A 57671-nucleotide genomic window follows, 5' to 3' on the forward strand; every position below is an offset into this window, starting at 1 on the left:
AGAATTCTGACTTTTAGATCGTTATTTTTTTGTGAAATGATTATTTCAAATAATCAAATAGCTGCTCATTCATCCGATGAATGCCTTCCAGACGCAGACTATATCCGGTGACATTCTCCCCTTCAATATAGGCATGAAGCAAACCTGCACAACGAAGATTAAAAAGATGATCGTGAACGATCCCCTTCGAGATTCCCGCATGCTTAACAATTTCGGTGAATGTTTTGCGACCACCGCTAAGAGCTTGGAGAATTTTCAGACGGCTTTTTTCACCCAAACTACGAATGGCTCTATACATAAAAGGTGAAATTTCTTCGTTCTCCATCGAAATCCAGGCCGCATAATGACAGATTGTTAGTTCACCGTAGCAATAGATGATATTAGCAGGCTGAAAATGATACTGTGGAATTAATACAAGCTTCTTAAGCCCATCAGTAGGCATGAAATAAAATCCGTTGGTCGTTTTGTTCACAAAATCAGCAGTTTCTAGTTCATTAAGCTCCATGTTCTTCAAATCCGTATGCTGCTGTAATTTACTTAGAATCGCAGGATTGCATTGACTAAAGTACTGGCGGTTCCATTCGGAGAGTAAAAATACTACGCGATTACGGTAATCCTCCATATGGCTTGGAAATACCTTTACATATTTTGATAAGGTCTCATATAACTCGCCAACTGTTAACCCTTCAATCCAGTTCAGCACACTGTCTACATCATCCTTGAATGGACAACAGTAAATGAGCAGATTCAACATTTTCCATTCATTGTTTAGTTCGGTTTCCTTCAGACGGGATAATAGTTCCTCGCTTAGGCTGCTTTCAATTTCAGTAACCCACGCTACCCCTAGGTCAATCTTCTTATAGGATTTTTTGCAGAGATAAGTATGTAAGCTATTCAATAACTCATAAATCGATCCAAATTCAACCTCAACCTTGTATTCCACAATGATTCCTCCTGCTAGCGGTTCTTTTCAGTAGTGAGATATTCTCTTAATCTTATTGTATTATCCTGAGAATACGCAAGCTACTTTATAAACGGGAGTGTATAAAAATTCATTGACTGCTGTTTGACTACTGTTTGAATGCAGAATTTATTTGCATCTCACTTTGATTTTGAGATTGCGAGAGTCTAAGCAAGGGAATTTCTACTCATATGCAGCAGAACATTACAGTGCGGCTCCATCGGTGAACACATACCCACACGAAGTTGCTATCGGGCACAGTAGACCTTATAAGCAGTATTCCCCCAATTTGGGGTTCTATCGGACTCCATAGGCGTTATTGGCATAGAAATCGCCTAATTTGTGCTTTTTCCTAAGGAATCGTTGCGATGGAGTCCGAAATTTTACTCAAACGGCTAAAAATTTGCAAATAACGTCATCTGAGCCCGAAAGCTCCAGTGGATGATTATGATAACAGGAGTTTTGGACACGCTGAGATCTCAAGGATTCCCATGAGTCCGGCTGTCCTGGATGTTCCTGCGTCAGAGTGCCGGGAATGTCTGGACCGGCTTGCGTATCCAGCACACTAGGTTGTCCAGAAATTCAAACCCTTCCACCTTCTCGGCTCACCAAAAGTCACTCGATCACGTCTGTCTCCTATCCCCATTCCGCAAAGCCAGACTACTTGCAGAACAAGCATTACAAAGCAACTGCCTTTAGTAACATGAGCGCATCATTCACACCAGTAATCCTAACTTCCTCGATAAATCCATCTATGGAACGCCATCAAATGTCCAGGGTGAGCAATCAATCTGCTTCGTTCCTCGCTTTTTGCAAATCGTGGTAGTAAAATATAGGCAATAACAATTTAGGAGTGAAGCCATAAGATGCAAATTCAAAATGGAACAGGACGTTTTTTTGTCGCGAATGACGGTAAGGACCTTGCCGAGATCACATACAGTTTGGACAAAGATGCCGGTGAATTGGTCATTGACCACACTTGTGTCTCCGAGGAACTGCGCGGTCAAGGTACCGGTGAAGAACTTGTACGGGCTGTTGTAGATAAGGCTCGAAATGAAAATTTGAAAATTGTTCCTGTGTGCTCCTATGCAGCTCATCAATTTGAGAAGCATCCGGAGTATAAGGATGTGCTGAGCGGGAACACAGGCGAGCGAGACTGATCTCCGTTCCCGTTTCCGTGAAGCTTTATTAACCTATTCGAACTAATACACTTAGTTCAAATACACTTTAGGAGGAAACGGGTTTGACTACTACTGATACTTTGAGAAATATAGAGGAATTACAAGAACGCTGTGAGCAATATGATGGAATTTCACTGAAATTGAATTGGGATATGCTTCGCCAGCCATCAAGCGTAGGAGATACGGAATGGCTCGTGACTTATGAAGATGATTTACTCGTCGGCTTCTTAGGACTTTATGGATTTGGAAGCGATATGGAGGTCTGTGGCATGGTTCGACCAGGCTACCGCCGACGGGGCATTTTCACCTCACTGTGGAACCGAGCGCAAACTATTATCAAACGAGGCAATGTTGATACCCTACTTCTAAACGCTCCCGCTGCCTCGTCATCTGGTGCAGCATTCCTTCAAACACTACCACTACAGTTTAATCACGCGGAATACCAAATGAAATGGGGCGGAAATTCGGTTGCTTCTTCTGAAGCAAGCTCAGCCACAGGGACTGTGATCTTACGCCCTGCTCGTGAAGACGAAGCCCCAATTCTCGTTGAGCTGGATTGTGGAGGCTTTGACATAAAGACAGAAGATGCTGCCGAACTCTATGACCTGCAGAAACAGGAAGGCCTGCAAGAACATATTATGATCGAAATGGACGGACAACCTGTTGGTAAAATGCGGCTGTGGACCGAAGATAATGAAACCTGGATTTATGGATTTACTGTCAGCAAGAAGCTACGGGGGCTAGGCATTGGACGAAGTGCACTTCTTCAAACGATCGAACGAGAACGTAAAAACTATAATGGAATTAATCTCGAGGTCGCTCTAGATAATCCCAATGCGCTCAAGCTATATGAAAGCTGTGGCTTTATCATTCAGAATAAACAGGATTATTACCGTTATATCGGCTAATCCATAGAATTAAAGCCTCCTGTCTAATGGGCGTTCTCGCCTGTAGAGCGGGAGGCTTTATTTTATTATTAGGAGTAATCACATGAGCCCAAAGCCTCCAACATTAGCTTCGCCTCTATCATTTCTACGGTCACTACAGTTTAATGAGCCATCAGCGTGCACGTCCTGCTCCAGAAATACAGATAACAATCGAACATAATCCAAAGACTCCTTATACGGGACTGCATTTCCCTTGTAAGAGTATTTACGCCCCTCTAGCAAGGAGTAGATTTCCACGGTCTCAGCAGGTTCACCGTAAGCCGCATAACAAAAGACGTTAGTCATATGCAAAAAGCCCGTAATAGTATCCTCATTGCCATTCACCATAAATTTCTGAATGTTCAGGCTTCGACCATTCTGAGTAGAATTCCAAGCTAATTGAGTAATCATCGAAAGCTCCAAGCTCAGCTCCGGGACTGGCACATACCACTGCTCGTATAGCATTACCGGAATTTCCAGTAAATGATTGGCCGAAACGATACGCATTAATTCATCCGCTATACTCGTCTTGATATCCCAATATTGCAGTAATGAAGGAAAAGCATCCCCCCTAGGTGGCCAACGACGCTCTAACAGAAATTGTATCGGTGTCTCCCTTCGAACCTGAGGCAGCAAACTATAAAAGTCGTTAAGTGTATGCCCTACAGCATATTGAACTTGCTGGCGCCAGCGTGGGAGCCCGGTCGCTGGAGCTCCGCTTGATAAATTCTCGGCCCCTCCAAGCATAATGTGCTCCACTCGATAATCATGCAGTCGTTTATATGGAGGCGTATGTAAATCCACTTGTTTCTTCATCCAACTTCCCGCTGGCCCGCCCATCCTATGATGCCACCATACAAGCTTCGATAAATTGACGACCGAATTGACGGCAAGCTTCTTTTTCAGCAGCGTTCGGGCCATATTCAATCTTAAGACTATCCTGTAATATCAAAGCTCCACGTTCCTTTAACTTCTCCACGAATAAGTCCACGGCTCCACAATAAATCGCGTAACCTGTGTCTCCACTGCCAAAAACTGCTGATTTCATAGCGGTCAAATCAAGCTCATCCATCTCCTCATAGAAATCAAGAGCTTCATCAGGCAGCTCACCATCTCCCCAAGTGTATGCTCCTAACAGAACGCCTTCATATGAATTTATCTCAACCGCGTTACATTCAGTGACCGATTTCAAAACGGCTTCACCGCCTGCTTGGCGTATTCCCTCTACAATTAATTCTGCCATTTCCTCAGTGTTTCCAGTTAGACTGGCGTATGCCACTAGCACTTTAGTCATCTTTCTGTTCCTCCCGTTACTAAACATAAAATTTAAATGATGTGTGCTTCACCTTCATTTTATTTGATAATGATTATCATTGTCAAATAGATAAAATAAAAAAAACGCAAACTCCCGTTTATTCACACGGTTGATGTTTGCGTTCAATCCCTTTTTTGTTCGAAATTATTTAGTATGCTCCTTCGAGCAAGGTAATGTGATTACCATCTGGATCGCGGAAATTCATTTCTTTCCCGCCATACGCCATCGTAACCGGTGGCTGACAATCCAGTCCCTTAGCCTTTAACTGCTCGTACGTCTCATCGAGATTATCGCAGCCGAATACTAAATTAACAAAGCCAGTCGTGAGCTTTTCCCATTTCGTCTCATCCCAAATGATGATTCCAGGCTGCTTCTTGTCGAATCCAATCTTTGCGCCATCAAAATTGCCGTAGCCTTCGAACGGAATTGAAACCCCTAGCACCTCCGAATAAAATGCAGCCAATGCAGCAGTATCCTTAGTGTAGATGTTAGTACCTTCAAAAGACGAAATCATAATTTGTCCCCTTTCATTCTCATCATCATAGTGCCCGTTTCTTACTTGAGTTTAACAAGGCTAGCACCCTTTGTATTGCAAAATTGCGACATTTATCTGCCCGCATAGACTAAAGCCTCAAGTGGTGTTCTTCCTGCATATTTCTTGAAACTGTTTATAAAATGAGGCTGGTGGCTGAATCCATACGTAAAAATAAGATCCTGCATATTCTTCGTCTGTACAGGCAGTTGATACATTTCAAGCCATACATTCTGAAATCGCACAAGGTCAGCTGTTTTTTTAGGTGATACACCTATGTATTCTTGAAAAAGTCTTTCGAGTTGGCGTCGGCTTAGATTAGAGCTGGATTCCAAATCCTCAGCTGTTACCACACCCTTTTGATTAATAAGGGTATAAATTGCATTCATCATCCGATCATTAGTCCGTCCACCACGCTCAAGACGCTGAAAAAGATAAGCCTCAGCTGCCGCTATCCTTTCATTCATAGAATTTGCTTGTTCCAGCAGAAGTCCTAGCTCTTTTTTAAAAGTACAAAAGTATTGGTCCACATCTACAAATGCATTCAGGACATCCCGGAGATGGTCATCAACAAAAAAATGAACGGCCCAGAAATGAAATCGGATACCAAAGGTTGAGATCATACCTTCCCCTCTGTCTGAAGGGACTTCAAAAGGAGCATCATTGATGCCGGAAAAAACGGTAGTTGTTAAGCCTGTCGATTCATTCAGATTCCAAATAATGTCCATGCATGTATCTGGAATAATTGTTTCCATTCGAGTTTTGTAATCAGATGCCTTGTCCACTACGTGAACGGATGCCTCTGTAGGAATACGCGGTGTAACAGAACCCCAGAAACAGCGAATATATGGCTGCAAAGCTTGACTGGGTAGAAATTCACTAGTTTGTGCTGGATTTGCAGTTATCGGGAAATAAAGAGGCGCAAGATTGAACATAAGCTGCTATTCTCCGATCATAAATATTGTAAAGACTCTGATATCTGATCATACACAATCATTGCTTGATCTGCCAGAATAATAGCTGTGATCATGGAAATATTATACACATAATCTTCATTGGATAAAATAAGTAGAGTGTTGGGCTTGTGCGTATTTTGTTTGTAGCTATATGGTGAAATGATGTACAATAAAGGCTAAATGAATTTTTGAAGGATGGATTAAAAAATGTATATAGCTAGCGACTGGAAAGACTATGAAGTAATTGACACTGGCGGTGGAGAGAAGCTTGAACGTTGGGGTGATATTATCCTGCGCCGTCCTGATCCACAAATTATTTGGCCACTCTCCAATGAGACAGCGAAATGGCATGATGTACACGGTCATTATCACCGGTCCTCAGCTGGTGGTGGACAATGGGAAATGAAGAAAACAATTCCGGATGATTGGAAAATTAGTTACGGAAAATTAAAATTCCATTTGCGTCCTACAAATTTTAAGCATACAGGGTTATTCCCTGAACAAGCAGCCAATTGGAGCTGGATGATGGACAAGATTGCGGCTGCTAACCGTCCGATCTCTGTACTGAATCTATTTGCTTACACTGGTGGAGCTACTGTAGCCGCAGCAAGTGCCGGCGCTTCTGTTGTTCACGTGGATGCAGCCAAAGGAATGGTGCAATGGGCCAAAGAAAATGTCCAGCTGTCCGGTCTGGGCGAGCGTCCAGTTCGCTACATCACGGATGACGTATTCAAATTCGTACAACGTGAACAACGTCGTGGTAGTAAGTATGATGCGATTATTATGGACCCGCCTTCCTATGGAAGAGGACCTGGCGGAGAAATGTGGAAGCTGGAATCCAGCTTATATCCATTCCTTGAGAGCTGTATGCAAATTATGAGCGACAAACCTTTGTTTATGCTAATCAATTCATACACCACTGGGATTTCTCCAACTGTCCTACGTAATATGTTGTCGATGACCATGGGTAAACGTTATGGCGGGAAGCTCACCTCTGGTGAAATCGGTCTTCCGATCACTTCCTCCGGCATGAACCTGCCATGCGGTATTCTGGGACGCTGGGAGGCGTAAGCCATGACACAGCATTTATCTGGAAGCAACGAGCCGCTGGACGGAATGTCGAAGCGCTTTGAAGTGTTATACGAAGATAATCATCTTCTAGGCATAGTGAAGCCCGTGAATATTCCTGTTCAGGAGGATGCTACTGGAGATCCTGATCTGCTCAACCTGCTCAAAGAAGATGTGAAGGAACGCTTTAACAAGCCTGGCAACGTCTATATGGGGCTAGTCCACCGCTTGGATCGTCCGGTTGGGGGTGCAATGATCTTTGCCAAGTCATCAAAAGCAGCCTCAAGACTATCCGAGTGTGTCAGAACTCACAGCTTTCATAAGGTGTACTTAACGGTCGTGCACGGTAAACCACCAGCATCTCATGGCCGTCTTACCGATACGCTGCTTAAAGACGCCAAGAGCAATACCGTCACTGTCGTCCGGAAAGGAACACCCGGCGGTAAGGAAGCCATTCTGGATTACACAGTACTTGGCAGCGCTGAGGGTTACAGCCTGCTCAAGATCGATTTACTTACCGGTCGTTCACATCAAATTCGAGTGCAGCTTAGCTCCATCGGCTGCCCCTTATACGGTGATCAGAAGTATGGGGCTTCGGTGAACAGACCTGGACAGCAAATTGCACTGTGGTCTGCACTTGTAGGCTTTCCCCACCCTGTTACTAAAGAAGAAGTAGAACTTATTTCCCTGCCCCCGCAAACCCATCCTTGGGATTTGTGGTCTAAGGAATTACAAAAGAAGGCTATCCGTTAATGGATGGCCTTCTTTTTTTTGAAATAAGTGTTGTTGTATATATTCATGGTGTAGAACCTTCCGGTGTAGTTGTAACAACCATTTTGCCCATTAAATAGAGTAGTAGCTGTTGGTTATGAGAGGATATCGGATCAAGCGCTTCTGCAAAAAAATCACTACGGATCTTCAAACCACGTACAGTCTCCTGCGTTCCAATTTCCGTTATACTCACCCATACAATACGGCGATCCGCAGCATCTCTCTCCCGAATGATAAGCCCATTTTTCTCCATCCGATCAAGTAACATAGTAACCGCTGCAGGACTGGTCGCCAGATGTGGAGCCAGATCAGAAGGCTTCATGGCATCACGTTCCTGAAGCAGTTCAAGTACAGTGAGTTGGGCATCCGTTAGCGATGGGGCAAGATTACTGTCCATATGTAGTTTGTAATCTTTTAAAATTTTATGCCAAATTTTACTGAATTCAGAAGCGTGCACACTGATTCCTTCCTTTCCTTGCGGTTCTATCCGGTATAACTACATTTTCGCGAAACAAATTCCATTTCCTGCAAAAGAAGAAAAATAAATCTTCTAAACTGATAAGCGAGAAAATTAAAAAAAGGCACTTAGTCAGTTCTCAAGAAGAATTGACTAAGCACCTTGATAAGTTATTTTACCAAATCTGTTTATTACTAGTTTGTTTTACTTAACTGCTGGGAAAAGATGAACAATCTCATCCTTTTTCTCCACAGGAACAATCTGTTTGCCTGTAGAACGACGCTCTCCAAGTGGTGCAGATTCAGAAGAGAATGTGTGATGTGCATTCTCCCGTGTAATTGCATTAAGTTCCAGCGGTTCTCTGCAATAGAAAGCCCCTGCTAATTTACTGCCATTTGGTCGTACTCGCTTGCCTTCCTTAAATTCAAAGGTTGGCATCCCTTTGCCACCGCGGCTTTGAGATGGATAATCCACTAGTAATGAACGTTTCGCATATCCGATATCGGAGATAGAAAGGATCTCACCTTCATCTTCACTGACCCAGAAGCAAGAAATCACATCATCGCCCTCACGAAGCTGAATGCCTCTTACACCGGATGCAACACGGCCCATAGGATTAACTTCATTCTCATGGAATCTAATACTCATTCCTTCACGAGTCACGAGTACAATGTCCTTGTCATTCGTACTAGTAGCCACTGTGATGATCTCATCACCGTCTGCTACCTTACAGGCTGCTACGGCTCCAGAGCGGCTTGTAGAGTATTCCTTGAGCTCTGTACGCTTAACCTGACCTCTGCGGGTGATAAACACGAGGCTTTGCTGCGGATCATCAAGATTATTGACCGGAATCACGCTAATGATTCCATCCCCTTTAGACAATCCGATAACGTTAACAATCGCAGTACCTGGTTCTTTCCATTTAAACTCTGGAATCTGGTGAACCGGAAGTAAGAAGTACTGCCCCTTGCGCGTAAATACCAGCAGACTGTCACGGGTATTCACATCGAGCAGCTTAACGATATGATCGCCTTCTTTTACGCCTGATGTATGACGTTCCCCACCAGAGCGGGTAAAGGAAAGCATACTTGTACGCTTAATATAACCGTCTGCGGAAAGTGCTACTAACACATCCTCTGCGTTGACCAGCGCTTCAAGGCTAACCTTAAGCTCCTCAACTTCGCCTTGGATCAGCGAACGGCGATCGATCCCGTATTTATCACGGATCTCCAGCAATTCCTTACGGATTACAGCTACGAGCTTCTTGTCACTTTCCAAAATGCCACGCAGATGTGTAATCTTTGCCATCATTTCATCCAATTCTTTTTGGAGTGAAGTAATCTCCAAATTCGTCAGACGATACAATTGTAAGGTAAGAATAGAATCCGCTTGACGTTCACTGAACCCGAACATCCACACGAGATTGTTCTGAGCATCCTGACGGTTCTTCGATGCTTTGATGGCCGCGATGACCTCATCCAGAATATTCAGCGCCTTTACCAAGCCTTCTAAGACATGAGCACGGTCTTCTGCGCGTTCCAGATCAAATTGGGTGCGATGAGTCACTACTTCACGCTGATGCGCGATATAAGCCTCCAGGATGGCTTTAAGACCAAGCTGTTGCGGAGCCTTGTTGACGATCGCCACCATATTGAAGTTATAGGTGATTTGAAGATCGGTTTTTTTGAGCAGATACGCCAAAACGCCTTGGGCATCCGCTTCTTTCTTGAGTTCCACTACAATCCGAAGTCCTTCTCGTCCACTCTCATCACGAACTTCAGCAATGCCATCGATCTTCTTCTCTAATCGAATATTCTCCATGGAGGTAACTAGTCGTGATTTTACAATCTGGAATGGAACTTCCGTAATCACGATTTGTTGCTTGCCGCCACGCATATTTTCAATTTCAGTCTTGGAGCGTAAATAAATACGGCCTTTACCAGTCCGGTAAGCATCCATGATGCCATCTCCGCCCATAATAGTGCCGCCTGTTGGGAAATCCGGACCTTTCATAAAGGTCATGATATCTTCAAGTTCAATATCCGGCTTCTGCATCACTGCGATACAAGCATCAATAACCTCACGTAGGTTATGTGGCGGAATCTCAGTGGCAAAACCTGCGGAAATCCCACTTGTGCCATTTACGAGTAGATTCGGATACCGGGAAGGAACAACCACAGGTTCTTTGGCTGTATTGTCAAAGTTGTCCTTAAACAGCACCGTCCGCTTCTCGATATCACGCATCATCTCCATTGCAATCGGAGATAAGCGCGCTTCTGTATAACGCATTGCCGCAGCTGGGTCATCGTCCATCGAGCCCCAGTTGCCATGACCGTCAACAAGAACATGCCCCATCTTCCATGGCTGTGCCATACGAACCATACCGTCGTAAATCGAGGAGTCACCATGTGGATGGTAATTACCCATTACATCCCCGACGGTTTTGGCTGACTTGCGGTACGGCTTGTCAGGCGTGTTGCCAGAATCGTACATCGCATAAAGAATACGGCGTTGTACAGGCTTAAGTCCATCGCGGACATCGGGAATCGCCCGGTCCTGAATAATATATTTGGAATACCGACCAAAGCGGTCACCGACGACCTCTTCCAGAAAAGCCGGCAAAAATTGTTCTGATAAACTACTCACTTGGCTCACCTTCTGTTCCTCAAACTGCCCGTTTTAAAATAGTGTGGTAATTCTCATGAACACTCCAGGGATTTTTGGACTTCCGGCCGCTGTTGTCTCCAGATTTCTTTGATTATACCGCTAATGCGGATAAAATCCGGAGACAAAGGCGGGCGCTATCGCTCCTACAGTTCCAAAAGTCCCCAACGTTCCAAGAATCACCAAGCTTTTTGAAAATCGGGATTATCGTCACTTGCAGCACTACTAACTGCAACTACTCTACAATTTCAGTGAAATCGACATTCTCAACAATCCAACGTTTACGCGGATCGACTTTATCACCCATCAGTGTAGAAACGCGACGCTCAGCCTTAGCAGCATCCTCAATCTGCACCTGAAGCAGTGTACGCGATTCTGGATTCATCGTTGTTTCCCACAGCTGATCAGGGTTCATCTCACCCAATCCTTTATAACGCTGAAGCTCGAAGTTTTTGCCGAATTCCTTTAAGTAATTTTGCAGTTCTTCATCACTCCATGCATACCTTACGGTCTCCAGCTTGCCCGTTTTGCGGGTCAGCTTATAAAGCGGAGGCTGAGCAATAAAAACCTTTCCGGCATCTATTAACGGCTTCATATAACGATAGAAAAATGTCAGCAGCAGCACCTGAATATGCGCTCCATCTGTATCCGCATCGGTCATAATGATAATTTTGGAATAATTGCTGTCTTCGACGGTAAAATCCGGACCAATTCCTGCACCAATCGTGGAAATGATCGCTTTATATTCATCGTTCTTCAGGATATCCAGCAGCTTGGCTTTTTCCGGATTCATCGGTTTCCCTTTTAGCGGCAAGATCGCCTGAATCTTTGAATCACGGCCTTGCTTCGCTGAGCCACCAGCTGAATCACCTTCTACGATAAACAGCTCAGTTCGTGTAACGTCCTTAGACTGCGCAGGTGATAATTTTCCGCCAAGATTCGAGCTCTCGCTACGTTTCTTACCTGTACGGATTTCATCGCGGGCTTTGCGAGCCGCTTCCCGAGCCTTCGAGGCCTGAATTGATTTTTTCAGAAGGCTCTGTGCTACCTGTGGGTTTTCTTCCAGGAAACGAGCCATATTCTCAGATACGATATAGTCTACTGCACTACGAGCAGAAGCACTACCTAGCTGATCCTTCGTCTGTCCAACAAATTCAACCTCGGACATTTTGACACTAATGACAGCCATCATACCTTCGCGCAAATCATTTCCTTCTAAATTCTTATCCTTTTCTTTAAGCAACTGTGTACGTCGGGCATAATCATTCAACACACGAGTATACGCGGTCTTAAAGCCTGTCTCATGAGTACCGCCGCTACGAGTAGGAATGGAGTTAACGAAGGAAGCCAAGGTTTCTGTATAGCCTCCATTGTACTGAAGGGCTACTTCCACTTCGATATCGTCCTTTTCAGCGCTGAAGTGAATAACATCATGTAGAACATCCTTGCCCTCATTCAGGAACTGTACGAATTGGCTTGCTCCACCCTCGTAAAAGAACTCGTCCTGACGATTGCTCCGCTCATCATGCAGCGTAATACGCAGACCGGAATTCAGAAAGGCAATCTCCTGTACTCGCTCTGCCAGCGTATCATAATTCAGGGCAATTCCATTTGGAAAGACGCGAATATCCGGTTTAAAAGTAATTTTCGAACCGGTTTTGTTGGTGTTGCCCAGAACTTCAAGGCCCGTTACTGGTTCGCCAACATGCTCTTTCCCCTTCTTGTCCACCCAATATTCAAAACGTTGACGATGAATTTTGCCTTCACGATAAATCTCTACTTCAAGCCATTCAGACAAAGCATTCGTTACTGAAGCCCCTACGCCATGCAAACCGCCTGATTTCTTGTAACCAGATCCACCGAATTTACCGCCTGCATGCAAAATTGTAAATACAACTTGGGGCGTTGGCACTCCTGTCTTATGCATTCCAGTTGGAATCCCACGACCATTGTCCGTCACCGTTACTGAGCCATCTTTGCGAAGTAGTAAGTCAATCTTCGTACAATACTTGGCTAAATGCTCATCCACAGCATTATCTACAATTTCCCATACTAGATGATGTAGTCCCGAAGAACTTGTACTGCCGATATACATGCCAGGTCGTTTGCGTACTGCAACCAGACCTTCGAGCACTTGAATGTCGTCAGCATCGTATCCAGTACGGCTATTCTCGCCGTTATTAGAAACTTCAGCAAACATATCGATCTGTTCGAGCATTCATGCTCCTCCTTCTTTTCTCTATACTCAAGCATTAACGCCTTCGGCGTCCTTATAAAGACGGTAAGCCTTTAAGCGAGAAATATAAGACATACAGTATAAGTGCAAAACTTATACTTTCTTATATCTCTAGAAATGCAAACAAACGTTTTCGTCACTTTGTACATTCTAATTCAAAATATCCCTTTTCGTAAAGACGGCGAATGAAATGATCACCGAAGCAGCCCCCCATACAGCCAGTACAGCCATGGAAAATGACAAGGACATCCCCTCTATGGGTGCGGGAGTTCCTGACAAATAACCGGTCAGTCCAAGATTTACCATAAATAAATATTTCGCTGTTGTCCAGGCTGAAGCCATATTAGTCAGAATATTTCCAGCGATCAGCGCTGCCATCATGACCACTATACTAGCAGCAGTGCTCCTTACAAGTACAGAGATCATAAAAGCAAGCAGGGCAACTACGACACTTACGAACCAGACCAATCCACCTTGCATAAGCATATATTTCCACTGTGGTACTGCATGCACAGTAGACATATCCACCGAGTCTCCACTGATCTTAAAGCCTGTAAAGACAGGGATATTAAAGCCCTTATATCCAAAAGCAAGACCAGAGATAAGGTAGCTGATCAAAAATGTGGAGAGTACAATAAGCGAGACAAACATAAGCAGTGCCGCCAATTTGCTAAACAAAACTTTCCAACGCTTAACTGGCCTTGTCAGCAGCATTTTGATTGTCCCTGTAGTTCGCTCCGCAGAAACTAAATCCGAGGCTACCGCCATAATGAGCAGCGGAATAAATAAAGTAACGGAATTATCCATAAACTCACGGGTAAAGGTAACGCCACTTGGCTCGTTCGGATTCACATCATGGTGAAGGTAGTACTGAAGCTGCTGTACAAATATTCGCCGATAAGTCTTCCATTCCTCTGGAATTCGGTCGCTACCCAAAGAATTTTGATTATCAATGATCTGCTGCTGGATCTCCAGGCGCCAATCGGAGTTGAATTTCTCTCGGCTACGCTCAGCTGAGCGCATTTGAGCGTAGGTGAACATAGGCACCAGTACAATCAGAATCAGCAGTATAACATAAAACCGTTTCTTTTTTATGATTTTTAAACATTCATTACGGATTAGCGGAAGCATATTATTCAACGTTCTCACCCTCCGTTAGTTTCAAGAATAGCTGTTCCAGTGTCGGATTGATTTTATGCACAGCCCTAACTTCGATTTCAGCAGTCACCATAACAGCCACGATCTCGGGGATCAAATCCTGCTCCATAATTGTGATTAAAGAATTCGGGCCCATACCTGCAATTATTGAATCATCCAAGGTAACGTCTTCCAGATTCTGAATCTGAATATCTGGGCGATCAGCCAGTAATCCCTTAGCTTCAGCAAAAGGCTCCAGCTCCCAAAGTACATACGGAGAATTTCGAGCGATCAGCTCATCTACCGCACCCACTGCAAGTACTCGCCCTTTACTAATAATCGCAACACGGTCGCAGAGAAGCTGGATTTCACTAAGTAAATGACTCGATACAAATACCGCTAAACCCTCATCTGCTAGTTTGCGTATAAATTCTCGCAGCTCCTTAATTCCCTTTGGATCTAAGCCATTTGTAGGCTCGTCCAGAATAAGCAGACGCGGACGTCCCAGAAGAGCCTGCGCTATACCAAGTCGTTGTCTCATCCCAAGCGAATATGTACTTACCTTATCATGGATTCGTTGATCCAACCGAACGATATCTACGACTTCACTAATACGTTCATTATCTATACCTGGCTGCATTCGGGCAAAATGCTGTAAATTCTCCCATCCCGTCAAATAGGTATATACCTCAGGATTCTCAACGATAGAGCCGACAAATTGCAACGCTTTTTCCGGATTTCGGTTCACATTGTAACCACATACCGTAATCTTGCCCTCGCTTGGACGAATCAAATCGACAAGCATTCTAATCGTAGTTGTCTTCCCAGCTCCATTGGGTCCGAGGAAGCCAAAAATTTCTCCTTCTCTCACATCAAACGTAACATCATCTATAATCCACTTTCGCCCTATTTTTTTCCGTACCCCGTCTACAGACAAGACGACCGGGCTGGAATCTCCACTGTTCGCTTTTGTCATATTCTCCTTAGCTCCTTGTTACTGTCATTTCCTCGGCTAGTACTTGCTCAAAGGATATTTTATCTAATACCAATCATCTTTCTTAGAAAGCTGGCTCTCACTTCTGTTCTAGTGTATAGCCTGAATGAATCGCTCTCCAATTCGTTGATAGCCATCCCCATTCGGATGAAAATGATCCGTTGATAAGTATTTGTCCAAATGCTTGTTAAACAAGTCGAAGGTTGGAACCAATGTCATATTGCTGTGCTTATTAATAATATCCATTGCCGCATTATTCCACTTCGCAACCGCCTGATTACCTGGTACAAGTAGATCTGGTATATCACCAAAGGGATTGTATAACCCCATATAATAAATTTGAGCGTTTGGATTGATTTCCGTGATTTTCTCCAGAATCTTACCTAATCTTTCTACTGCTTCCGGAAGGGCTGCAAGCAAAGACTCTGGAGTCAGCTCTTGATCAGTCGTGGATTCACTTTGAAGTGCGCCACTATTCTGCAAAATATTGGAGTCCTTGAATAAATCATTCCCTCCGATCGAGAGCAGAATGACATTCGCCATATGCAGCGCGTAATCTACACCATCTTCATCCAGCTTGCTTTGCAGTCCTGCAGTTGTTAAACCATTAATTCCCATATTACCTAGTAAATCAACTTCGACACCTTTAGCGGATAAACCACTAACCGTACGCTTAACAAATCCTTCTCCGGTGTTATCACCAGTTCCCTTGGCTAGCGAATCTCCGAGAGCAACAACTTTGAGCTTCTTAACCGTCTCCGTCGCTGGAGCGGCTGTTTGCTGAGGTAAGTTGGTCCCTGACGCTTCTCCAACCGGATAGATGATGTCTCTGACCGCACAAACTAAACCTACAATTAGAATTATTGTTGTTACTATGGAAATCAGGCTGACCGTGCGCCATGTCCACTTTGAATCATTCAAAGCTATCCCTCCGTGTGCCGTTCTATTATGTATTGTTCCACATTTTACAAAGATCTTAACTATGTACATAAACATAAATCTTCCATACCGGTTTTGCAAATGTCTACAATAGAAAAAAATCCAGCTACTCCGCTTATTTAACCCGAATCTGAATACGAAAATTCTCAAAAAAATTTAGCGATTAAAGTTTGGGTACAAAAAAAACGTTCCCCGATTTTCATCGGAGAACGTTTGATTCCAGCAACGTTTTTTTCAATTATTTACCAATAAATTCTTGAACCCAGTAGTTATTGTCATACCCTACACCGATATAATTGAAATTAGCATTCAAAATATTAGCTTTGTGACCAGGACTATTCATCCATGCTTTCATTACTTCTTCTGGTGTTTTTTGACCCATAGCGATGTTCTCGCCTGCAGCGTTATAAGTGATACCAAAGGATTTCATCATATCGAATGGTGAACCATACGTAGGTGAAGTATGTGAAAAATAGTTATTAGTACGCATATCCGTAGCTTTTGTAGCTGCTACTTTATGAAGGCTGTCTAGTCCAGCAACAGGCTTCAAACCAGCTGCTGCACGCTCTTTATTTACCAGCGTTACGATCTGTTGAACATAAGTTCCTTTATTGCTTGCAGCACCTGTAGTAGGTGTAGTTTCTGTAGGTTTTGTTACAGGTTTAGTTACAGTAGTCGTATCCGAAGGCTTAGTTACAGGCTTAGTTACAGTCGTTGTATCCGAAGGCTTAGTAACCGGAGTTCCGGTAGATGTATCTTTATTTGGAACCGTTCCTGTTTGAGGCTTGGACACCACGATTGTGCTATTAAAAATAGGGAATCCCTGGAGGTTAGCTTGTTTTAAATATTGTAAAACTTGCTCATAGCTAGTACCTGATTTAATTACTGTTACTTCAGTTGAGGCCGCATTCGCTTCGAGTGGAAGAGAAATACTAAGTGCCATAACAGCTGCTACACTACCACCAATAATTGCTCTTAATCTCTTGTTCTTCATTCTGCCATCTCCTCTTTCTTGTGTGTAATATATGTTCCTGCTTAGAGTGACCAGCTACAAATGTTACAAAGTTGTAATTTGTTCCTCAGTCATTGTAGCATAAATCTATCAGCTGTGCTCTTCTAATTTTTAACATTTACTAGTCTTGATTGTAAGTTTTCTGAGTAAGAATGCATTCGATATTGGCGTTAAAAAGCAAAAAAAGTCGCCATTCTCGAGAGAATAGCAACTTCTGTATGCTAATAGATAATAAGTAACTAGTGAAACGACTGCCAAAATTCTCCCTCAGTGGAGATAAGTCCCATAATTTCTGCATAAGGAATACGGAAAGTAGGAAAACCCGCAGAATATGGAGCAATCTCATAAGGTGCGAAATAAAGATATAACGCTTCATTATCTACAAAGAAAGGCTGATCTGAGGTAATTCCTTTATACGTACCCGGAAAAACATAGGAGTACTCAGGATCGTTTTCAATCTGCTTACCTACGATTTTACTGAGCTTCTCCACATATCTACTTCCTGGCTTAAACAAATCACCTAGCTTATAGAACCTTCCGTTACGTACATTAGTATGTGTATAGATTTTGGTAGGCATGCCGTGGGCTGCTCCAAAAGGATAACGGTAACCCGTTAACTCCAGCACTAGAAGGTTTTTGCGGAAAAAGGACACTGAAAAATCACCATTATAACTGAAATCCTGTGTTGCTCCATTACTACCTGGGTCTTCGACTAGCGAAAGCTTCCGTAATTTATCATTAACCTCTCTAGAAACTTCCGCACTTGCAATTCCCTCAACAACCGGATAGTAAACCAGATAATCCCTGTTCGGTTTGTACTTCTTCTCGACTACGGAATACGGAGGTCTCAGTGGGATGACTCCATTTTGCCTCCAGATCTGCTTCCCTTGACGATCATAATAAGCTGTACGTTGATCTATATCTGCTCTAATTAGGCGTCCACTGAGGGTAAGTGTTCCCGTCCCTTGAATAACTGGAGGCTGAGCTGCTCTTTTTCCAGTTCGATCTATAAAAAAAGTCTCCTTAGCATCATATACAGATGCCAGTCCGTCCTGATAATTATTCACACCAAGCAACGTATGATTGCTCAGAATCGCTCCTGTCTCTGCATCAGCGATAATGTAACGTGAGCCTCGATAAGGTTGACTAGGGAATATTGGTGTTCCTATAGCTGCTCTTCCTTCACCAAGCTGCAGGACTTCATAATATTTCGCGGGGATGATCATTTTTCCTTGTTTATCAATCAGCCCGTAGGCGTTGCCATAGTTCTCAGCGGTATTCACCACTGCACGCCCCTCCGAGAAAGGTAAGGCAGAAGTGAATTGTGGCTGAATAGCTACTGTTCCATCCGTGTTTAAATAGCCGTACTTACCGTTCTCAGTCGCTTGATAGGATAGCAGCCCATCACCCGGACTCCCTACGAATGGATGATTGTACGTATAGAGAATCTTCCCTTCAGGATCGATGAGTGCGTACTCTCCCTCTTTAATCTTGACCAAAGCCACACCATTCATGAAATCATTGGCGTCCACATAAATTGCAGGCAAAACCTCTTTGCCTTGCGCATCTACATACCCATATAGTGATGGACCACCAGTTGTATTTTGTTTCGAAAATAATGCAAGTCCCTCATGCAATGAGTTTAGATAATCATAACGGGCTGGAGTCACCTCTTTACCTTTTTCATCGATAAATGTGTACCCTTTCGCATCTGATACTACTGCGCGTCCTTCCGAAAAAGGGGCAATGAACGAGTAAATGGGCTTCACCCGCTCCCTTCCTGAGCTATCGATCAGTCCGCTACTGTTTTTTCGTTGCACAATGGCTAGCCCGTTCTTCTGAAAATCCTCAGCATATTCGTATCTAGGTTCAATCTGAGCACGACCTTCGTCGTTAATATATCCCCAGAGCATACCCTCTTTAAGATTAAAAGGCGCCGGATGTAGCCCAGTATTCCTTAATTCGTCGTCAACCCACTCCGGTAATACATATGGCGTCTCATAAGGCTTATTAGAGTAGTCTACACGATAAAATCCCGCCTCTGCCGGGATCGTAACGAATAGTTCCTCTTCTGTGCGTATGAAATCTTCTTCTTGCTGCGTAATATATTCGTTCCAGCCAATACCGTCCCATCTCCATACATCCGCTTGCAATGGACCATTGTCATTCCCTTTCCCCAGCTCATTCAATCTAATCCTTAACATCCAGTCGCTCCCCTTTAACAAAGGCATTTGCCTATAGAATATGGGAGAATGTTGGTTTATGTGATTTTGATCTTTGAGGTGTGGGAGGAAGGTGAAAACGCATTAAGCGTGTTAGGTGTGTCGATACTGGTTGCACGGTGAGGTATTGGGCGGGGCAAGACTGGTGACTTGGTAGGTGACGGGGATGTGACCGTGCGGGGATTCGTGTGACTCCTAGGATTTGTCGGATTCGCTTGAAGATGGATCGGGGTGTGGAGTAACGTAGGAGCCGTTGATTAAAAAGGGAGTATGATTGAGGATGACGGTTTGTGCTGGGCGTTTGCTCCGCGAACGAAACGTTGCTCCTATCGCTGTTGTCTCCAAATTTATTGATTTGGACCACACACGCATTAAAGTATAGAGAGAAGAACGAATGCTACCGCCTGCACGCTATCATGCCGTTCTTTCAGCTGCTATTAACGTTTTTCGTCAATTCAGTCTCACCACGAATCCAAGACTGTGATACCTCTTAAAATCCTTCACGTAGCTCCTATCGGTTAATTCTGGGGTATTTATACCCTTTATTCTTCTAAAATCACTCATTTCGGCTATTTCTGGGGTATTTATACCCTTTATTCCTCTATAATGGCTCGTTTTGACTATTTCTGGGGCATTTATACCCTTCTTTCTTCATGCATCCGCTTCAAATAACTCAATTCAGCCGCTTCTACGGGATTTATAACGTTCATTTGCCACATTTCAAACAAAAACGAGTGAAGTGTCTGCATGTAATATATGTTGGACTCAGCTAAGAGCAAAGTCAGGTTTGAGTTGCCGTTCGCAGAATGCGATGGGGTTCGCACGATGTTGTAGTAGCGGTATTGGATATAGTGATGTTGGTTGCGACGATGTTAGTTATAGCAGTGTAGTTACGGCAGTTTTGATTGTTGCAGTTTTATTTGTGACAGTGTAAGTTGTTTGTTTTCACCTGTCATTTTTTCGAAGCGAAGCCATCGAAACAGACATGCCAAAAAGCGTTTGCGATAACTAGCAAACGCTTCTTCTGCCCTACCCCAGCGAGGTGATAATGATAACGGAGGGGGATTTTGGAGCTGTAGAAACGAAGTGGTCGCCTTTGTTCTCAGATTCTAACCGCTAACGCGGTATCAATCTAGGAATCTGAGAACAACAGCGATCGTAAGCCCAATATTCCCCGGAGTTAACCCCTAAGCACTACGCGATCATCAAACGATCACTACATTGCTACTTCTTCGAAGAGTACTTCCGCATATCAAATGCGACTGCGGCTATAATAATCAAACCTTTGATAATCAATTGATAGTACGGGCTGATGCCGATAAAGGTCAGACCGTAGTTAATGAGAGTAAAGATGATAACCCCCACTAGAACACCCGGCACAGTACCGATACCCCCGGTTGTAGATACACCACCAACTACACAAGCTGCAATGGCATCAAGCTCATACATGTTACCGTAGTTATTAGTTGCTCCACCTGTTCTAGCAGCTTCCAGAACACCAGCCAGACCATAAAGAGCACCAGCAATAGCATAGATATAAATCAGGTTCTTGGAAACATCGATACCGGATACTTTAGCTGCCTGCATATTTCCGCCAATCGCATACATGTTCTTACCCAGCTTGGTTTTATTGAATACCACCCACACAATGGCGGCGACCGCCAGGGCTATCAGCACGATATAGGGGATTGAATATTGGCCGCTCCCGATGAAGCCCGAGCCGATCTTGGTGAAATCAGGACGCAGACCGCCGATTGGCTGGGATTGGTTCGGGTCCATATCAAAGTACAAGGAGTTCAGCCCGTACACGATGAGCATTGTACCTAGGGTAGCGATAAATGGCGGAACGTGAAGCTTGGAAACGACAATACCATTTATAAGTCCACAGAGAAGACCAGCAATGATAGCAATTGCTATAGGAAGGATTACTTCCACTTGCGGAAGATCTGGAAAAAAACGACGGGAATAGTCTGGGATTTGCAGCATCGAAGCGGAGATAACTGCCGTAAAACCAACCACCCGTCCAGCGGACAAGTCAGTACCTGCCGTAATAAGGATAAAGGCAACCCCAAGTGCGATGATAACGCGTGTAGACGACTGAATCAGTACGTCACGCAGGGTGTTGATGGACATAAAGTTTGGATCGTATATGATGATCCCCATAATCAGCAGTACCAGCACAATGTAAATTGCGTTTTGAGTCACAAAGGATTGAGCTTTTTTAACGTTCATTAGTAGTGATCCCCCTTAAAATTACGCAAACATATTCTCCTATCCGTACTCCTTAATGCTGTGCAGCGAGACGCATAACTTCCGTTTCCGTAGCTTGCTCGCCTTCTAATATTCCTGTAAGCCGTCCTTCCGACATGACCATTACACGGTCAGACATTCCGAGCAGCTCCGGCATTTCAGAGGAGATCATAATGATACTCTTCCCTTGCTGGGCCAAGTCGGCAATTATGGAGTAAATCTCGAATTTTGCCCCTACGTCGATACCACGGGTCGGCTCGTCCAGAAGCAGGATTTCGGGCTCAGTAAGCAGCCACCTAGCAAGCAAGACCTTTTGCTGATTACCACCAGAAAGATTCATGATTAGCGTTTTGGTTGTAGGTGTTTTAGTTCGTAATTTTTCAATCATTTTATCTACTTCAACTTTTTTCTTCTTGCTATTCAGCAGGAGGTACGGTTTTTGATAACGATGTAGATTAGCAATCGCACCATTCTCATGAACAGACAAGACTGGAAATATGCCTGTTACACGACGCTCTTCGGTAAGCAAAGCCATTCCATGTTTCTTAGCATCTTTCGGAGAATTAATAGTAACGTCCTTGCCTTTAATAGAGATCGTTCCGGATTTCAAGGCTCGCAGACCGAACAACGCCTCTATTACCTCAGTTCTCTGGGCACCTACCAGACCCCCAATACCAAGGACCTCTCCACGTCTTAATTCGAAAGACACATCTTTAAAAGATCTTTCCTCCGGAGAGGTTAAGCCTTCCACTTTCATGTATACTTCACCAGGTACGTTGAAGCGTTCAGGGAAACGGCTGGTCAATTCGCGGCCCACCATTTTGGAAATGATAAGATCTGTAGTTAGTTCCGCCGCTGGCCAAGTTCCGATTTTTTTACCGTCACGCATAATGGTCACTTCGTCAGAGATTGCAAGAATCTCTTCCATTTTGTGAGATATATAGATAATAGCTACGCCTCTACTTCTGAGATCCCGTATGATCCGGAATAAATGTTCCACCTCCACACTGGTTAGGGAAGAAGTGGGTTCATCCATTACAATAACTCGGGAGTGAAAAGAGACAGCCTTCGCAATTTCAATGGATTGGATTTTGGATACGGAAAGCTTACCCACTAATGTTTCGGGATTTAGATCGATATCCAGATCTTTAAACAAATTTTCCGTGTCAGTGAACATTTTCTTATGGTCAATAAACTGAATCGGTCCGATTCCCTTCGTTGGAAAACGTCCTAGCCAGATATTCTCCATAACACTTCGGAACGGCACGGGATGCAGCTCCTGGTGAATCATCGAAATACCACTTTTTAAAGCATCATTTGAACTGCTGATGGAAGCCTTCTCGCCATCCAAAAAGATCTCACCGGCATCCGGTGAATAAATACCAAAAAGACATTTCATAAGTGTGGACTTACCTGCACCATTCTCGCCCATAAGGGCATGCACCGAACCCGGTCTCACCTTTAAACTAACATCATCCAGCGCTTTGACGCCGGGGAATTCTTTAGTAATGTTGTTCATTTCCAGCAAAAACTCAGCTTTTTCCATGTTGTTACGCCCCCTACGCTTTTTTTCTTTTTTATGAGAGGCACAGCGGTTCCATCCTGTTCCCTGCCTAAAAGAAATACCGAGGAGCGGTTATCCGCTCCCCGTGCTGTCATATGATCATGAGTAACTCTGTAGCCGAGGTTAATTACTTAGCGTCAGCTATGTTGTCTTTCGTAATCTTTTTGTAGGAAATCCATACGTATTGGTTATCAGTGATATCAAAACCTACATTATCTTTCGTAGGCGTTTCGCCTTTAGCAAGCAGAGCGGCAACTGTGATAGCAGCCTTACCTTGGTTATTCGCATCATTTAGCACCGTTCCAAGCATTGTTCCATCTTCCAGCGCTTGAATCGCAGGAGCAGTTGCATCCACACCTACTACCGGCATGAATTTGTCACCCGTAAAGTAGCCTGAAGCTTTCAGAGCTTCAATTGCACCGAGGGCCATATCATCGTTGTTAGCAAGAACAGCTTCAATTTTGTCGCCGTGGGAGCCAAGGAATGCAGCCATTTTTTCTTGTCCTTTAACGCGATCCCACATTGCTGTATCTTCAGCCAGCTTCTCTACCTTGATTCCGGCATCTTCGATAGCTTGAATAGAGTAAGTAGTACGAAGCTCAGCATCTTGGTGACCTGGTTCACCTTTCAGCATTACATATTGGAGTACACCGTCGCCGTTCTTATCCGCTTCAGGATGTGCTTTCCAGTAGTCAACAATCAGTTGGCCGGACATTGTACCGGACTCTTCTGCTTTCGCACCTACATAATAAACTTTATCCCATTTCTTCATATCTTCAGGAAGCGGTTCGCGGTTAAGGAATACCACTGGAATGTTTGCTGTTTTTGCTTTTTCGATAATGACGCCAGCAGCTGTACGGTCAACTGGGTTAATCAGCATCCCGTTATATTTTTTAGTGATGAATAAGTCAACCTTGTCATTTTGTGTTGGTTGTGAATTTTGGCTATCTACGATATCTACTGTAGCGATGCCTTTAGCAGCACTATCGATAGCGTTACGAACACCTGTCATAAAAGTATCGTCAAATTTGTAAATGGCGACCCCAACTTTAGGTGTTTCTGTTGTAGTGCCCGAGTTCTCAGTCTTTGGAGCGTTAGTTGCCTTGTCTGTAGCACTATCTGTAGTTTTGTTGTTGCCACCACAGCCTGTCAGAGCAGCACCCAGCAAAGCACTAGCTAATAGAACGGAAGTGATTTTTTTCATTATTCATTGACCTCCTATTTATACTTCTTTTTTTGTTTGCCCCTGATCGTCTCGGGTACATCCATATTATGACTCACCTGAAAACGCTTGCGAATATAAAATCCTACTCATTACTATAAAAATTCTAATGAACCCAAGAAGAAATATAAGGATGATTTTCATTAAAAATTTATAATTCCTTATATTCTAAAATAAAAAACGAATACCGCCCCATTCAAGGATGGTATCCGTTTCACGAAACGTATACGCATAAACGCCTTCGGTGCCTATTTTAAATCAGCTTCTATCTAACAAACGGAAATAACAGCTTTTGATTCTCTGGCCACAGCATATTGTCCAAATCAATTAGCTTTGTTCCTGTATCGACGCGTTCTGGTACATCGATTCCTTCGATCACTTCAACGGCATGTTTTACAGCCAAATATCCGTTGCTAAAAGGATTTTGGATCACTGTTGCTTGAACAGTACCGTCCTGCAGCAATTCCATCATGGAAGGAGAGCTATCAAAAGCAACCATTTTAATATTTTGCAGCCCCCGACTTTGGATAGCCATTGCTGCACCTTGTGAAGCAGTCTCATTCAGGCTCGCGATTCCCCGAAGATTCGGATGCTTCAGCAGCATCAGTTGTGTAAGATCTTCTGCATCCTTAATACTGGAGGTCGTGTATGAAATCTCAACCACTTGTATATTCGGATAACGTGCAGTGTAATTTAAAAACCCCTTTTCCCGCTCCTCCGCGTCTCTTGCACCATACTCAATGCCGTTAGAAGAATCCAGCTTCTCACTCTGCGTTGAATTGGTGAAGTTAATAATACCAACCTCTCCGTATCCTTTTAACAGCTTGATCAATCGTTCAGCAGATTTTTGACCCGCTTCATAGCCGTTCGAGCCAATATATGTCCTTACTCTTGCTGAACCCACTTCCGCATCTACGGATATGACAGGAATTTTGGAATAAGCCGCCTGATCTACAACCTGAGCAAGCCCCATGTAACTACTTGCAGCTAAAATAATCACGTCTGCTTTTTCTTTTATGGAGTCCTGCACCATTTTCACCTGTTCTGTGATGTCACTCTCGGAGTCCGGAGCTTTGAAGGTTAGTTTGACGTTGAATTCCTGCGCTGCAGCTTCTGCTCCCAATTTAACCGTATTCCAGTAATCGCCCCTGTTCATTTTCACAATAAGATGAATATTACGGGTCTTATTTGTATTGATGTAATTGGGCGCTGAATTAAAACAAGAGGTAACTGTAGTCCATAACACCGCACACATTAACAAGGTTAGCCAAAAACGAAAGGTTTTCATGACGATGTCTCATCCTCCTTAAGCCCTTCATTGCCTTCGCCTTTTGCTAGTGCCGGGAAGATAAGGGTAACCGTAGTGCCTTCTTCAATTTCACTTTCAAAAGAAAGTCCATATTCACGGCCATAGTACAACTCAATACGCTCGTTCACATTTCTTACGCCTACCCCCGAACCACTCATACTCTTACTGCCGCCTGTCAAAATAACCTTCATAGTCTCCTTGGACATTCCTAATCCATTATCACTAATCCTTATAATGACAAGATTGTCCTTCAGTTCTGCTTGGATAGAGATAAAGCCTTCATCAGGCATCATTTCTATTCCGTGATACAAGGCATTCTCTACAATCGGCTGCAAAATCAGCTTAATCGTCTGACACTGCAATACTTCATCTTGTGCAATGATCTCGTAGCGGAATTTATTTTTAAAACGAAAGCTCTGAATGACGAGATAATGACGAATATGATCAAGCTCTTCCTGCACGGTAATCATATTATTCCCTTTGCTTAGACTAATTCGGAAAAACTTAGATAAAGATTGAATCATTGTAACGACCTCCTCCGTCTTACCACGCTCAGCAAGCCGGATCACAGAGTTCAAAGTATTGTACAAAAAGTGTGGATTAATCTGGGATTGCAGAACTTCAAGCTCACCCTTACGTTTCGTCTCTTGTTCATAAATAATTTGATCCATCAATTGACGAATACGCTGTAGCATGAGGTTAAAGCGTTTAGACAACTGTTCTACCTCATAGGCGCCACTCACATCGATTCGAGTATTAAGATCCCCTTCTCCTACCTGCTGAAGTGTCCGTTCCAGCTTACGGATCGGGCGGGCAATTCGCGCAGACAAAAAGACAGATACGATAATTACACATAAAATAACTACCGCTAAGAACCAGGATAAAAAGGTGTTCAGATCACGCTTAGTGGTCACGATCTCGTCATAATAAGCAACACCTACTATTTTCCACCCGGTCTGTTCTAACGTACGTACTGTTATAAATCGTTTTTCACCTGTAGACTCATCCAAATAGCTACGATAAGCATATTCCAGTACCGGCTCCACATTTTCATACTTTAAGCCAGCATAAATAAGCTGCTGCTGCGGATGATACACAATGTTGCCTAATTGATCGAGGATGTAAGCGTATCCTCTTTTACCAAGCTTAACCTGCTTGCTCAGCTCATCTATGGTGCGAAAATTAAAATCCATCAGGAGGATACCCGTTTTTAGTTCACCCTTCTCCTGATATTGAATGAGTTTACTGATGGACACGACCCATATATATTGACCTTTAAACAAGTTCTGAATATGGGGCGCTGAGTAAGAGATCTCAGATGTTTTTTTTGCCGTAGTAAACCAACTCTGGGTTTCTAACTGTGTGTTGCTGCGAAGTTTCTGTCCTGCTGTACCCACGACGTATTTCCCCTGTGGTGTAAAAACTGCTGCAGAAACCAGATCCTCTCTACTTCCCATTAACATAGCCATTCTTTCCATCAGTAAAGCGGAGTCCACGGAGGGGCTATTCGTAATTTGATCTTCTGCGGTTTCAAAAATATTTCGCATTCCTTTAACATAAAGTCCCAAATTGTAATTCACTTGCTCAATAATCTGCTGCATATTCATATTGGCATTCTCTTCTGCTGTCTTCGCGAACTTGTTATACAGCATAAGGCTGACAACGACGGCTACAAGAACGGCAACGGATGTAAAAGTGAGCGTAATCGTTACTTGAATACTACGCAGCTTAGAGGACAACCGACGTTTCCCCCCTGTTGGATGCTGCGGCCGCAGTCGAAAAAAATAGGGCTTTTCTTGCCGCATAACTACCCTCCTCTGGAGCTATTTTTATACTCTTTGGGAGACTGACCATATTTTTTACGGAAGCAAAAGCTGAAATAGTTAGGATCAGCAAAGCCAATTTTCTCGGCAATTTCAAAAGCCTTCAGTTCCGTGGAGCGTAAAAGTTCCTTTGCTGCCTCTAATCGGATTTGCAAGAGATAACTAACGAAAGTCATCTTCATTTCCTTCTTAAAAATACTGCTAAAATAGCCCGTACTGATATGTAAATGCTGACAGACCTTTCCGATAGAAATATCCGATTCCTCATAATGGCTACGGATGTAATCTTTAGCTTCATCAATGAGCAGCTTATAGCTAGATTGGCGTTCTAAGGCAATAGAGTCCATTAGTCGGCTGCAGATCGTAATAATCCATTGCTTGGCTTCACTCATGCTATTGAATTTATTCATCTCAGTTAATGAGGAAATGCCAGATCCAACGAACTTAGCAGCATCACTACCGGACTCTTTGGCTACACGCAGGATGGATGTAATAATCTCCAGCAAAAAAATCTGATAATCCTGAGTAGATACCTGCTCAGCATTCAATCCGCCAAATAACTCCTCCACGACCTCCTTAAGCTCCTGTACGGTTCCCATCTTAATCGTTCGGATTAAGGACTGCTGGGTCAATTCATCATAGGCCAAGAGTGTATTCGAACGTGACTCCACATCCTCGATCCAAATGACTCTGTTATTGCCAAGAATGAGACGATAATCTAACGCTTGCATGGCATCTCCAAAGGAGTTAAATAGCATAGCAGGAGAGTGACAAACCGTTCCAGAACCAGCGGTTACTGTTAGCTTAAGAAACCGCTGCACATTGTGGCGGATTTCTTCTAGAATTTCAAATGTTTTCCCCGTAATTTCAGTTTCTTCTCCTGCATCACAAATGGAAAGAAGCACTACCTCGTCACGATGGATAAACACCCTGCCAAAATTATGCTTATTACATAATTCTTCTGCAATATTCAGCACAGCGAAGAGCTGTAAATTTCTCTCTCCCGTATCTCGCAAAGAAATTTGCTTACCTGCGGTAAGGCTAACTGTTTCCCGTTCTGGACGAATATAATCCACACTAATTACCGAGGCTTGGAACCATTTCCCATGTAGATCTATTCCGTATTCCGAACTTTTCTCGTCTATTTCATTCATTCGTAACTTGCGTGAAACGAGTGAAGATAAAAACTGCTCACGCAGCACAGGCAGACTTTTCCGATAATGCTCACTGAGTACAAAAACATTCTCCTTCTCTGCAATTTCAGCCTCTATAGTGGCTCTGACCTTTAGCAGAACATCAATCAACTCCTGTGAAGAAAACGGTTTCAAAATATACTCATCGATTTGCAGTTTAATCGCCTTCTGTGCATATTCAAATTCATCATACCCTGTCAGAATAATGATCTTGGTATTAGGATGCCGCTCGCGAATCCATTCCGCCAGCTGCAGCCCGTTCATGAAAGGCATTTGAATATCAGTCACAACTACATCCGGGAGCAAACGATCTATCGCATCCGCTGCCTCTCGTCCATTCTCCGCCTGTTCTACAATTTCGAAGCCATAGTGCTCCCAATCAATCTGACTAATGACCCCTTCCCTTACATCTTCTTCATCTTCAGCAAGAATTAACTTGTACATTTCTCATCCCTCTTTGGACACGATATATTTAACTGTCATAAAATTCATTCTATATGATTCAAACTATTCCATCTATGGTTAAGTTATTTAAATAGATTTTGAGCAAAAAAAACCATCCCGCCGTAGCTGGGATGGGGATGATCGGAACCTATAAGTATTATAACAACGCTTTGTTAAAGCGATAGCCTGCTGTCTTTTCGAAACCTAGATGACGATAAAAAGAATGTGCCGGTGCGCGCTCTACGCGGTTACCACTTCTCAAGAAGAGCTGACAGCAACCTTGCTCACGTGCCCATTCTTCTGCTGCGGCCACAAGTCTTTTACCGAGTCCGTTTCCTCTGAGTTCTTCTGATACGATAAGTGCAGTAATCTCAGTGATACAATCTGTCTGTTTGTAATACGAGATAACTTGTCTAAGACCGACCATTCCCACAACTTCATTGTTTAGTTCTGCAACAAGCGTGCACTCAAGATGGTTATTCTCCATGCTTTCAAGTCTCTCTTTCATCACGCTAAGCGTTGTTGGATAGCCGAATTCACGCAGAAGCGCTGTCACTCTCTCCAGATCATTCAAGCCGCATTTGCGAATTTCCAGTACAGGTGCCATGGTACTACTGTTCATCCTCATTTACCTCCACTTTTAGCATAGACGCTGCCTGCTTGGCTACCGTCCGCGCGATTTCCACATTTTCTGCCGCACTTAACGCTACAGCCATCCGCCGCCCTGGACGGACTTCTGGTTTACCAAACACCCGAACCTGAGTCCTAGGTAGTTCCAAAGCTTCACCAATTCCGGTCACAACAAAAGCTCGTCCTTCTCCTTCAGCCTTCAGCGTAGCTGAAGCACCTGGTGTCAGTAATTGTACTGACTGGACTGGAAAACCAAGAATAGCTCTGACATGCACTGCAAATTGAGATAAATCCTGCGTTGCCATCGTTACCATCCCCGTATCATGAGGTCTAGGGGACACTTCACTAAACAATACGCCTCGATCCGTCAAGAAAAGCTCCACTCCAAAAATACCAAAACCTCCGAGCTGATCGGTAACTGCCTTGGCAATAGACTGAGCTTCATCCAGAAGTTCCGCCTTCATAAAGTGAGGCTGCCATGATTCGACATAATCCCCGTCCTTCTGAATATGCCCAATAGGTGGACAAAATATCGTGCCAGACACGGACCGCACCGTTAAAAGTGTAATCTCGCTTTCAAAGGTAACGAATGCCTCTACGATAACACGGGTCCCTTTAGCTCTCGCTCCATCCAAAGCAGTGTTCCAGCATTCTTCCGCATCCTCCGGTCTTTTGCAAACACTCTGACCTTTGCCGGAAGAACTCATAATCGGCTTGATGACACAAGGAGTGCCTAGTTCTGCAACGGCTTGATGCAGTTCTTCCAGACTATCTGCAAAACGATAATCCGCTGTTGGCAATTCAAGTTCTTCAGCAGCAAGTCGGCGAATGCCTTCTCTGTCCATGGTCAGACGAGCCGCTCGTGCGGTCGGAACAACGAAGAAACCTTCCTCTTCAAGCTCTTGAAGAGCATGAGTAGCGATTGCTTCAATCTCCGGAACAATAACATCCGGTTTTTCTGAGCGAATAAGCGTTTTAAGCGCCTCTGCATCCAGCATATCAATAACATGTGAACGATGAGCTACACCCATCGCTGGTGCATCGCTATAACGGTCTACAGCTACGGTCTCTACGCCAAGACGTTGAGCTTCGATTATGACTTCCTTACCCAGTTCCCCACTGCCCAGTAGCAGCAGCTTGCGGCTTTGAGCTGAAAAAGGAGCTCCCCACATTGTCGATTTCAACCTCTTTCGGCAAATTGACTATCTCGTTTCCATAAATTTCTGAAAACAAAACAGTTTCATTGTATATTTTCAGGCTTCTTTATTTTCATCCATCATACGCCAGATTGCAAGTGTTCTTCGACAATTTCCTACAAATTTCAAAGATTTTTGTCTAATCTATCAACGAAAGATTGTTCCAAGAGAGATAATTGGTGACCTAATTGACCCCAATGATCTGCGGATTCACCCCCTTTAAGGAGATCTAACATCGCTTTCTCTTGCTCCGCTAACCCTTCTTGTAGGCGTTCTGCAGCAACCTTTAATTCTCTGGCTATGCAATCGACATAATGCGCAAGCAATTTTTTCTTCTGCTGTGCCGCCGCAACATTAACAGCTTCTTTCACAAGAGGCTCAGCCGCACCTTTGACTTGCTCCCGGCCAGCGCCTTCAAAGAAATAGCGAGGGGATTTGAAATATCCCCATAAGGTTGGCCATTCCACGGACTGAAGCTGGCATTCCAGCTCACTAGGAGAAGGCCATGCTGCTTCTTCATTCTCCATCAGATGAAACTCTTGAGTAGAGAAAAACAGCTCAGTAGCAGCCGCTTCAGCCGCTTCATGAACAAGTCTACGCCCGGTACTTTCTAGTCGCAGCGTTGTCGCCCATAGCTCTTGCTCCAATTCACGCTTAGTGGTACGCATCAGCTCTGCACCACACGCAGCGAAGATAGCTTTTAAATTTCCTGCGTCCTCACGTAATAATGAGGGGTGGAAAGATTCCTGAAAATTTCTGGTGAAGGAGAAGCTAATCCGTTGACAAACATGATAGATCAGTTCCTCACCTTCATGAACAAGATCTCTGCTAGGACGTTCTTCAGTCTCCAATAGGGAAAGTCTCTTCATAGCTAGCTGACGACGTTCTTGCATTTCTCTTAATCCTGCTTCACGCTCGTTTGCTGCCATGGAAGCGAGATTCTGCCACTCTTCCGCCCTGCGGCGAACAGATGCGATGCTCTCTGCAGCTGCGTTAAGTGAAAGCTGAGGAAGTTCATCTCCCGCAAAGCTTGATAAGGCTTGCTCAAAATGATGAAAACGGGAAGCCTCATAGCGTGCATAATCATGCTGGGTTTTGCCTTCCAGAGCAAGCAAGCTAGAGAGTGCATAAATTCTCGGCGAGCGTAAGCCGCCTGCACGTAAATTTTGAGCAACATGCTCTCGTACCTCTTCCAATTCATCTTCACCTGAAGCAAGATCAGAAGCGTTGATAATAAAGAACATTTTATCAAGTGCAAAGCTATCTTTAATTCGGCCTAGCTGCGCAAGCAGACCTCGATCTGCTTTTGAAAAGGCGTGGTTGTAATAGGTAACAAAACAAATCGCGTCTGCTTTTTTCATGTAATTAAAGGTTACGCCGGTATGACGAGCATGCAATGAGTCGGCTCCTGGTGTATCCACGAGTACAATTCCGCTTTCGGTCAATGGACAGGCATAATACAAATCAATCCCTTGCACAAAACAGGCTCGGGTCTCCTCCGCTACAAGGCCTCGGTATTCTTCTAAATCAACCGTTCGCACCGTTCCCAGCAAGGGCTCAGCTTCTGCCCAGCCAGCCGCTGCTGCCCTTAGAAATCCAGCATGCGGCAACGCAGAGGGATGAACTCCCCTTGCAGGCAAGCTTGCTAGAACTGTTGTCCATGAGTTTTGCTGTGGTTCGCCTAGCTGCAGCACACTGAAGGAATGGCAGATGTCATCCCAGAAATCTGCCATGGTCTTCATTGTGACAACCGCGCTGGCATGGCGGAAGTCACCTTCCGGCGCCAATATGCGGTTGACCGCAGCCGTGGCGGGATGTGGAGACACGGGCAGCACTTCTTCGCCGAGCAAAGCGTTGGCGAAGGAGGACTTACCCGCGCTGAACGCACCGAACAGCGCGAGGGTAAAGCGGCCGCCGGCGAGATCCTCCGCCCGTGCGGCCAGACTCCGCGCCGCCGATGCCATCGCTGGCTCGCGGCGCAGCAGCTCTGCCGCAGCCGCCAGCGCATCAGCGGCTGCCGATAGCCGCCGGCGGCCGCCCGCCGGCGAAGCCGTTCCCGCCGCCCAATTTGCGGCGGCGGCACTTCCAGCCGCGACGCTTTGCGGCGGCTGGACCTCCTGCGGTGCGGCGCTCTGCGCGGCACCGCGCGGGGTTACCCTCACCTCCGGCAGGATGCCGGGGGTGAGGGGCCGGCGCGGCGGCAGCAGCGCCGCGAGTTCGTGCGCGCGGGCAGCTGCCGCGCGGTCCAGCGCGGCTAGCACGTCAACGGCGCGCGCCTGCCGCGCAAGAGCCTGTTCGCGGCGCTGGAGTACGGCACGCTGCTCATCCATGAGCGGCGGCAGCTTCGCTAACAGCTCATCGCTCACCGCTAACGCGGCACGGCGGAACTGGCTCTTAATATCAGCCGCAAGTGTGCGGCAGAAATTGAGCAGCGCCTCGCCGCTATCCCCCGTTCCCGGCTTAACTGCAGCCGCCAGCCACTCCTGGCTCACCACCGGGAATCCATGCTTCAGAGTCGTCTCCGCTTCCTCCTCCCACAGCCCGAGATTCTCCGCCCAATCACGTACCAGCTGAATCAAATACCATTCAAGCTGAGCGGAAACCTCTCGGGTCAACAGTCCTTGCCAGACTGTCAGTCGTTTACTTTGTTCCTTCTCCCGCCGTGCAGCCGTAGAGAATAACCCTAATCGAAACGTAGGGCTGGCACTTTCCATATAGCTTCCCGACGCCTCTCTTACATCTGCAGGCATTAGATTAGCATTATTAAGTAAGGTGTCTAGGCCAGTTCGCAAACTCGCTCGTGACTGCTGAGGCAACGCCTCAAGTCGTTCCTTCTCTTCTTCGAGTGACTTCAGTTCATTCGTCACTGTCTCAGCATTCGTACCTTCTAGTTCTTCAAGGAGAGCTGCTCTTTCCTCCTGCTGATCTTCACGGAATGCAGTTAGAGAAGAATCCGCTGTATGATGAATGGAACGAGACAAGCTATATTGAAGCAGCTGGTCCTTTTGTTCCAACAGTTCGGTTATAAGGCTGAGTAGATGATCCCAATGATTAAGAGGATGCTCTTTCTTTTTGAGAGAGGTGAATAGAATTCCCGCACAATGAATCCCCCATTGTTCAAAAGCATTTTCAAGTTGACGTTTATATTCCTCAATGGAAATTTCTTGTTCCCTATGCTTGTCGATCTGATTAACGATCAAATACAAAGGTTTACCCCAGTCACTAAGATTTTTAGCAAAGGCCAAATTATTCTCTGACTGTACATGGTTATAATCCATTACATAAAATACGACATCAGCTAAATGCAGCGCAGAGCGGGTGGCCGCCTGATGACCATCATCCGTCGAATCTACACCAGGTGTATCCAATAGTACGCCATCCTTGCCTAGCAATGGTATCTCATTCCACACTTCAATTGCGGAATATTCACCACCATTTCGACAGTATTCTTGTAATCTTTCTGGAGTTGTCTCTATAGGAGCAGAATCATTTTTACTTCCTTCAACTCTAGGATAAATAAGCACTCGTGGAACTCCACTGCGAATAGAGACAATATTCGCACTAGTCGGCACAGGTCCAGAAGGCAGCACTGAACTGCCGCAAAGAAGATTGATCATACTGGATTTTCCTGCCGAAAAATGTCCGCAAAAAGCAAGGGTCAGTTCATTCCCACCCTCTTTATGTTGTAAATCTTCATATATACGTTCAGATCCCTCATCACCCCAGCGTTGCATTAATCCACGCAACTGGAAAAGCAGCGATGCCGTTTCACTTAATGTCTCTTTCTCGATTCTAACCTGTTCCGCTCTCACTGACTCTCCACCTCCACTGTTACCATCTAATCATGCTTTGAATATAACCCATTCAAGAATACGAAATCAGACTCATTTTTAAATGTTTATACAGGTGTAATTTCTGTGATGTCACGCAGAACCTATTTTTATAAATAATAATTACAGTTTATCACCAGTTTGACACAAATTAAATACACACTACTTACAAAATAACCTATCATCTCTTACGAAATGAGGTTATTCAAACATCTTTCTGCTATTTTCGCTAGAAAAGTAAGAAACAAAAAAGGAGCCAGCCCTAGGGCCGACTCCTTTTATCACTTCTAAATTTATGCAGTTTCCGAAACAGGCAACAGAATTTCGAATACTTTTCCGTGTTGTAGAATAGTCAAACCACGAGATTTATCTCTCATTACAACAACCTCAGGTTTCACTGACATACGCTCAAAATAGTGTTCAGGAACGTCACCGGAATGACTGATCGTGATACCTTCTACTTCTTGCTCTTCGTTCTCTTCGAGTGGGCTTTCCACTACGCGATCAAAAATATCCGAGAACACTTCAAAATTATCTGTGTATACAGAAATGCATTTCATCTCTATCCCATCCTCTTCTTCAACTCTAACTTTTTGGCGTATGATCTTTAGCTTTCCTGACAACAGCTGTTTTCATACGTTTTTTGCCCTCTCGACATACATCAAGGAGCGGACAAACTTGACATTTTGGGTTCTGTGCCTTGCAGTGATATCGTCCGAAAAAGATAAGCCGGTGATGAGTGATCGTCCATTCGTCACGTGGCACAGCCTTCATCAGCTTCTTTTCCACTTCCAGCACAGAATCTTTCCAGCCTGCTAATGCAAGTCGTTTAGCAACCCTCTCCACATGCGTGTCCACTGCAATGGCAGGAACTCCAAAAGCATTGGATACTACTACGTTTGCAGTTTTACGACCTACACCGGGTAAAGTTACAAGCAAGTCATGAGCCTCAGGCACCTCGCCACCATACTGTTCTATGAGTATAGAGCATAGGCTTTGGATATGCTTAGCTTTGTTACGATATAGGCCGATGCGCCGGATATCCCCCTCCAACTCCTCCAGCGGTACAGAAATATAATCGATGGGGGCTTTGTACTTTTGGAACAGGTCCACGGTCACTTTGTTCACCGTTGCATCCGTACATTGGGCTGATAACAGTACCGCTATCGTTAATTCAAAAGCGTTACTGTGATTTAGCTCGCAATGAGCATCAGGGAACAAGTCTCCAATCGTATCCAAAATGTGGCGGACCTCTGCAACTTTCATAGTGTCCCCTCCACGGAGTGATTACGCTCATTAAAACTCACATGAGCGTGTCCTCTCTAATGTAAAGAAATATAAGCAAAGTCTGTATTATAACGTATGGTTTCATACATTTCAAGAAAATACAACTCTTATACTTTCTTATATTTCAAAAAAAACGTCTTGACGCAGGCAAAGCCCCTGTGTCAAGACGGTGATTCACTCAGAAATCCACCATTGCTACTATTGTTTCACAATTTCAACCACGATATCATTATTGAAATACATTATAATATTATCATTTTCTTTCAAAGATTGCACGGACAATGTCGTATCTCCTTGATGAATATATACATTTGAAGCAAGAGTGAACTGATACTTATCGTTCAGATTAGCTCTCTTAGTCACCAATGAGTTCGTCGTACTGTCATAGCGAGAGAATGACCGAGTTAACTGTGGTAACACACGAATGACTGTCGCTCCATCCGTGTCTTTACGAATCTCCACTCTGTCCGCTGTTGTTAAGTTACTTAGAGCAGTTGTTGTGGCGCCATCACGTATGATTCTAACCCCACCGCTTACAGCAAAGTTTTGTGCCGCTCCAGCATACTCTTTTACAACCAAACTATTCGCTGCAGCATCGACTGAACTAATCTGACCCGTTGTAAGACTAACTGTCTGAATAGCAAGCGGAGTGCTTCCATCAAAAGTCACATTAAGAAAATCCCCCGATTTCAAAGCGGTTAGCTTAATGCTCTCGCCAGCTTCATTTGTTATTGGAAGTACAGCAGTATTGATCTCACTTGTTCCACCGCTCCATTTAACACTCAAACGATTGGTTCCGGCATTAACAGTTGCTGCTTCAACTTGTAAAGCTGTCTTCACTTTCAGTACTGCAATAATGTCCTGGCCAGTTGTCAGTGAGGCTGTCACATTACTACCAACAGGAACATCACTTAAAGTTGGACTATTCTTACCAAAGAGATCAATTAATTGTGGATAAGGCATCGTTAAAGTTTGCCCATCATTAAGCTTCAAAACAATAGTTCTCGAGGAAGTATTAACAGCCGTCAAGGTTCCTTCATACTTTGTGACAATTTCCAACGATAAAGCCCGTTGTCCTATAGCTTTTACATTAACTTTACGATTCTCAATAAGTTTCGTACCGATATTAGTTAAGTTAGGAAGTGCACCTTCAATTAACAGTTTTGTTTTTTCATCCAACTGAACGACATGCGCCTTTTTATTGGTATCCATAACTGTCAACAGCTGAGTTTTAGTATTATAATCAATAACCGTCGCTCCACTATACTGCTCAATTTGACGGCTTAACACTTCAATCTTTATGACTTGATCACTGCTGTTCAACGTAAGCTTAATTTTATCCCCACCGACTGTGTCAGGTATAAGATCATCGGCCACAGCGCTATTCATGTTCGGAATAACAATTGATGGTTTTGTTGCCAGGAGTTTGACTTCACGAGTTCCATCTTCTTTTTTATAAACAACAGTTGAACTGGTCAGTTCGGTAAGCACACCTTGAACTGTCCGTTCAACACCTTCTGTCACTTCTACAGACCGTATCACATTTTCTTTAACCGTATATTTAACAGCAGAACCTGTCTTCAATTCTGCAGGCTGCAACACGGATGCTTGATAAGTGAATAATGAAGTTCCATCTTCCCATTTAAAGGTTTCCACCGCACCAGCAGCATTTTTAAACGTAATGCTTTTCCCAGTAAGATCTATACTTTGAATGGTTCCTGTTGTCGTTTTGTTAACAACACCTGAAGTCACTTGAACCTTGACCACTTTATGTGAACCACTATACGTTTCACGCTGTAACGTAACTATGCTGTCTGCTACCAACGAAGCAGGTTCAATTGAAGTCCCACTTGCGTCTACAAAGGTAGTCGTTTCATCATAGTAATATTCCGTGAACCCAGTAGCTGATTTCAGCCATAGCTTATTACCAGGTGCTACCATTGCGAAGCTTCCGGAAAGGCTCTCCACTTGTTGTGTAGGGTCAGTCACTTCAACATAGGCTGCGTTATATGTCGCTCCAATTACAGTAACCTTTGTGTAAGGTTGGATATCACTTAGATTTATTCTACTTTCAGAAGCGCTTGTGTAATAAGCGGTGCTTGCTCCCAGGGTATATGTAGAAGTCTTTCCGTTGTTATAGACGGAGAGTTTCCCACCTGCTAATTGACTGATTGTTCCTGATACCGTGTTATCATATTCAACCGTATTGTGAGCTTCCGCGCGGCTGAAAAAAGTCGCCAATTGAGCACGGGTCACAGCCCCTTGTGGATCAAAACGATTACCGTCAAGGCCATTGGCTAATTTTAGATCAACAGCAACGTTGATGTACCCCCTTTTGTTTGCAGACACTTTAGCATCGTCTGCAAAGCCTGTCGGTTTGCTAGTTGCTACAGCTGCATCTGCACTTTTTCCTAGTGCACGAATTAACAGTTCAGCAATCCATTCTCGGGATGCTTTACGTTCACCCCATGAAGTTTTCAAATTATCAGGAGACATTTCAGTAGTTTTGTCCAAAAGACCTTGCTGGAAAGCTAGAACAACGTAATCTTTGTAATAATTTGAAACCTTAAAATCAGTAGGCAAGGCCACAGCTGAAGAAGTATCCACTTTATCCTGCAACTTCATAAAACGTAATGCCATAAGCACGGCTTCCTGCTGAGTTACAGAATCCCCAGGGCGGAACAAACCATTATTTCCAACCACAATTCCTTGTGATGCTAATTTATAAATATGCTTTTCAGCCCAGAAACCTGTCTTCACATCGCTAAAAATCCCTACAGATTGTGTAGTGGTTGTTGCTGCTGTCGTAGCAGCTGTATCCGCAAACACTGCGCTTGCGCCACTAAAAATCATGGTTCCAGCCATAACAGCCGATACTGCTTTCGTAGAATAAGCCCTCAATGGACGTTTTGACCTTTTTTGCGCGGACAATAGATTATTCCCCTCTCTATGACTCAAATAAATAGTATAATTTAAAATTCGTCAGTTAGATGCTCTTATCCTTTGTTGTAATAACAATTAGCTATTATCTCTAGTCATTGGATGCATTAGGTCAACATGACCCATTAAGCTTTCAACCTTTTCACCATCCACCAAAACTTCGATGCTTTTTACTTCTTCAAATTGAAAATAGGTTTTGGCAAGTGATGAAATCGCTAAGGACTCCCCACCAGCACCTAGCTGTGCTTCATCCGGTTTATGAATATCCATCACAATTTGACCATCAACAAACTTTAACGATTTCAGTTCAATCTTGCCCCATAACGATACAAGGTCAGTATTCTCGTTGCTTTGCAATGCTTTGAACGTCTCTGTATATTTCTGGGCATCGTCAGAGAAGCTAATGCTAGTCTTAGCAGGAATCAGATCCATAACTTGTGTATCCGTATAATATGCATCGATACTCTGGCTCTGTTTTTGCTTATCATCTGCTACTGGCTTTGCAGTTGCCTGAGTTTCTGTGTTGCTATTATCTGCTGTCGGTTGCGGAGTGCTAGTCACTTCGTTTCCTGGTTCATCGCTTGGAGCCGGTGTACTTTCTCCCGCACCACTTACAACATTTGAAGTATCTTGCTCCACAGCATTTGCTGGAGCCGCAGTAGGCTTGTCTCCACAGCCAGCAATCACTAGCAGAAGCAGTGTAGCGATCCCAATTGTACTCCATTTTTGTTTCATCATTAATAAACGCCTCCTCTAGATGAATACGGGCAGACAGGTACCGCAAAACCACTTCTTGCCTTTTAAAATAAAAGCAGAAAGCTGACTTTGCGGCGCTCGTCTGCCACTGGTCTGTTATTTTATACCCAAATATTCCTTAATCCCACTCACTATTGAAGCCGCAACTTTGTTTTGAAGTGCATCTGTAAAGAGCAATGCCTCATCTTTTTTGTTGCTAAGGTATCCCACTTCAAGTAATACTGCAGGCATTTTCGTTTCACGGATAACATGGAAATTCCCATAACGTACACCGCGATCGCTAAGCCCTGTTGCTTGAACAAGATATTTATGCATCACGTTCGCCAATGATTTACTGGCTTCCCGTTGATAATACGTTTCTGTTCCACTAGCTGATGAGGAACCTGAACTATTGGCGTGTACAGATATGAAGATATCAGCTTTTAAATTATTCGCCATAGCTGCTCTTTCTTTAAGCTCCAAGAAAGTATCATTACTTCGTGTTAACACGACGTCAATATTACTTTCTTTTTTCAGCAATTCAGCTGTCTTAAGTATGATGGCCAAATTAAAATTCTTCTCGTATTTACCTGTAACACCCACTGCTCCAGAATCTTTAGCCCCATGCCCTGCATCTAATACTACTAGCTTTCTGCCATTATTTCCTGGTTGTGTTGTAGTATCATCAGTGCTTTCCGCATTTAGATCGATTACAACCAGCTTAGAATCGTCTCCAGTTACGCTAACGTTGTAATTCTTAGCATAGTTCAAATCGATTACAAAACGTACTGTATAAGGATTCGTGCTATAAAGGGAGTAACGTACTCCTGATACATCGGGATAATCTTTCACTTCCAAGCTACCGTTTAGGTCAGGATCAAGGATCTGTCCTGTGCCAAATAGGTCTGAGAAGGTGGCATTAGGTAAATCAACAACTAACCGATCCGGCCCAGTCATCGCTGTCACTTTCGGTACTGAATTACCCTCCATGGCAATGCTCAAACGATTTTCACTAAAGCTCACACCATTTACCATCGTTAGATTCTTAGAAGGATCTACCGGCGGTACAACCTCAGATCCACCATTTTCAGTATTTCCACCTGAACTGCCGTTATCATTTGAGGATCCTGGGGTAATAAGATACACACTCTTCTTCACGTTGTCCCACGAGACATTTAATCCGAACTGTTCACTAATGAACCGAATCGGTACAAGTGTCGTATTACTACGAAGGATAGGTGCTGTGGTAAGTGTTACTGTCTTGTCATCAACTGAGGCTATCTTTTGATTCACAATCAATTTGATGACTTTTCCTTGCTGTTCAATCGTTACCGTCTTGCTCTTCTGATCCCAACCCACGTTATATCCGAGGCTTTCAGAGATCAACCTTAACGGCACCATGATTGTATCATTCACATTCTCAACCGGAACATTTTGCCCTGCGGTCAGCTCCTTGCCGTCCAGAAAAATCTTGCTATTCCCGGCAGCAGCATGTCCGTTCTCAGGCAAAACAAATACTAAGAGCAACAAAAACAACATCAAACTGAATTTCTTCATTCTTCACCTCTAAATCTAGTATTCGCCTGTGAATGGCGATCGTGATGGCCTGTCTACGTCAACCTCAGACCTCTATTAGACGCTAATAATCTATAAAGGTTGCGAATATATTCCATAAAAATTGAGAAATCTCACCAACATTAAGCATTAAAGTCCTAGGTATTCCTTAATACCGGCTACAATTTCCCTCGCTAATTTGTCTTGAAGCTGCTCACTATACATCCCTGATTCATTTCCTGAATTAGTAAGATACCCTACTTCTAGAAGTACTGCCGGCATACTGGTTTCTCTTGTAACATGCAGACTTTTCGTTCTTACTCCGTTGTCCTTGAATCCAGTACCTGCTATCAGATGTTTGTGCATGACCTGAGCCAGCGGCAGACTCCCACTACGCGAATAGTACGTTTCACTGCCATTTATTTTGTCTCTATTCGGATAACCCAGCTCTAGTGAATTCCCATGCACTGAAATAAATAGATTAGCCTTTGCTGCTTCTGCGATATTTACTCGATCCTGAAGACCCAACGTAATATCTTCAGTCCTAGTAAATACGACGTCAACCAAAGCTTCCTGAATAAGTAGTGTTTGAACTTTACGGATAACTGCCAGATTGAAGTCTTTTTCCAGCTTACCCGTGAGACTGACTGCTCCTGATTGTGTCCCTCCATGACCCGCGTCGAGAACTACAACTGGCTTTCCTGTCATTCCACTACCACCTGAGGTGTTCCCTTCACTGCCTGTAACATTCAAATCTAGTGTCACCAGTCCAGTACTTTCATCCGTACTTAATTGATAAGGCTGGCTCCCAACCGTTTGAATCACGAACCTAACAGTAGAAGGACTTACACTGAACAACGCATACCGGATCTCAGAAACTAGAGGGTAACCAGTAACATCCAGCTTCCCTTGCGGACTTCCGTTTGTGGTAATACTCGGTAGGCCTCCTACGAAATCAGGAGCAAAAGCTGCACCGGGAAAATCTACAACGATTCGATCTGGACTGCTCATTTTTGTGATACTAGGTTTAGGAGCCCCAGAAACAGCGATGATTAATCGATTTTCAGTAAAGGCTGCCCCATTTACATGTGGACCTGCTGCATTCACACCAGTGCTTCCTGGTATTGAGGATGATTGTGGTGTCGGTGAGGGCAAAACACTTCCAGCGCTTGTGCCATTATCCACGCTCGGTGTAGTAATCTGAGTTGGAGAAGGAGTACTTGTTGCTATTGCACTAGTAACGGTTCCATCAGGTGTAGCCACCGAAGCTTGTCCACCCGTCAAATAGACCGTTTTATCGCTATTATCCCAGCCAACCTTTAGACCGAACTGCTCACTTACGAAGCGAATCGGAACGAGAACTGTACCACCGCTTTGCTTGGGTGCTGCGTTTAAATCAAACGTTACTCCATCCGCATCAGCTGTTTTTTTTCCTACAGCCAGCTCAATGCTTTTTCCATCTTGGTGAACCGTTACTTTGCGGGCCTGCTGCTCCCATAATACCTCAAATCCAAGATTCTCCACTACCACTCTGACGGGAATCATAACGCTACCATTGACGTTCTCAAGTTTAATTCCTTTTGGTAAAGCAAGCTCTTGATTGTCCATAATAATTCTGCCTGAGCTGCTACCAGCTGCGGCAGCTTCACGTCCAGTGAAAGATAGTAATAATAATGGCAGCAACAATAGTAGCAACGTTCGATACCCAACTCTTCTCATTTTCCCGCTCCTTCTGCAAGTAATAGATCTAGATAAGTACTAAGACGACAGAAATCACCAAATGTTTCCTTTATCACCAATCAATATTTCGATTATAGCAAAAAAACTTCTATTTCCGACACCCGGAAATAGAAGTTTTGCGTATTTTTTGTAAAAGTTAAGAATGAAACCAGTTATATCCTATTATTAAGAGAATAACTTAGCCGCATGACGCTCTTCATACGCAGCAATTTCATCTGCATGCTGAAGGGTTAATCCGATATCATCCAGGCCTTGCAGCAAGAACTGACGACGGTGCTCATCCAGATCAAAGCTGATGCTCAGTCCAAATTCATCGTGAAGTGTATTGCTCTCAAGATCCACGGTCAATTGGTAGCCATCATGCTCGGCTGTCCGATTAAACAGCTCATCCACTTGCTCTTCCGAAAGCTTGATCGGCAAAATGCCATTCTTAAAGCAGTTGTTGTAGAAGATATCTGCATAAGAAGGTGCAATGACCACTCTGAACCCATAATCCATAATCGCCCAAGGTGCATGTTCCCGTGAGGAACCACAGCCAAAGTTAGCACGTGAGATCAAGACAGAAGCACCTTTATAGCGTGGCTTATTCATTTCAAAGGCAGCGTTATCGTTACCAGCTTCATCAAAACGCCATTCGTAGAACAAAAATTGTCCAAATCCTGTCCGTTCAATCCGTTTCAGGAACTGCTTTGGGATAATAGCATCCGTATCTACATTCACCCGATCTACTGGTGCAACAATTCCTGTTAATTTTTTAAAAGCATCCATAGTTTTATCCTCCCGTGTTCTCTCTAGTTCTATGAGCTGACAGCTTCCGTCTTATAGTTCCAATCACGTACATCAGTGAAACGGCCTTTTATCGCAGCTGCAGCAGCCATAGCTGGGGATACCAGATGCGTGCGTCCACCGCGACCTTGACGTCCTTCAAAGTTACGGTTCGAGGTAGATGCACAGCGTTGCCCAGGTTGCAGTACATCAGGGTTCATCGCAAGACACATGCTGCATCCCGCTTCGCGCCATTCAAAGCCCGCGTCAGTGAAGACTTTATCAAGCCCTTCCTTCTCAGCCTGCATTTTAACACGACCAGATCCAGGAACAACAATGGCAGTAACCTTGTCAGAGACTTTATGGCCTTTTGCTACCACGGCTGCCGCTCTCAAATCTTCGATCCGTCCGTTAGTACAAGAACCGATAAATACATAATCAATTGGAATTTCAGAAATAGGAGTTCCAGGAGTCAAGTCCATATATTCAAGCGCTTTTTCAGCAGCTTTGCGTTCATTTTCAGTGGTAAAGTCAGCCGGATTTGGCACGCTAGAGTTGATATCTGTACCCATACCCGGGCTAGTACCCCAAGTCACTTGTGGAATCAACGTCTCCACATCAAATTCAACCACCGTATCATATTGAGCACCTTCGTCACTAACAAGACTCTTCCATCCTTCAACAGCAGCGTCATATGGTTCGCCTTGCGGCACATATTGACGTCCACGTAGATAGTTAAAAGTAGTTTCGTCAGGAGCGATCAAACCTGCTCTTGCTCCGCCTTCGATCGACATGTTGCAGACGGTCATACGTTCTTCCATCGACAGCTCACGAATAGCTTCACCTGTGTATTCAATTACATAACCTGTTGCAAAATCAGTACCATACTTAGCAATAACACCAAGGATCATATCCTTTGCTGTTACACCAGGATTGCGTTTACCTGTAAAACGAACTTCCATAGTCTTAGCTTTGGATTGCTGCAAACATTGGGTAGCCATTACATGTTCAACTTCACTAGTACCGATACCAAAAGCCAGCGCACCAAATGCTCCATGTGTGGAGGTATGGCTGTCGCCGCAAACGATAGTTTTACCAGGGTGAGTCAAGCCGATCTCAGGTCCCATTACGTGTACAACGCCTTGATCGATATCATTCAAGTCGAACAATCTAACACCAAAATCAACACAGTTTTTAGAAAGTGTATCAATTTGCTGCTTGGAAATTGGATCTTTAATGTTAAAACGATCCTTGGTAGGAACGTTGTGATCCATTGTAGCGAATGTCAGCTCAGGACGGCGAACCTTGCGGTTACTGAGGCGAAGTCCTTCGAAAGCTTGTGGAGAAGTTACTTCATGAACCAAATGCAGATCGATATAAATAATGCTAGGTTTACCTTCCTCTTGATGAATAACATGATTATCCCAAATCTTCTCAAACATTGTCTTGTTGCTCATAATTTCACCTCATTAATAGAATCGTTCATTGGAAGAGAGCGTGGAGTCTCTCTTGAATGATCTAAATATAACATCACTGTCTTTATAATTCCAAGATATGATATCTATAGAAGTGATAGGTTTAACCTATAAGATAACAACGATAATTCTCAAGTTAAGGATCCTGAATCTAAACCTGACTTTTTCATATTTGCGCCAATTTACGTAGAGTCTTTCATTTACATGATTCCACTAATGGCTTTTGCTGGAGCTCTTGTAACAGCAGTGTTAATTCATGCATTATCGTATACCCGTATCGACGGGATGCAACCGACCAGATAGGTCATTACTGGTTTTGGCTTCTCCATGACTCTTTCAGGCGTCATGATCGTGCTCATCTCTTCAGTTGACCGGACCAAGGTAGATTCCATCTCTTAATGGCTTGCCGGCAACGTGTGGGAAACGGACAGACCATTCATCCTCTCCCTCCTGCCTTTGCTAATCATTCTGATCCCCTACGTAATATATAAATCCATAGCGCTGAATTTGTTTGCTTTGAGCGAGCCAACAGCTATCGGTGCAGGCCTAGTGGTTTCCAAGGACCGTATCTTACTGATGCTGGCAGTTGCGCTTGCGGCCTCGGCCGTTTCTATGACCGGCGGTATTACGTTTATTGGTCTGATGGCTCCACATATCGCCAGAGCTTTGGTTGGAGCACAGCATCAGCGCTTTGTGCCGCTGTCCATTTTAATTGGAGGCTGGCTGCTGTTTCTAGCGAATACGATTGGAAGCAATCTGACTGAGCCTGACGGTATCGCAGCAGGAATCATGGTTGTGTTTATCGGCGCTCCATATTCTCTTTATCTTTTAATGAAAAAAGAAGTTTGAAGCTGAATCACCGTTCACATTTCATTGTAGGAAAGACATCTTCCGGTTACTGGAGGATGTCTTTTTTCCAGATAATTCATTTAATTGCGGCCTGATATCACTTTCAGAGTTTAAATTATGTTACCATTATACTTTGAAAGATTTTTTTTATATTGGAGGGTAATTTATGAAATTTTGGGCAAAAGCACTAATCATTTTAGTTATAGGTATGCCACTATGTTATTCCAGTAAAACTTACGCCGAAGGTACTTCTATAGAGGAACCTTCAGAACCTGAATATAAATTTGTATTGGATTGGACACTGCCCATATATGAGCAGGGAATGTCCCCGGTATATTTCGTCACCAATACCATCTCTGTCGATAGAAGGTCAGATGTGTTCTACAGTGTTCCTGTAACGATCGCCTCAGGGAATACTTATTTTATAGGACACGCCAATAAAGAAATGGATACACGCAGTATATTCGTTGTAGACAGAAATGGAAAATTGAAGTGGCGCTATACTCCCCCTGGTAAGCTAAGCACCACCATTCATCCGTTCGTTGATCCTGAAGGCAATGTATATCTGCTGGTTCCTCCAGCCCGGGGAAACGAGAGAAACTATCTGGCAATCAGTCTTAGCAATACAGGGAAAATCCGCTGGACTACTACAATTGAAGCACTCGCAGCGTATGACTTCATGCTTACGAGTAGCAATAAAGAGCTTATTTTTGCGTCCCTTAACAAAAATCTCAGCTTATCCGCCGCCACTGGTAAAATCCAGACGCTTCCTAAAGAGCTGGCTGTTCCTAAATATTTTGCTGCTGAAAGCAAAGGCTATTATGTATTTCTGGACAACAGGAATGAGCAGACCGTGTATGAAGTCTACAATACACAGCGTAAGCTGCTATATAAGGTCACGGCTGATAAAATTGATCCCAACCCTATTAAAGCAAAAACTTCATTACGAATAATGGATGATGGTTCGCTTCTTGTTTTCTCGCATTATTATGGCGATACCACGTTAAAGAGATACGATCAAAAAGGGAAATTGCTCTGGCACAATACATATCCTAAACAAGTATTAGCAACCCCAAAATTGATGACCCAAGGTGAACAGATCTATCTGCAATATGAGGATAAAGCTTCCCGAACAAGCTTTATCGTCGCTTTGAACCCTACAAACGGAAAAGAAAAGTCTAAACTGACCTTTGACTACCTGGACCAAATGCATATCGGCTCCTTCGAGGCGGCCAATATGCCAGCTTCCAGACTGGAGACAAGAGGCAGTAATAATATGACTGCACCGACTGATCTCAATCTCTACGTTAGGGGCAAGGAAACAGGAGATGTTCAATACGATATGTTAAAGCTGGATGCTGATTTGAAAGAAATTGACCATTATGCACTGCGCGAGAATTCTTATCTCGACAACTCTTTAGAGAGCACTATTACACAAGCATTTCCCGGCACAGGATCAAGCTATTTTTATGTTCTTTCCTCCAATAATGACTCCTTTTTCATTTATGTCCATGGTAGAAAAACGGCGAATAGATATCTGATCAAAGCACACAGGGATCTGGTAAAGATCTCCAAATAGTCCTTCAGATACGAAATTGCGCCGGACGCTTTCCGTTAGAACTCTTACAACATATAACAAGGCAGTCCTCATTTTTGAGGACTGCCTGATTTTTGTATCTATGGAACTTGTCTTACTTCTCTCTGTGCAGATTGGTTCTCATCTAAGCTTCAAGAAATATGATCTTGCTGTGGGCCGTTCCGCCTTGCACCAGAGGGCCAACGATATTGAATTATACATTACTCCTCTTCGGAAGCTGCCAGAAATATATTCGTAGTACGAAATACACGTCGGAAACTGCAGCCATTTATCGTGGGGAGCTACATCAATGTTCCAGACCAGGGAATTAAAAATTCCGGACCAGTATATTATGGAGCAAACTATCCTAGATTACGGAGAGTCAAAGCTAAATATGACCCGGGAAATATATTTAACAACCCTCAAAGCATCTCTCCAGCCCGCAAAGTATAGTAAGACGTAATAGCGTAGCATCAAAATTAGACCGGCAAACATAAAGGACTCCAGCGAATACTGGTAAACCACACCTTCCTATTTGCCGGTCAGTGCGTTCGTCACGAACTTACATGAGAACCTATATAAAACTTCAGTTTCATAGGTTATACTTATAAGCAAAAGCAATCTCCTAAAGGAGTTTATACATGGAACTGAGACAACTACAATATGTACTGCAAATCGCAGCCGAAAAAAACTTCTCCCGTGCAGCGGACAAGCTGCACATTGCCCAACCATCACTCAGTCAGCAGCTTTCCAAGCTGGAAAAAGAGCTCGGTGTAATGCTGTTCCAGCGAAATACCAGCTCTGTTGAACTGACCTATGCTGGATCGAAATTCGTAGAGCAAGCCCAAATCATCATTGATGGCGTAGAACTGCTGCGACAAGAAATGTCTGATATTTCTGAACTGCGTACCGGGCGCGTCGTTGTAGGCAGTATGCCGATCACTGGTGCACATTTACTACCGCATGTGCTTCCGGTTTTTAAACAAAATTACCCGGAAGTAGAAATCTCTCTGCTCGAAGACTCCTCCATGAACCTAGAGAAGCTCACTGCGAGTGGTCAGACTGATTTAAGCCTGCTCTCATTGCCGCTCGAAATTCCGGCTCTTGCTTACGAAGAACTGGGTGAGGAAAGGATCGATCTTGCAGTCCCACCTGAACACCCGCTAGCTAAACGTAGCTTAGATGGAACTAAGACCTCTTTGGAAGAACTAAAGGACGAGCCATTTATCGTACTTAAAGAAGGCCAAGGCTTCCGTAAAATGACTATGGATCTGTGCCGAAACGCTGGCTTCGAACCAAAAATTGTTTTTGAGAGCAATAACATGGAAACAGTTCAGTCGCTGGTCGCCACTGGAATGGGTGTAACTCTTGTGCCTCATTTTATTGCCCGTGCACCGCGGAGTGAATTCGTCCCTGTCTACTTACCGCTCACTGATCCTGCCCCTAGCCGAACACTTGTCGTAGCCTATCGACGCGGACGTTATTTATCTAAAGCCGCTAAGGCTTTTGTAGAAACATTTAAATCTACGGTATCTGAATTAACCGAAGAATAGACCCTTGGAAGGCTGCTCTGATCATCTGACACCCGAACCGCACTTTTATTAACTGGTCCTTTATCGTTAGGTGTTCCTGTATATAACAGATTATAAGTATTCCACCCCCCGTGCTTAGAGGTTAAACAGAATAATCAAAGCTTTCTAATGCGAGAAATAGTTCCTTCGTTTTTCCTTTGCAAAGCAACCATCTCCATGGTATTCTATTGAAAATAAGTGAAACGTGCAGACGGGACCAGTAAGAATGAGTCTAACCGCGCCTAGAGAGTAAATTCCGACAGGCTGAAAGAATTTACCGCGGTTTTCGTTCCGAATCCTACCCCCGAGCGGCCTGTGCTAAGCAGGACGGATCCTCCCGTTACGAGAATGAAGTCGGATGATCCCTCATCAATGAAGGTGGTACCGCGGAAGTTTACAAGCTTTCGTCCTTTGCTAAGTCTAAGGATGGGGGCTTTTTGTCGTTTTCAGCATCTATAAAAATACTGAGGAAGTGAACAGATATGACGACACGAATCGTAGTCAAAATAGGCAGCAGCTCACTGACTGGAACAGAAGGCGGATTGAATCGCGAAGCCGTGTCCTTCTTCGCTTCAGAGATTGCCGAATTGAAGAGAAACGGCTGCGAGGTGTTATTAGTAACCTCCGGTGCTGTAGCCGCAGGCTTTCGCAGTATCGGTTATCCTACACGTCCGAAGCTGCTGCATGAGAAGCAAGCAGCTGCAGCTGTAGGCCAAGTACTGCTCATGCAGGCATATCAGGAAGCTTTTGCCGAGCATGGAATAACCACAGCACAGATCCTACTAACCCGTACCGACTTTTGTAGTCGCAGAGCTATGAACAACGCGATGATGACGGTAGAAGAGCTGCTTCGCCTAGGAGCGGTACCCGTATTTAACGAGAATGACACCGTCTCCGTTGATGAGTTAAAATTCGGTGATAACGATACTTTGTCCGCGCTGGTAGCTAACCTGCTGAAAGCCACCAGATTGCTAGTCTTAACTGACATGGATGGCTTATATAGCGGAGATCCTCGGAAACATCCCGACGCTGTTCGGTATCAGTTCGTTGATGATATTACGCCGGAGATTTATGCTATTGCTGGTGGAGCTGGCTCTAGTGTGGGGACAGGTGGCATGCGTTCAAAAATCGATGCTGCCAAGATCGCTACACGAGGCGGTGTGCCCGTCTTTGTTGGGAGAGCTACCAAACCAGGGGATTTACAACTCGCAGCGGCAGGCTCGGGTCGAGGTACTTATTTTGCAACCAAGTTATCTTCTTTACCTGTTAAAAAGCAATGGCTTGGCTTTATGTCCACCCCACTCGGCTCCCTGTACGTTGACGAAGGCGCCGTTGAAGCGCTGCTTCATGGCGGTCATAGTCTGCTGCCTGTCGGCGTCAAGCAGATCGAAGGTAACTTTCACGCTGGGGATGTTGTAGAAGTCCTTGGACCAGACTCCAAATTGCTGGGACGTGGGATTGTGAATTACGATGACACTCAGCTGCGAAGTATTCAAGGTTTACCCAGCCGTCAGATTGTACCGAAGCTGGGAGAAGTACACCGGCTGGAGGTCATTCACCGTGACGAATGGATTACATTGAGGTAAAAATTTTGCCCATACAAATTTAAGGAGGAATCGTCATGAGTGAAGTTGTCAATAAAGCAAAATTAGCCAAGGAAACCACCGGAATATTAGCGAGTCTAACTACCGGCCAAAAAAATGAAGCACTCTTAGTTATGGCTGATGCGCTGCGCCGTGAAGCTCCAGCTATCATTGCTGCCAACCGAGAAGATCTGGAACGCGGACGCTTAAGTGGTACTCCTGAGTCCATGCTTGATCGACTAGCGTTAGATGTAGGCCGAATTAACAGTATCGCAGAAGGACTTCAACAAATCGCTGTATTGCCTGATCCAATTGGTGACACGCTAGAAACGATTGAACGTCCGAATGGTCTGGGCATCCAGAAACTTCGTGTTCCACTAGGTGTCATCGGTATTATTTACGAAGCACGTCCAAACGTAACTGTTGATGCTGCTGGCCTGTGCCTAAAGACTGGTAACGCTGTTGTGCTGCGCGGTGGCTCCTCCGCTCTGTCCTCCAACCGAAAAATTGTCGAGGTTCTTCACAATGCTCTAGCAAATACTTCAATGCCGAAAAATGCGCTACAGCTGATCGAAGATCCCAACCGTTCCTCCGTTGATGAAATGCTTAAGCTCAACGGACTACTTGACGTGATTATCCCTCGCGGAGGAAGTTCTCTGATTCAAAATGTTGTGCTTAACGCAACCGTGCCCGTCATTGAAACGGGTGCAGGCATCTGCCATACTTATCTCGACGCAAGCGCTTTGCCAGAAATGGCTCAGAACATTAGTTTGAATGCTAAAGCACAGCGCCCTTCGGTTTGCAATTCCATGGAGACGCTACTCGTTCATCGGGATTACGCAAACGAATATCTGCTTTCTTTGGCCGAAGCTTTCCGTGATGTTAACGTTGAATTACGTGGCTGCCAGGAAACATTATCCGTTGTCCCATGGGCATTACCTGCAACAATAGAGGACTATGCTACAGAATATAATGATTATATCTTAAATATCAAAATCGTCAGCGATTTAAACGAAGCTATGCAGCATATTGCCCAGTATGGCACGAAGCACTCGGAATGTATCGTAACAGAAGATCCGGATAACGCTTCACGCTTCTTACAGGAGGTTGATGCTGCAGCTGTTTACCACAATGCTTCAACCCGCTTCACAGATGGCTTTGAATTTGGATTTGGTGCAGAGATCGGCATTAGTACTCAGAAACTCCATGCCCGTGGACCGATGGGTCTGCCTGCTCTTACTTCAACCAAATATAAGATTTACGGAACAGGTCAAATTCGGGGTTAGTGTCCATGCATCTATTTTTAATTACACCACTTTTAGGAGGATTTTGAGCCATGTGTCAGCAACCTTCCATTCCACTTATGAATCATAATATTGTATTTTATGGCGCAGGCTCTATGGCAGAAGCTATCGTTCGCGGGATGATTAGCCGTAGTATCGTAAAATCCGATAATATTATTATGCTTAACCGTAGCAGTAGTGAACGTCTGGCAGAACTAAGAAGCCGTTACGGCGTAATAGGTACAAATGATCCTGAACAAAAAACAGATTATCTAAGGAATTCACCAGTAATCGTGTTGGCTATGAAACCAAAAGACGCTGCAGAAGCACTTCGGGGACTCAGCCCACTTCTCTCACCTGATCAGATCATAGTCTCTGTAATTGCTGGGCTGTCCATTCGAACGATGCAAGGTCTGCTTGGCAAAGAGCAACCCATCGTCCGTACTATGCCGAATACTTCTAGTTCCATAGGTCTTGGTGCCACTGGCATAGCCTTTTCCAAAGAAGTAGATGAGAAAGGACGACGCCTTGCACTCAACATCTTTGAAGCTGTCGGACTAACAACAGTCATTGATGAAGAACGCATGGAGACCTTAACGGGTATTTCCGGCAGTGGACCTGCCTACATTTATTACATGATGGAGGCAATGATCGCTGCCGGTATACGGGGCGGACTGCCGCTTGATCAAAGCACGGAGTTAACCGTTCAAACGGTTCTTGGCGCTGCTAGAATGGTACAACAGACGGGCGAGGATCCAGCTGCACTTCGTAAGAAGGTCACATCCCCGAATGGCTCTACACAAGCAGCGATAGAAGTACTCGAGCAAGGAGATTTTTTTGAAACTGTCATCGCCGCAGTAAATCGCTGTGCCGAACGCTCCCGTGAAATGGGCGCTGCGCTTGAGAAAGAGTTGCATTCGTAAAATAAAAAGATCGCTTCCCATGCCACATTGGTCAGGAAGCGATCTTTTTTTTCAATTAAAGGCCATGATTAGCCCGTTACAACATTTCCATAAGTATCTCGAACAATCACTTTAACATTAGCCGGAGCCCCAACAGTCACGTCCAGTGTGTTCCGAGAATTATCGAATAGCAGATCTCTAGGCGTTTCCCCTAAAATGATGTATAGCGTATTCCCAACATGCTTAGTTTGAAGCAGCTGTTGCTCTTGTGCTTCTTGTAGCTTTCCTTTATTTGAAGAATAACTCCCGAATACATTCAGCTCGTTTCCACCCGTTTGATCTACTTTAATCCCATAAGGCTCTGCAGCTTGGATAATGATGGTACTAACGCCCTCGGGAACGGCTCCCTTCCAATCTGGCAATGCGTAACTTTCTTGCACAGCTGAAATGGTACGGCGAAATTCCTGTGTTAATCCTAAAGAACTAAATCCCGCAAAAACCAAACAACATACAGCTATAAACCCTACGAACAGAACGCTTAGCACATCATAATACATTTTTCCTTTTCCACGAAACCATAAAGTGTATATCACAATTTCTAAGCCTAATAATATAAAAATGATCGGCCACCAAGAAAGCGTCGTCTCAAACACTTCGGCGCCCCTCCACTGAGAGACCATGATTAGTGCTCCCAGAAATAAAAGGCTCAATCCCATCGACAACGTCCCCACACGCCAGCGTCTTGATTTATCTTCAGCAACCGGACGCTCACTTGAAACAATAACTCCTTGCTGTAATTCTGTCGGATTATTCAGAATGACCACCTGTCCCTTTTCTCCCTTTATTGTTCTTGCTTCCCGCCATCAGCTTCAAACCACCGCCAATCAATAACACAGATACGATAATGGTCCTGAAATATTCATTGACTCTATACTCCAAACGCCATTCAGGAAATCTGATATCAAGCGCTGGAACTGCGACATTAACTACAATGTAATACAGTCCTAGACACATCAGAGCAGCTCCAAGCCATCCTTGATGATTTAAAAATCCTTCTATGACTGGCTTATCCTGCAAGGGTTCACGTCCATACCGGCTGACAAGCTGTAAGCCATCAAACAAACTGTAAAACCAAATGACTGGGATCAGGAAGAAGAGTAACGTTAACCGCAGTAGGTCCATGACATAAATGCTTCCTAGGAATAGTAACATGAGCTGTAATCCTCTTTTTTGCAGCCCTAGATACATTTGTCCGGCACCCGGAAAAGCAGAAAGCAATGTTGCCAAAACTTTGCTACGGCGCCCTTCCTCACGACCAGCCTCCATCTCTTCGAATAAAGTGCGATCAACCAGCGCTTCACCAGTTTGCTTGCGATGGATTAACTGAACCGCATCAAACATACAATATAACCAAATCACTGGTAATACGCCAAACAGGAGAAGGAATACATCACTTGATGTAATCCCTGCCAGGAATAACATCACGGTCATGAAACCGAAGAAAGAAATGAGGAAAGACAATCCTCGCTGCATCAACCCCATATGAAAATGTCCCAATCCTGGAATGAACGATAATAAAATTACATGTACACGCTCATTATCGTCTGTCTTAACGGGCATTGAAGAAAAATCAAAATTCGATCCATCTGGAGTCATTACCGGAGTAGGCATCTGCAGCATTTTAACCACCAGATGCACCATCGAAACCGTCCCTATAAGTAGGAACCCTATCACACCCATTAATAGAATATCCTCGGCACCTTCAGCCACAGCTATTAAGAATGACATAAATAAGATGCCAAAGCTTAACAGAAGATAAACAATTCCCTGTGGGCGTTTTCCCATATAATAATGACCTGCTCCAGGAATCAAATTAAGAAAAAAAGCTTTTAATTTACTACGCTGCTGTTGCATGTTTCATTTCTCCTCTCATCACTTTCTGCTGCCCATTAGCTGATCCAACCATCCGCTAGTTGCCTGTATGACTTGCTCGCTAAATGATAGGGAATTATCTTTTTTAGAGATCATTAGCTCCATTTGACCTGTGTGCAGCTTATCAAACATACCAGATGACATTATCAACAGCGTAAGTGACGCGGCAACCGCATAATGAAAGACTGTCTTTTCATACCAGCGATATCGCCGCCCCCCTTCTTCAACGGTCATTTGTTCCAATACCTCAGAAGATTCCGTCAGGTTAGCCCATTCTCCCATAACTCTCTCTGTAAAAACAGACGAATTCTCCAATGAAGGCAGATCCTCCTGTAGCTCATCCAACATTTTCATGTATGAAGTAAACGTTTCTTCATCTTCCAGCAGTAATCGTTCCCAATCTTCTCTGATCGCTGCGTCCATGTGACCTTCAATATAAGCTTTTGCTTGTTCGCGTTGGATTGGATCGTCTCCACGCTTCATCATAGCCATTCGTCCTCCTTCCAATGATTTCGAATCCATTGTCTCGCCCTATACAATCTGGACTCTACCGTCTTCAGGGAAATTCCCTGCTCTGCAGCAATCTGATCATATTTTTTATGTTCCAGATAATAAGCCACCATAATTTCACGATGAGTTTCAGGCAGGCTATTGATTTCACCTAGCAGCCGATCCATCCGATCACGGCGTATAACTCCTGACAACACATCCTCTTCGTTGGAAGCGGTCTGGCTCAATACAAGCTCATAGTCAACAGGAAGTTCCCTAAGTCGGTCACGTTTACGTTTCGCATCAATTGCCTTATTTAAGGCGATCCGTGTAATCCATGACTTTAAGCCTTGATAACGGTAGTCAGGGAGAGATTTGTACATTTGTAAAAAAGCTTCCTGAGCAGCATCTTCAGCCATTTTGACATCGCGTAATACAGAATAAGTAATTTTGTAAATTTGCTGACTGTATGTATTTACAAATTGACGGAATGCATCCTCGTTACCTTGGCAAATCCGCTGGATTAATACCTCTTCTTCAATGACTCTCCCCTCCTTCCCACAGCAATAGACGCGCCCGATTACAACTACCCCTGCACTTTTTATTAAAAATATTAAAAAGAACCGCACTGACTTTAGCGATGGGCTAAAGCAGTGCGGTTCTCTCCTAATCTATCTATCTTCCGCCATTGCGGAATTTTTGTGTATAGTTCTTTACATCCTGAGCGTTCTTGACCCGGTTGCGGGCCCATTCCAGCAATATTCGATCAATATAACGGAAATGAACCTTTCCTGCAAATACAGATTCCTTCAGCGCTAACAGTATCAGCTCCTCGGGATACCGGTCTTGATCCACCCAACTGGATATCGTCTCACACTCCATAGGAGATAGCGGACGTCCGAATTCCTTTTCGAAAATACTGAATAGATTTCGGCTTTCCTCTTCAGCCCCGAGTTGAGAAGGAGATGAGGGGGGCTTTGCGCCGAATCCACCACCTGAAGCAGCCCGCGGTGCCGACGTTGCATAGCCACCTACGTGCTTATCTTGCTCATGCTCTTGTACAACTGTCGCTAGATAAGCACCAAGCTTTCCGTATAACCCTGAGAAATTGTAGCGTTCATAATGGATGTCTCTTAGCTCATCGTTGTCTCCATCGATGCTAATAAAACCTTCCTTCATAAGCTTCTGCAACTCTCCTGCTAGTACAGATATGCTACGGCCAGTTACAGCCTGAAGCTCCTCAAGAGAAGGGAAGTCAATCCCTTCCACCTGCCTGAAAGAAAGCAGATGTATCAGCAGCATAGCTTCACTTCCGCTTAAATTCAGCTTCCGGTAATACTTCAGTAATGCGTAAGGTATGACGGCCATTCCGTTCTCCAGACCGAAGGAGACGCCTTCGCCCCAGGTACTCCATCCTTTGCCGTCCATGAACGTCCCCCTTCAAATATAAGAACTTATGGGTAGAGACGGTACAGTGTACGTGGGAATGGAATAGTCTCACGTACATGGTCAAGGCCACAGATCCAAGCTACAGTACGCTCAAGTCCAAGTCCAAAACCAGAGTGAGGTACAGATCCGTAAGTACGCAGATCCATGTACCATTTGTAAGAATCCATCGAAAGATTATGCTCTTTGTAACGCTCTTCAAGCAGCGCAGGATCATCGATCCGCTGTGAACCACCAATAATCTCTCCGTAGCCTTCTGGAGCGATCATATCCGCACACAGTACGACTTCCGGACGGTTTGGATCTGGCTTCATATAGAACGCTTTGAAAGAAGCAGGATAATGAGTAATAAATACAGGTTTATCGTATGCTTCTGCGATTGCTGTTTCATGAGGTGCACCGAAATCATCACCCCAAGCAATATCTTCAAAGCCTTTATCGTTCAAGAACTTGATCGCATCGTCATAAGTAATGCGTGGGAATGGAGCTTTGATATTCTCCAGCTTGGAAATATCGCGACCTACCGCTTCCAACTCCGCACGGCAATTCTTCAATACAGATTGCACTACGAAGCTAATAAATTCTTCCTGAACCTTCAAGCTTTCTTCATGATCTGTAAAGGCCATTTCTGGCTCGATCATCCAGAACTCAATTAAGTGGCGACGAGTCTTAGATTTCTCTGCACGGAAAGTTGGTCCAAAGGAATATACAC

Annotated in this window: 45 protein-coding genes and 2 pseudogenes (1 of these 47 running past the window's edge); 11 read left to right on the top strand and 36 right to left on the bottom strand. The window is 44.2% G+C overall.

Going from position 1 to position 57671, the window contains the following annotated elements; all coding sequences use genetic code 11:
* Nucleotides 1–40: 40 nt before the first annotated feature.
* Nucleotides 41–943, bottom strand: coding sequence for an ArsR/SmtB family transcription factor (locus tag ACWNM1_RS16805; RefSeq protein ID WP_449601808.1), 903 nt, complete (start codon nt 941–943; stop codon nt 41–43).
* A gap of 884 nt (nt 944–1827) precedes the next feature.
* Between ACWNM1_RS16805 and ACWNM1_RS16810 the strand changes: the two genes are divergently transcribed.
* Both ACWNM1_RS16810 and ACWNM1_RS16815 read left to right on the top strand, forming a co-directional pair.
* Nucleotides 1828–2121, top strand: a complete 294-nt coding sequence (locus tag ACWNM1_RS16810; RefSeq protein WP_449601809.1) for a GNAT family N-acetyltransferase — start codon at nt 1828–1830, stop codon at nt 2119–2121.
* Between the two features lie 83 nt (nt 2122–2204).
* Nucleotides 2205–3050: a GNAT family N-acetyltransferase gene (locus ACWNM1_RS16815; protein WP_449601810.1), complete on the top strand. Its 846-nt coding sequence runs from the start codon at nt 2205–2207 to the stop codon at nt 3048–3050.
* A gap of 78 nt (nt 3051–3128) precedes the next feature.
* Here ACWNM1_RS16815 and ACWNM1_RS16820 read toward each other — a convergent pair whose 3' ends face one another.
* From ACWNM1_RS16820 to ACWNM1_RS16835, 4 genes are all read right to left on the bottom strand, one after another.
* Complete coding sequence (locus ACWNM1_RS16820; RefSeq protein ID WP_449601811.1) at nt 3129–3884, bottom strand: hypothetical protein; 756 nt, start codon at nt 3882–3884, stop codon at nt 3129–3131.
* 25 nt (nt 3885–3909) lie between these two features.
* Nucleotides 3910–4362 carry a flavodoxin gene (locus ACWNM1_RS16825; RefSeq protein ID WP_449601812.1) on the bottom strand — a complete coding sequence of 151 codons (453 nt, stop codon included), beginning with the start codon at nt 4360–4362 and terminating at the stop codon, nt 3910–3912.
* A gap of 169 nt (nt 4363–4531) precedes the next feature.
* A complete protein-coding gene (locus tag ACWNM1_RS16830) occupies nt 4532–4897 on the bottom strand; it encodes a VOC family protein (protein ID WP_449601813.1) in 366 nt (121 codons plus the stop codon).
* A gap of 92 nt (nt 4898–4989) precedes the next feature.
* On the bottom strand, nt 4990–5850 hold the full coding sequence (locus ACWNM1_RS16835) for a helix-turn-helix domain-containing protein (RefSeq protein WP_449601814.1): 861 nt from the start codon (nt 5848–5850) through the stop codon (nt 4990–4992).
* 228 nt (nt 5851–6078) lie between these two features.
* Between ACWNM1_RS16835 and ACWNM1_RS16840 the strand changes: the two genes are divergently transcribed.
* Together ACWNM1_RS16840 and ACWNM1_RS16845 are read left to right on the top strand one after the other, a co-directional pair.
* The gene (locus ACWNM1_RS16840) at nt 6079–6942 is read left to right on the top strand and encodes a class I SAM-dependent methyltransferase (protein WP_449601815.1); all 864 of its coding nucleotides are present in this window, start codon (nt 6079–6081) and stop codon (nt 6940–6942) included.
* Nucleotides 6943–6945: 3 nt separating this feature from the next.
* On the top strand, nt 6946–7692 hold the full coding sequence (locus tag ACWNM1_RS16845) for an RluA family pseudouridine synthase (RefSeq protein ID WP_449601816.1): 747 nt from the start codon (nt 6946–6948) through the stop codon (nt 7690–7692).
* A gap of 43 nt (nt 7693–7735) precedes the next feature.
* Here the strand turns inward: ACWNM1_RS16845 and ACWNM1_RS16850 are convergent, their stop codons facing one another.
* The 25 genes from ACWNM1_RS16850 to leuC form a co-directional block, all read right to left on the bottom strand.
* Entirely contained in the window at nt 7736–8167 is a 432-nt protein-coding gene (locus ACWNM1_RS16850) for a MarR family winged helix-turn-helix transcriptional regulator (protein ID WP_234532054.1), read from the bottom strand.
* 204 nt (nt 8168–8371) lie between these two features.
* On the bottom strand, nt 8372–10813 hold the full coding sequence (gyrA, locus tag ACWNM1_RS16855) for a DNA gyrase subunit A (RefSeq protein WP_449601817.1): 2442 nt from the start codon (nt 10811–10813) through the stop codon (nt 8372–8374).
* 253 nt (nt 10814–11066) lie between these two features.
* Entirely contained in the window at nt 11067–13049 is a 1983-nt protein-coding gene (gene parE, locus ACWNM1_RS16860; protein ID WP_449601818.1) for a DNA topoisomerase IV subunit B, read from the bottom strand.
* 168 nt (nt 13050–13217) lie between these two features.
* Nucleotides 13218–14207 (bottom strand): ABC transporter permease, encoded by a 990-nt coding sequence (locus ACWNM1_RS16865; protein ID WP_449601819.1) that lies wholly within the window; start codon nt 14205–14207, stop codon nt 13218–13220.
* A complete protein-coding gene (locus ACWNM1_RS16870; protein ID WP_449601820.1) occupies nt 14200–15180 on the bottom strand; it encodes an ABC transporter ATP-binding protein in 981 nt (326 codons plus the stop codon). The genes ACWNM1_RS16865 and ACWNM1_RS16870 overlap by 8 nt, the downstream gene beginning before the upstream one ends.
* A 108-nt stretch (nt 15181–15288) precedes the next feature.
* Nucleotides 15289–16119: a GDSL-type esterase/lipase family protein gene (locus tag ACWNM1_RS16875; RefSeq protein WP_449601821.1), complete on the bottom strand. Its 831-nt coding sequence runs from the start codon at nt 16117–16119 to the stop codon at nt 15289–15291.
* Nucleotides 16120–16375: 256 nt separating this feature from the next.
* Nucleotides 16376–17131, bottom strand: coding sequence for a CAP domain-containing protein (locus ACWNM1_RS16880; protein ID WP_449601822.1), 756 nt, complete (start codon nt 17129–17131; stop codon nt 16376–16378).
* 257 nt (nt 17132–17388) lie between these two features.
* Nucleotides 17389–19353 carry a WG repeat-containing protein gene (locus ACWNM1_RS16885; RefSeq protein WP_449601823.1) on the bottom strand — a complete coding sequence of 655 codons (1965 nt, stop codon included), beginning with the start codon at nt 19351–19353 and terminating at the stop codon, nt 17389–17391.
* A 1242-nt stretch (nt 19354–20595) separates the two neighbouring features.
* On the bottom strand, nt 20596–21603 hold the full coding sequence (gene mglC, locus ACWNM1_RS16890; protein WP_076284599.1) for a galactose/methyl galactoside ABC transporter permease MglC: 1008 nt from the start codon (nt 21601–21603) through the stop codon (nt 20596–20598).
* Nucleotides 21604–21655: 52 nt separating this feature from the next.
* Complete coding sequence (locus tag ACWNM1_RS16895; protein WP_449601824.1) at nt 21656–23167, bottom strand: sugar ABC transporter ATP-binding protein; 1512 nt, start codon at nt 23165–23167, stop codon at nt 21656–21658.
* A 145-nt stretch (nt 23168–23312) separates the two neighbouring features.
* Nucleotides 23313–24389, bottom strand: a complete 1077-nt coding sequence (locus ACWNM1_RS16900; protein WP_143759461.1) for a galactose ABC transporter substrate-binding protein — start codon at nt 24387–24389, stop codon at nt 23313–23315.
* A 283-nt stretch (nt 24390–24672) separates the two neighbouring features.
* Nucleotides 24673–25695, bottom strand: coding sequence for a substrate-binding domain-containing protein (locus ACWNM1_RS16905; protein ID WP_449601825.1), 1023 nt, complete (start codon nt 25693–25695; stop codon nt 24673–24675).
* Nucleotides 25692–27521 carry a sensor histidine kinase gene (locus ACWNM1_RS16910; protein WP_449601827.1) on the bottom strand — a complete coding sequence of 610 codons (1830 nt, stop codon included), beginning with the start codon at nt 27519–27521 and terminating at the stop codon, nt 25692–25694. The genes ACWNM1_RS16905 and ACWNM1_RS16910 overlap by 4 nt, the downstream gene beginning before the upstream one ends.
* A gap of 2 nt (nt 27522–27523) precedes the next feature.
* Nucleotides 27524–29176, bottom strand: a complete 1653-nt coding sequence (locus ACWNM1_RS16915; RefSeq protein WP_339266128.1) for a response regulator — start codon at nt 29174–29176, stop codon at nt 27524–27526.
* Nucleotides 29177–29333: 157 nt separating this feature from the next.
* Nucleotides 29334–29798: a GNAT family N-acetyltransferase gene (locus ACWNM1_RS16920; protein WP_234532026.1), complete on the bottom strand. Its 465-nt coding sequence runs from the start codon at nt 29796–29798 to the stop codon at nt 29334–29336.
* Complete coding sequence (purT, locus tag ACWNM1_RS16925) at nt 29788–30978, bottom strand: formate-dependent phosphoribosylglycinamide formyltransferase (protein WP_449601844.1); 1191 nt, start codon at nt 30976–30978, stop codon at nt 29788–29790. Before purT ends, ACWNM1_RS16920 begins: the two co-directional genes overlap by 11 nt.
* Nucleotides 30979–31127: 149 nt before the next feature.
* Complete coding sequence (locus tag ACWNM1_RS16930; RefSeq protein WP_449601828.1) at nt 31128–34814, bottom strand: dynamin family protein; 3687 nt, start codon at nt 34812–34814, stop codon at nt 31128–31130.
* A 311-nt stretch (nt 34815–35125) separates the two neighbouring features.
* Nucleotides 35126–35392 carry a hypothetical protein gene (locus ACWNM1_RS16935; protein ID WP_042129455.1) on the bottom strand — a complete coding sequence of 89 codons (267 nt, stop codon included), beginning with the start codon at nt 35390–35392 and terminating at the stop codon, nt 35126–35128.
* Between the two features lie 25 nt (nt 35393–35417).
* Nucleotides 35418–36098, bottom strand: a complete 681-nt coding sequence (gene nth, locus ACWNM1_RS16940) for an endonuclease III (protein ID WP_042190074.1) — start codon at nt 36096–36098, stop codon at nt 35418–35420.
* 219 nt (nt 36099–36317) lie between these two features.
* Complete coding sequence (locus ACWNM1_RS16945) at nt 36318–39050, bottom strand: S-layer homology domain-containing protein (protein ID WP_449601829.1); 2733 nt, start codon at nt 39048–39050, stop codon at nt 36318–36320.
* Between the two features lie 87 nt (nt 39051–39137).
* Nucleotides 39138–39797: a GerMN domain-containing protein gene (locus ACWNM1_RS16950; protein ID WP_449601830.1), complete on the bottom strand. Its 660-nt coding sequence runs from the start codon at nt 39795–39797 to the stop codon at nt 39138–39140.
* Nucleotides 39798–39911: 114 nt separating this feature from the next.
* A complete protein-coding gene (locus ACWNM1_RS16955; RefSeq protein ID WP_449601831.1) occupies nt 39912–41351 on the bottom strand; it encodes an N-acetylmuramoyl-L-alanine amidase in 1440 nt (479 codons plus the stop codon).
* Nucleotides 41352–41498: 147 nt separating this feature from the next.
* Complete coding sequence (locus ACWNM1_RS16960; RefSeq protein WP_449601832.1) at nt 41499–43067, bottom strand: N-acetylmuramoyl-L-alanine amidase; 1569 nt, start codon at nt 43065–43067, stop codon at nt 41499–41501.
* 186 nt (nt 43068–43253) lie between these two features.
* Nucleotides 43254–43856, bottom strand: coding sequence for a 3-isopropylmalate dehydratase small subunit (leuD, locus tag ACWNM1_RS16965; RefSeq protein ID WP_042190082.1), 603 nt, complete (start codon nt 43854–43856; stop codon nt 43254–43256).
* A 29-nt stretch (nt 43857–43885) separates the two neighbouring features.
* Complete coding sequence (leuC, locus tag ACWNM1_RS16970) at nt 43886–45310, bottom strand: 3-isopropylmalate dehydratase large subunit (protein ID WP_449601833.1); 1425 nt, start codon at nt 45308–45310, stop codon at nt 43886–43888.
* Between the two features lie 180 nt (nt 45311–45490).
* Here leuC and ACWNM1_RS16975 point away from each other — a divergent pair.
* From ACWNM1_RS16975 to proC, 7 genes and pseudogenes are all read left to right on the top strand, one after another.
* Nucleotides 45491–46177: pseudogene (locus ACWNM1_RS16975) on the top strand (FecCD family ABC transporter permease); the annotation flags it as partial.
* A gap of 166 nt (nt 46178–46343) precedes the next feature.
* Nucleotides 46344–47756 (top strand): hypothetical protein, encoded by a 1413-nt coding sequence (locus ACWNM1_RS16980; protein WP_449601834.1) that lies wholly within the window; start codon nt 46344–46346, stop codon nt 47754–47756.
* A 279-nt stretch (nt 47757–48035) separates the two neighbouring features.
* Nucleotides 48036–48206 (top strand): annotated as a pseudogene (locus ACWNM1_RS16985) (BBE domain-containing protein); the annotation flags it as partial.
* Nucleotides 48207–48394: 188 nt separating this feature from the next.
* Complete coding sequence (locus ACWNM1_RS16990; RefSeq protein ID WP_234532000.1) at nt 48395–49306, top strand: LysR family transcriptional regulator; 912 nt, start codon at nt 48395–48397, stop codon at nt 49304–49306.
* 500 nt (nt 49307–49806) lie between these two features.
* Nucleotides 49807–50910, top strand: coding sequence for a glutamate 5-kinase (proB, locus tag ACWNM1_RS16995; RefSeq protein ID WP_449601835.1), 1104 nt, complete (start codon nt 49807–49809; stop codon nt 50908–50910).
* Between the two features lie 35 nt (nt 50911–50945).
* Complete coding sequence (locus ACWNM1_RS17000; RefSeq protein ID WP_449601836.1) at nt 50946–52193, top strand: glutamate-5-semialdehyde dehydrogenase; 1248 nt, start codon at nt 50946–50948, stop codon at nt 52191–52193.
* 50 nt (nt 52194–52243) lie between these two features.
* Nucleotides 52244–53113, top strand: coding sequence for a pyrroline-5-carboxylate reductase (gene proC / locus ACWNM1_RS17005; RefSeq protein WP_449601837.1), 870 nt, complete (start codon nt 52244–52246; stop codon nt 53111–53113).
* 68 nt (nt 53114–53181) lie between these two features.
* Here proC and ACWNM1_RS17010 read toward each other — a convergent pair whose 3' ends face one another.
* The 6 genes in view from ACWNM1_RS17010 to asnS are tightly spaced (at most 46 nt apart) and all read right to left on the bottom strand, a layout consistent with a single transcriptional unit that may run on beyond the window.
* A complete protein-coding gene (locus ACWNM1_RS17010; protein WP_449601838.1) occupies nt 53182–53916 on the bottom strand; it encodes a hypothetical protein in 735 nt (244 codons plus the stop codon).
* On the bottom strand, nt 53900–55006 hold the full coding sequence (locus ACWNM1_RS17015) for a hypothetical protein (RefSeq protein ID WP_449601839.1): 1107 nt from the start codon (nt 55004–55006) through the stop codon (nt 53900–53902). The genes ACWNM1_RS17010 and ACWNM1_RS17015 overlap by 17 nt, the downstream gene beginning before the upstream one ends.
* A gap of 18 nt (nt 55007–55024) precedes the next feature.
* Entirely contained in the window at nt 55025–55510 is a 486-nt protein-coding gene (locus ACWNM1_RS17020; protein WP_449601840.1) for a hypothetical protein, read from the bottom strand.
* Entirely contained in the window at nt 55507–56142 is a 636-nt protein-coding gene (locus ACWNM1_RS17025; RefSeq protein WP_449601841.1) for an RNA polymerase sigma factor, read from the bottom strand. The genes ACWNM1_RS17020 and ACWNM1_RS17025 overlap by 4 nt, the downstream gene beginning before the upstream one ends.
* Before the next feature lie 46 nt (nt 56143–56188).
* Nucleotides 56189–56941 (bottom strand): DnaD domain protein, encoded by a 753-nt coding sequence (locus tag ACWNM1_RS17030; RefSeq protein ID WP_449601842.1) that lies wholly within the window; start codon nt 56939–56941, stop codon nt 56189–56191.
* 26 nt (nt 56942–56967) lie between these two features.
* Nucleotides 56968–57671, bottom strand: the 3' portion of a protein-coding gene (gene asnS, locus ACWNM1_RS17035; protein WP_036676308.1) for an asparagine--tRNA ligase. Its footprint extends 595 nt past the window's final position; only the last 704 of its 1299 coding nucleotides appear in the window; the start codon falls outside the window, past its right edge — the gene reads right to left on this strand; its stop codon occupies nt 56968–56970.

It is taken from the genome of Paenibacillus sp. Marseille-Q9583, from assembly GCF_976954365.1.

Coding starts and splice junctions, on each gene's coding strand:
- proB (WP_449601835.1), top strand. CDS start 49,807: ATGACGACACGAATCGTAGTCAAAATAGGCAGCAGCTCACTGACTGGA.
- ACWNM1_RS16820 (WP_449601811.1), bottom strand. CDS start 3,884: ATGAAGAAACAAGTGGATTTACATACGCCTCCATATAAACGACTGCAT.
- ACWNM1_RS16990 (WP_234532000.1), top strand. CDS start 48,395: ATGGAACTGAGACAACTACAATATGTACTGCAAATCGCAGCCGAAAAA.
- ACWNM1_RS16980 (WP_449601834.1), top strand. CDS start 46,344: ATGAAATTTTGGGCAAAAGCACTAATCATTTTAGTTATAGGTATGCCA.
- ACWNM1_RS16905 (WP_449601825.1), bottom strand. CDS start 25,695: ATGAAAACCTTTCGTTTTTGGCTAACCTTGTTAATGTGTGCGGTGTTA.
- ACWNM1_RS16835 (WP_449601814.1), bottom strand. CDS start 5,850: ATGTTCAATCTTGCGCCTCTTTATTTCCCGATAACTGCAAATCCAGCA.
- ACWNM1_RS17015 (WP_449601839.1), bottom strand. CDS start 55,006: ATGCAACAGCAGCGTAGTAAATTAAAAGCTTTTTTTCTTAATTTGATT.
- ACWNM1_RS17030 (WP_449601842.1), bottom strand. CDS start 56,941: ATGGACGGCAAAGGATGGAGTACCTGGGGCGAAGGCGTCTCCTTCGGT.
- ACWNM1_RS16955 (WP_449601831.1), bottom strand. CDS start 41,351: ATGAAGAAATTCAGTTTGATGTTGTTTTTGTTGCTCTTAGTATTTGTT.
- ACWNM1_RS16920 (WP_234532026.1), bottom strand. CDS start 29,798: ATGAACAGTAGTACCATGGCACCTGTACTGGAAATTCGCAAATGCGGC.
- ACWNM1_RS16880 (WP_449601822.1), bottom strand. CDS start 17,131: ATGAAGAACAAGAGATTAAGAGCAATTATTGGTGGTAGTGTAGCAGCT.
- ACWNM1_RS16870 (WP_449601820.1), bottom strand. CDS start 15,180: ATGACAAAAGCGAACAGTGGAGATTCCAGCCCGGTCGTCTTGTCTGTA.
- ACWNM1_RS16885 (WP_449601823.1), bottom strand. CDS start 19,353: ATGTTAAGGATTAGATTGAATGAGCTGGGGAAAGGGAATGACAATGGT.
- ACWNM1_RS16840 (WP_449601815.1), top strand. CDS start 6,079: ATGTATATAGCTAGCGACTGGAAAGACTATGAAGTAATTGACACTGGC.
- ACWNM1_RS16900 (WP_143759461.1), bottom strand. CDS start 24,389: ATGAAAAAAATCACTTCCGTTCTATTAGCTAGTGCTTTGCTGGGTGCT.
- purT (WP_449601844.1), bottom strand. CDS start 30,978: ATGTGGGGAGCTCCTTTTTCAGCTCAAAGCCGCAAGCTGCTGCTACTG.
- ACWNM1_RS17000 (WP_449601836.1), top strand. CDS start 50,946: ATGAGTGAAGTTGTCAATAAAGCAAAATTAGCCAAGGAAACCACCGGA.
- nth (WP_042190074.1), bottom strand. CDS start 36,098: ATGAAAGTTGCAGAGGTCCGCCACATTTTGGATACGATTGGAGACTTG.
- ACWNM1_RS16830 (WP_449601813.1), bottom strand. CDS start 4,897: ATGATTTCGTCTTTTGAAGGTACTAACATCTACACTAAGGATACTGCT.
- ACWNM1_RS16810 (WP_449601809.1), top strand. CDS start 1,828: ATGCAAATTCAAAATGGAACAGGACGTTTTTTTGTCGCGAATGACGGT.
- ACWNM1_RS16960 (WP_449601832.1), bottom strand. CDS start 43,067: ATGAGAAGAGTTGGGTATCGAACGTTGCTACTATTGTTGCTGCCATTA.
- mglC (WP_076284599.1), bottom strand. CDS start 21,603: ATGAACGTTAAAAAAGCTCAATCCTTTGTGACTCAAAACGCAATTTAC.
- ACWNM1_RS16915 (WP_339266128.1), bottom strand. CDS start 29,176: ATGTACAAGTTAATTCTTGCTGAAGATGAAGAAGATGTAAGGGAAGGG.
- leuC (WP_449601833.1), bottom strand. CDS start 45,310: ATGAGCAACAAGACAATGTTTGAGAAGATTTGGGATAATCATGTTATT.
- ACWNM1_RS16845 (WP_449601816.1), top strand. CDS start 6,946: ATGACACAGCATTTATCTGGAAGCAACGAGCCGCTGGACGGAATGTCG.
- parE (WP_449601818.1), bottom strand. CDS start 13,049: ATGCTCGAACAGATCGATATGTTTGCTGAAGTTTCTAATAACGGCGAG.
- ACWNM1_RS16950 (WP_449601830.1), bottom strand. CDS start 39,797: ATGATGAAACAAAAATGGAGTACAATTGGGATCGCTACACTGCTTCTG.
- ACWNM1_RS16825 (WP_449601812.1), bottom strand. CDS start 4,362: ATGACTAAAGTGCTAGTGGCATACGCCAGTCTAACTGGAAACACTGAG.
- ACWNM1_RS17020 (WP_449601840.1), bottom strand. CDS start 55,510: ATGATGAAGCGTGGAGACGATCCAATCCAACGCGAACAAGCAAAAGCT.
- ACWNM1_RS16935 (WP_042129455.1), bottom strand. CDS start 35,392: ATGAAATGCATTTCTGTATACACAGATAATTTTGAAGTGTTCTCGGAT.
- ACWNM1_RS16910 (WP_449601827.1), bottom strand. CDS start 27,521: ATGCGGCAAGAAAAGCCCTATTTTTTTCGACTGCGGCCGCAGCATCCA.
- leuD (WP_042190082.1), bottom strand. CDS start 43,856: ATGGATGCTTTTAAAAAATTAACAGGAATTGTTGCACCAGTAGATCGG.
- ACWNM1_RS16895 (WP_449601824.1), bottom strand. CDS start 23,167: ATGGAAAAAGCTGAGTTTTTGCTGGAAATGAACAACATTACTAAAGAA.
- proC (WP_449601837.1), top strand. CDS start 52,244: ATGTGTCAGCAACCTTCCATTCCACTTATGAATCATAATATTGTATTT.